Source organism: Pseudomonas sp. COR18, from assembly GCF_048568395.1.
Classification (GTDB): domain Bacteria; phylum Pseudomonadota; class Gammaproteobacteria; order Pseudomonadales; family Pseudomonadaceae; genus Aquipseudomonas; species Aquipseudomonas fuscovaginae_B.
Map to the genome: position 1 here is coordinate 1653356 of NZ_CP183808.1, position 57098 is coordinate 1710453.

Annotated in this window: 50 protein-coding genes and 1 pseudogene (1 of these 51 cut by a window edge); 24 read left to right on the plus strand and 27 right to left on the minus strand. The window is 63.5% G+C overall.

Going from position 1 to position 57098, the window contains the following annotated elements; genetic code table 11:
* The first annotated feature begins 169 nt into the window (after positions 1–169).
* Positions 170–1996: a hypothetical protein gene (locus ACM62G_RS07675; protein ID WP_419736960.1), complete on the plus strand. Its 1827-nt coding sequence runs from the start codon at positions 170–172 to the stop codon at positions 1994–1996.
* 4 nt (positions 1997–2000) lie between these two features.
* On the opposite strand, the gene ACM62G_RS07680 is transcribed toward ACM62G_RS07675, so the two are convergent.
* Positions 2001–2318: a hypothetical protein gene (locus tag ACM62G_RS07680; protein ID WP_054059047.1), complete on the minus strand. Its 318-nt coding sequence runs from the start codon at positions 2316–2318 to the stop codon at positions 2001–2003.
* A 257-nt stretch (positions 2319–2575) separates the two neighbouring features.
* Positions 2576–5014: a Lon protease family protein gene (locus tag ACM62G_RS07685; protein WP_054059048.1), complete on the minus strand. Its 2439-nt coding sequence runs from the start codon at positions 5012–5014 to the stop codon at positions 2576–2578.
* A gap of 269 nt (positions 5015–5283) precedes the next feature.
* On the opposite strand from ACM62G_RS07685, the gene ACM62G_RS07690 reads away from it, so the two are divergent.
* Together ACM62G_RS07690 and ACM62G_RS07695 are read left to right on the plus strand one after the other, a co-directional pair.
* The gene (locus ACM62G_RS07690; RefSeq protein ID WP_054059049.1) at positions 5284–5772 is read left to right on the plus strand and encodes a DUF3015 domain-containing protein; all 489 of its coding nucleotides are present in this window, start codon (positions 5284–5286) and stop codon (positions 5770–5772) included.
* A 63-nt stretch (positions 5773–5835) separates the two neighbouring features.
* Positions 5836–7689: a DUF4105 domain-containing protein gene (locus ACM62G_RS07695; protein WP_419736961.1), complete on the plus strand. Its 1854-nt coding sequence runs from the start codon at positions 5836–5838 to the stop codon at positions 7687–7689.
* A gap of 42 nt (positions 7690–7731) precedes the next feature.
* Here the strand turns inward: ACM62G_RS07695 and ACM62G_RS07700 are convergent, their stop codons facing one another.
* A complete protein-coding gene (locus ACM62G_RS07700) occupies positions 7732–8091 on the minus strand; it encodes a hypothetical protein (protein WP_419736962.1) in 360 nt (119 codons plus the stop codon).
* A gap of 244 nt (positions 8092–8335) precedes the next feature.
* Here ACM62G_RS07700 and ACM62G_RS07705 point away from each other — a divergent pair, with 244 nt between their 5' ends.
* The gene (locus tag ACM62G_RS07705) at positions 8336–8689 is read left to right on the plus strand and encodes a hypothetical protein (RefSeq protein ID WP_054059052.1); all 354 of its coding nucleotides are present in this window, start codon (positions 8336–8338) and stop codon (positions 8687–8689) included.
* A gap of 71 nt (positions 8690–8760) precedes the next feature.
* Entirely contained in the window at positions 8761–9255 is a 495-nt protein-coding gene (locus ACM62G_RS07710) for a GreA/GreB family elongation factor (protein WP_273824840.1), read from the plus strand.
* 6 nt (positions 9256–9261) lie between these two features.
* Here the strand turns inward: ACM62G_RS07710 and gdhA are convergent, their stop codons facing one another.
* Positions 9262–10599 carry an NADP-specific glutamate dehydrogenase gene (gene gdhA / locus ACM62G_RS07715; RefSeq protein WP_054059054.1) on the minus strand — a complete coding sequence of 446 codons (1338 nt, stop codon included), beginning with the start codon at positions 10597–10599 and terminating at the stop codon, positions 9262–9264.
* A gap of 259 nt (positions 10600–10858) precedes the next feature.
* Entirely contained in the window at positions 10859–12523 is a 1665-nt protein-coding gene (ettA, locus tag ACM62G_RS07720) for an energy-dependent translational throttle protein EttA (protein WP_054059055.1), read from the minus strand.
* Between the two features lie 288 nt (positions 12524–12811).
* On the opposite strand from ettA, the gene ACM62G_RS07725 reads away from it, so the two are divergent.
* The 5 genes from ACM62G_RS07725 (at position 12812) to ACM62G_RS07745 (ending at position 21243) form a co-directional block, all read left to right on the plus strand.
* Positions 12812–16663 carry a bifunctional diguanylate cyclase/phosphodiesterase gene (locus ACM62G_RS07725; protein ID WP_273824841.1) on the plus strand — a complete coding sequence of 1284 codons (3852 nt, stop codon included), beginning with the start codon at positions 12812–12814 and terminating at the stop codon, positions 16661–16663.
* Between the two features lie 198 nt (positions 16664–16861).
* Positions 16862–18115 (plus strand): serine hydroxymethyltransferase, encoded by a 1254-nt coding sequence (glyA, locus tag ACM62G_RS07730; RefSeq protein ID WP_054059057.1) that lies wholly within the window; start codon positions 16862–16864, stop codon positions 18113–18115.
* Positions 18116–18416: 301 nt separating this feature from the next.
* Positions 18417–19730: a C4-dicarboxylate transporter DctA gene (locus ACM62G_RS07735; RefSeq protein ID WP_054063768.1), complete on the plus strand. Its 1314-nt coding sequence runs from the start codon at positions 18417–18419 to the stop codon at positions 19728–19730.
* 99 nt (positions 19731–19829) lie between these two features.
* Positions 19830–20540 carry a FadR/GntR family transcriptional regulator gene (locus ACM62G_RS07740; protein WP_419736963.1) on the plus strand — a complete coding sequence of 237 codons (711 nt, stop codon included), beginning with the start codon at positions 19830–19832 and terminating at the stop codon, positions 20538–20540.
* A 25-nt stretch (positions 20541–20565) separates the two neighbouring features.
* Positions 20566–21243 carry a GntR family transcriptional regulator gene (locus ACM62G_RS07745; RefSeq protein WP_416771704.1) on the plus strand — a complete coding sequence of 226 codons (678 nt, stop codon included), beginning with the start codon at positions 20566–20568 and terminating at the stop codon, positions 21241–21243.
* Between the two features lie 31 nt (positions 21244–21274).
* Here the strand turns inward: ACM62G_RS07745 and yjiA are convergent, their stop codons facing one another.
* The 3 genes from yjiA to ACM62G_RS07760 form a co-directional block, all read right to left on the minus strand.
* Positions 21275–22261, minus strand: a complete 987-nt coding sequence (gene yjiA / locus ACM62G_RS07750; RefSeq protein WP_419736964.1) for a GTPase — start codon at positions 22259–22261, stop codon at positions 21275–21277.
* A gap of 109 nt (positions 22262–22370) precedes the next feature.
* Entirely contained in the window at positions 22371–22568 is a 198-nt protein-coding gene (locus ACM62G_RS07755; RefSeq protein WP_054059064.1) for a YbdD/YjiX family protein, read from the minus strand.
* Positions 22569–22583: 15 nt separating this feature from the next.
* Entirely contained in the window at positions 22584–24650 is a 2067-nt protein-coding gene (locus ACM62G_RS07760) for a carbon starvation CstA family protein (protein ID WP_054059065.1), read from the minus strand.
* 220 nt (positions 24651–24870) lie between these two features.
* Between ACM62G_RS07760 and ACM62G_RS07765 the strand changes: the two genes are divergently transcribed.
* Positions 24871–25239, plus strand: coding sequence for a PilZ domain-containing protein (locus tag ACM62G_RS07765; protein ID WP_054059066.1), 369 nt, complete (start codon positions 24871–24873; stop codon positions 25237–25239).
* A gap of 44 nt (positions 25240–25283) precedes the next feature.
* Here ACM62G_RS07765 and ACM62G_RS07770 read toward each other — a convergent pair whose 3' ends face one another.
* The 4 genes from ACM62G_RS07770 to katB all read right to left on the minus strand — a co-directional run bounded on the left by ACM62G_RS07770 (position 25284) and on the right by katB (position 29579).
* The gene (locus ACM62G_RS07770) at positions 25284–26006 is read right to left on the minus strand and encodes a hypothetical protein (protein ID WP_054059067.1); all 723 of its coding nucleotides are present in this window, start codon (positions 26004–26006) and stop codon (positions 25284–25286) included.
* Between the two features lie 20 nt (positions 26007–26026).
* Positions 26027–27394 (minus strand): DNA repair protein RadA, encoded by a 1368-nt coding sequence (gene radA / locus ACM62G_RS07775; RefSeq protein ID WP_054063764.1) that lies wholly within the window; start codon positions 27392–27394, stop codon positions 26027–26029.
* A 48-nt stretch (positions 27395–27442) separates the two neighbouring features.
* Complete coding sequence (locus ACM62G_RS07780) at positions 27443–27994, minus strand: ankyrin repeat domain-containing protein (protein ID WP_054059069.1); 552 nt, start codon at positions 27992–27994, stop codon at positions 27443–27445.
* Between the two features lie 85 nt (positions 27995–28079).
* Positions 28080–29579 carry a catalase KatB gene (katB, locus tag ACM62G_RS07785; protein WP_419737497.1) on the minus strand — a complete coding sequence of 500 codons (1500 nt, stop codon included), beginning with the start codon at positions 29577–29579 and terminating at the stop codon, positions 28080–28082.
* 326 nt (positions 29580–29905) lie between these two features.
* Here katB and mscL point away from each other — a divergent pair, with 326 nt between their 5' ends.
* Entirely contained in the window at positions 29906–30319 is a 414-nt protein-coding gene (mscL, locus tag ACM62G_RS07790) for a large-conductance mechanosensitive channel protein MscL (protein WP_054059071.1), read from the plus strand.
* 43 nt (positions 30320–30362) lie between these two features.
* On the opposite strand, the gene ACM62G_RS07795 is transcribed toward mscL, so the two are convergent.
* Entirely contained in the window at positions 30363–31139 is a 777-nt protein-coding gene (locus ACM62G_RS07795; RefSeq protein WP_273824729.1) for a ferredoxin--NADP reductase, read from the minus strand.
* A 385-nt stretch (positions 31140–31524) separates the two neighbouring features.
* Between ACM62G_RS07795 and ACM62G_RS07800 the strand changes: the two genes are divergently transcribed.
* Both ACM62G_RS07800 and ACM62G_RS07805 read left to right on the plus strand, forming a co-directional pair.
* On the plus strand, positions 31525–32238 hold the full coding sequence (locus ACM62G_RS07800; protein WP_239688000.1) for an autoinducer binding domain-containing protein: 714 nt from the start codon (positions 31525–31527) through the stop codon (positions 32236–32238).
* A gap of 164 nt (positions 32239–32402) precedes the next feature.
* Entirely contained in the window at positions 32403–33527 is a 1125-nt protein-coding gene (locus tag ACM62G_RS07805) for a methyltransferase (RefSeq protein ID WP_273824727.1), read from the plus strand.
* Between the two features lie 112 nt (positions 33528–33639).
* Here the strand turns inward: ACM62G_RS07805 and ACM62G_RS07810 are convergent, their stop codons facing one another.
* The 3 genes from ACM62G_RS07810 to ACM62G_RS07820 are packed head-to-tail and all read right to left on the minus strand — an operon-like array spanning position 33640 to position 36313.
* Positions 33640–33807, minus strand: coding sequence for a DUF2474 domain-containing protein (locus ACM62G_RS07810; protein WP_081005994.1), 168 nt, complete (start codon positions 33805–33807; stop codon positions 33640–33642).
* A 55-nt stretch (positions 33808–33862) separates the two neighbouring features.
* Positions 33863–34870, minus strand: a complete 1008-nt coding sequence (gene cydB / locus ACM62G_RS07815; RefSeq protein WP_419736965.1) for a cytochrome d ubiquinol oxidase subunit II — start codon at positions 34868–34870, stop codon at positions 33863–33865.
* A gap of 3 nt (positions 34871–34873) precedes the next feature.
* On the minus strand, positions 34874–36313 hold the full coding sequence (locus ACM62G_RS07820; RefSeq protein ID WP_054063762.1) for a cytochrome ubiquinol oxidase subunit I: 1440 nt from the start codon (positions 36311–36313) through the stop codon (positions 34874–34876).
* A 374-nt stretch (positions 36314–36687) separates the two neighbouring features.
* On the opposite strand from ACM62G_RS07820, the gene ACM62G_RS07825 reads away from it, so the two are divergent.
* Complete coding sequence (locus ACM62G_RS07825) at positions 36688–37923, plus strand: MFS transporter (protein ID WP_273824721.1); 1236 nt, start codon at positions 36688–36690, stop codon at positions 37921–37923.
* A gap of 24 nt (positions 37924–37947) precedes the next feature.
* On the opposite strand, the gene ACM62G_RS07830 is transcribed toward ACM62G_RS07825, so the two are convergent.
* A complete protein-coding gene (locus ACM62G_RS07830) occupies positions 37948–38403 on the minus strand; it encodes a DUF4879 domain-containing protein (protein WP_419736966.1) in 456 nt (151 codons plus the stop codon).
* Between the two features lie 229 nt (positions 38404–38632).
* On the opposite strand from ACM62G_RS07830, the gene ACM62G_RS07835 reads away from it, so the two are divergent.
* Complete coding sequence (locus ACM62G_RS07835; protein ID WP_054063760.1) at positions 38633–39928, plus strand: NCS2 family permease; 1296 nt, start codon at positions 38633–38635, stop codon at positions 39926–39928.
* Positions 39925–41004, plus strand: coding sequence for a tRNA (uridine(54)-C5)-methyltransferase TrmA (gene trmA / locus ACM62G_RS07840; protein WP_419736967.1), 1080 nt, complete (start codon positions 39925–39927; stop codon positions 41002–41004). Before ACM62G_RS07835 ends, trmA begins: the two co-directional genes overlap by 4 nt.
* Positions 41005–41185: 181 nt before the next feature.
* Here trmA and ACM62G_RS07845 read toward each other — a convergent pair whose 3' ends face one another.
* The 3 genes from ACM62G_RS07845 to ACM62G_RS07855 form a co-directional block, all read right to left on the minus strand.
* Entirely contained in the window at positions 41186–42025 is an 840-nt protein-coding gene (locus ACM62G_RS07845; RefSeq protein ID WP_273824716.1) for an amidohydrolase family protein, read from the minus strand.
* Between the two features lie 72 nt (positions 42026–42097).
* Entirely contained in the window at positions 42098–43378 is a 1281-nt protein-coding gene (locus ACM62G_RS07850; protein WP_054059081.1) for an MFS transporter, read from the minus strand.
* Positions 43379–43421: 43 nt separating this feature from the next.
* Positions 43422–44153, minus strand: coding sequence for a GntR family transcriptional regulator (locus ACM62G_RS07855; protein WP_054063758.1), 732 nt, complete (start codon positions 44151–44153; stop codon positions 43422–43424).
* Between the two features lie 260 nt (positions 44154–44413).
* Between ACM62G_RS07855 and aroQ the strand changes: the two genes are divergently transcribed.
* The 4 genes and pseudogenes from aroQ (at position 44414) to ACM62G_RS07875 (ending at position 47391) form a co-directional block, all read left to right on the plus strand.
* Positions 44414–44863 (plus strand): type II 3-dehydroquinate dehydratase, encoded by a 450-nt coding sequence (aroQ, locus tag ACM62G_RS07860; RefSeq protein WP_054063757.1) that lies wholly within the window; start codon positions 44414–44416, stop codon positions 44861–44863.
* Positions 44860–45714, plus strand: a complete 855-nt coding sequence (locus tag ACM62G_RS07865; protein WP_419736968.1) for a shikimate dehydrogenase — start codon at positions 44860–44862, stop codon at positions 45712–45714. The genes aroQ and ACM62G_RS07865 overlap by 4 nt, the downstream gene beginning before the upstream one ends.
* 125 nt (positions 45715–45839) lie before the next feature.
* Complete coding sequence (locus ACM62G_RS07870) at positions 45840–46187, plus strand: transcriptional regulator (RefSeq protein ID WP_419736969.1); 348 nt, start codon at positions 45840–45842, stop codon at positions 46185–46187.
* A pseudogene (locus tag ACM62G_RS07875) lies at positions 46187–47391 on the plus strand (type II toxin-antitoxin system HipA family toxin). Before ACM62G_RS07870 ends, ACM62G_RS07875 begins: the two are co-directional and overlap by 1 nt.
* Positions 47392–47434: 43 nt before the next feature.
* Here the strand turns inward: ACM62G_RS07875 and ACM62G_RS07880 are convergent.
* From ACM62G_RS07880 to quiC, 3 genes are all read right to left on the minus strand, one after another.
* Positions 47435–47734 carry a hypothetical protein gene (locus ACM62G_RS07880; protein ID WP_419737498.1) on the minus strand — a complete coding sequence of 100 codons (300 nt, stop codon included), beginning with the start codon at positions 47732–47734 and terminating at the stop codon, positions 47435–47437.
* Between the two features lie 210 nt (positions 47735–47944).
* On the minus strand, positions 47945–48622 hold the full coding sequence (locus tag ACM62G_RS07885) for a TetR/AcrR family transcriptional regulator (protein ID WP_054059088.1): 678 nt from the start codon (positions 48620–48622) through the stop codon (positions 47945–47947).
* A gap of 103 nt (positions 48623–48725) precedes the next feature.
* Positions 48726–50636, minus strand: coding sequence for a 3-dehydroshikimate dehydratase QuiC (gene quiC, locus ACM62G_RS07890; RefSeq protein ID WP_273824706.1), 1911 nt, complete (start codon positions 50634–50636; stop codon positions 48726–48728).
* Between the two features lie 273 nt (positions 50637–50909).
* Between quiC and ACM62G_RS07895 the strand changes: the two genes are divergently transcribed.
* On the plus strand, positions 50910–52244 hold the full coding sequence (locus tag ACM62G_RS07895; protein ID WP_054059090.1) for an MFS transporter: 1335 nt from the start codon (positions 50910–50912) through the stop codon (positions 52242–52244).
* Between the two features lie 145 nt (positions 52245–52389).
* Here the strand turns inward: ACM62G_RS07895 and pcaG are convergent, their stop codons facing one another.
* From pcaG to pcaQ, 3 genes are all read right to left on the minus strand, one after another.
* On the minus strand, positions 52390–52995 hold the full coding sequence (pcaG, locus tag ACM62G_RS07900) for a protocatechuate 3,4-dioxygenase subunit alpha (RefSeq protein WP_054059091.1): 606 nt from the start codon (positions 52993–52995) through the stop codon (positions 52390–52392).
* A gap of 11 nt (positions 52996–53006) precedes the next feature.
* A complete protein-coding gene (gene pcaH, locus ACM62G_RS07905) occupies positions 53007–53726 on the minus strand; it encodes a protocatechuate 3,4-dioxygenase subunit beta (protein WP_054059092.1) in 720 nt (239 codons plus the stop codon).
* Positions 53727–53855: 129 nt separating this feature from the next.
* Positions 53856–54785 carry a pca operon transcription factor PcaQ gene (gene pcaQ, locus ACM62G_RS07910; protein WP_054059093.1) on the minus strand — a complete coding sequence of 310 codons (930 nt, stop codon included), beginning with the start codon at positions 54783–54785 and terminating at the stop codon, positions 53856–53858.
* Between the two features lie 167 nt (positions 54786–54952).
* Between pcaQ and ACM62G_RS07915 the strand changes: the two genes are divergently transcribed.
* Positions 54953–55846 carry a neutral zinc metallopeptidase gene (locus ACM62G_RS07915; protein ID WP_273824700.1) on the plus strand — a complete coding sequence of 298 codons (894 nt, stop codon included), beginning with the start codon at positions 54953–54955 and terminating at the stop codon, positions 55844–55846.
* 101 nt (positions 55847–55947) lie between these two features.
* On the plus strand, positions 55948–56904 hold the full coding sequence (locus ACM62G_RS07920; RefSeq protein ID WP_152974362.1) for an alpha/beta hydrolase: 957 nt from the start codon (positions 55948–55950) through the stop codon (positions 56902–56904).
* A gap of 15 nt (positions 56905–56919) precedes the next feature.
* Here ACM62G_RS07920 and ACM62G_RS07925 read toward each other — a convergent pair whose 3' ends face one another.
* Positions 56920–57098: the 3' end of an HAD family hydrolase gene (locus ACM62G_RS07925; protein ID WP_416771680.1), read on the minus strand. It continues 418 nt past the right edge of the window; the window shows 179 of its 597 coding nt (coding positions 419–597); its start codon lies beyond the right edge, outside the window — the gene reads right to left on this strand; its stop codon occupies positions 56920–56922.

A 57098-nucleotide genomic window follows, 5' to 3' on the forward strand; every position in this document is an offset into this window, starting at 1 on the left:
TCTCACATATCGCCTGAAAATGGCCGCGAGTATACCAGCGCCTCAACCCGAGGGAAAAAGCCTGCATCACGCACCTCGTTCAACGGCAGGACAGCTGCTTCCGGGCAATTTTCTGCTAGTGTCGGCATCAATGACATCGCGCATGTACTGTGGACAGGAAAACTAAACAATGGATTTGCGACGCCCCCTGGGTTGCCTCGGACTCTCGGCCGCTCTGCTGCTGAACGCCTGCTCGCCCCACGACAAGCCGCCCCAGGCCAGCCTTGAAGAACGGACCGCGCAGTTCGAGAAAACCCTGGACGGCATTCAGGACCCCAAGCTCAAGGACGCCGTGGCGGACCTCGGCGGCTCGCTGCTGCTGCTCGAACGGGCCCGCCTGCGCCTGCGGGACAAGCCGATCGAGACCGAGTACGGCGACGATGCCCTGGCGTTGCTCAAGCACTACGCAAGCCCCCAGGCCCTGGCCGAGACCTATATCAACGGGCTGTTCGTGCTGCGCAAGAAATCCAGCTCCGACTACCTGACCGACCTGCAGCCGATCTTCCCGTTCAGTTTCAACTACCCGACCGAATTCCCCTTCCCCCACGCACTGGAATGGCAGTCGGTAACCCTCAGCGACAAGCAGGTGATCCCTTTCCAGCCGGAATGGTCGGAAACCGATCCCGGGATCCAGTTGAGCCCCTCCAGCGCGAACCTGACCAACCCGGATGACCTGACCGTCAGCTACCCCTATATCGAGGGGCTGGAGATCGAGAACAGCAAACAGCCACAGCCGGTCACCCTGCACGGCAAGATCGAGGTGATCGCCCCGCGCAAAATCGTGACCTTCAGCCTGACCGGCAAGGACATCGGCAAGCGCCAGATCCAGGACAACATCAGCCTGACCCTGGTGTCCCTCGACAGGAACAATGCCGAAGTCGAACTGAGCAACAGCGCGCCGCAAGCCCCGCAACTCGGCGATACCCCCTTGAACCCGCTGATCGTCCAGGCCCGGGATAAAACCGGGCAGTTCCTCTCGCGCTCGGGCTCGATCAACGAGAATGCCGCCCAGCTCGCCTTCTACCAGAAGCAACTGGACGAAATGCTCAAGCAGAAGAGCTGGAGCGACGAGTTCGAGAAGAAACTCGACGATGAGCAGAAAACCTTCGAGGCCGGCCAGCCCAGCCGCTACACCCGCGTGTACTTCAACGGCCTGGTCGACAGGCTGGAAATCAGCGTGCTGGATTTCTCCGATGCGGTGGTCAACCGCAAGGACCTCGACCTGCCGGTACGCCAGTTCGACAACCCCACCGGCAAGGAAATCCAGGCGTTGCCAATGCCCGTGGTGGTCTACGACGATCAGGCCGCCAACTACCTCAAGGACGCCAACCTCGATGCCGAGCACCTGAAAAAGAGCGTCAGCATCAGCCAGTCGGTCGAGGACGCCAGCGCCGCGCGCATCGAGTTCGACCATCCCCGGACCTTCAACGACGAGTTGCTCGGTTCCTCCTTCAACCTCGGCGACAGCCCGGTGACCTTTTTCGCCGAAGACGAACAGGGCAAGCGCGGCGAGCCACTGGAACTGCCCAAGGAAGCCTTTGAAGTCGATCCGATGGAAGGCTCGATCACCTACGATCTCAACCTGTTTCCGGAAACGCCGGCCTACGCCATCGGCTCGATCCCGCTGTTTCTCGCCAACATCCAGAAGAACAGCCTCGATGCCCGCCAGTTGCCCAAGGGCCTGGAGCTACGGGGCAACGCCCTGGTGGTCGATCAGAAACAGTTCCCTGCCGATGCCTGGCGCTTTTATGCCAAGGACGACAGCGGCAACTATCTGAAAGAGATTCTTTCCAGCGGCCACAACGGAAAAACCGGCTCGGCGCCGGTTTATGAGGTGCATTACTTCTACGGCCAGCCGACACACCTGGAAAGCTACCAGCGCACCGACCTGCAGACCGTCGAATACGGCTTCGAGGTCAAGCTCGACAAGGTCCAGAACAACGAACCGGCCGAATGACTGCTCAATGCAGTTGCCGGCTGCGTTCGCCGTTGATCTGCCGTAGCTGCGCCTGCAGGTGCAGCCGCCAGATCTGCGGCTCCTCGGCCAACTGGTAGCCGTGCAGGGTCAGGCTTTCGACAATCGAGTCGAGGATGGATTCGGCAACGAAGGGGCCATGGAACGGGCCCTGGGACTTGATCGCGGAAGGTTGTTCTCCGGCCATTCCGGCGGCGAACAGGAGGGTCCACATTCCGTTATCCCCGGCAAGCGGGCGAATAACGCATTCGATACGGGTGACCAGACCCAGGCATTGACGGGTGAGACACAGGCTGCGCGACATGACGGCGACCCTCGGTAGATCCTGTCTTCAGACCCCGATGGAGCCTGTATCGTTCCAGTGACTACAGTGGATGTCCTTGCCCAGAGAATAGGATAAATCCAGGCAACACAAGAGCCTGGAGGACAAACGGACACCTTTTTCGAAAAACGTCAAACTCTTGACCTACCCCTTGGGAGAGCAGGTTCGTCAGCGCAGGCGCCCCCAAAAGCTTCGCGGACGGGCCCGCTCCCACAGCGAGCCCGCCGCCACAACGCCTGTCAGGACGGCTTGACCTCCGCCAGCGCCTGCTCGGCGGCCTCCTTCTCGGCCTCCTTGAGGTCGTCCTCGCTGATCAATTCGGCAATCACCCGCAGGCGCTCCACCACCCGCGCGTTGACGCTGCCCTCCGGGAACTGGCCGTCGGCATCCGGCTCACCGGCCGGCTCGCCCACCAGCAGGCTCAGCGCCTCATCGGCCTGGCGTACCGCATACACGTGGAACATCCCGGCACGCACCGCCTGCAGGACCTTCTCGTCGAGCATCAGCGTCGCGACGTTGGCCTGCGGGATGATCGCCCCCTGCTCGCCGGTCAGGCCACGGGCCTCGCAGAGCCGGAAAAAGCCCTCGATCTTCTCGTTGACCCCGCCCACCGCCTGCACCTCACCGAACTGGTTGATCGAGCCGGTAATGGCGAAGCACTGCTTGAGCGGGGTCTTCGACAGGGCCGAAATCAGCGTACAGGCCTCGCCGAGGGACGCGCTGTCGCCATCGACATAACCGTAGGACTGCTCCAGGGCGATGCTCGCGGAGATCGCCAGGGGGAACTCCTGGGCATACCGGCTACCCAGATAGCCGGTGAGAATCATTACCCCCTTGGAGTGAATCGGCTGCCCAAGGTTCACCTCACGCTCGATATCGACGATACCGCTACCGCCCGGATAGACCGTGGCGGAGATCCGCGCCGGCACGCCAAACGCCGAGTCGCCGACCTCCAGCACCGTCAGGCCGTTGCACTTGCCGACCGCCGCACCGTCGGTATCGATCAGGATGATCCCCGCCAGCATGTCGTCGAGAATCCGCGCCGAGACCCGGCCGGTGCGCGTGGCCTTGGCTTTCAGCGCCCGCTCGATATGCCCGGCATCGGTGCGCTCGTCGCCGGCCAGGTGACGGATGAAGTCCGCCTCGCTGACCAGTTGGAACAGATCACCGATGCGCGCCGACAGCCGCCCCTGGTGTTCGGCCAGGCGGGCGCTGTAGGTCGCCAGGCGCGCCACCGCGTCGGCGGTCAGCGGCGCCATGCCCTCTTCCGAGGTACGGGTCTTGAGCAACTGGGCGAACTGTTCCAGGCTCTCGTCGACCATCGGAATGTCTTCGTCAAAGTCCACCAGCACGCGGAACATCTCCTGGAAGTCCGGGTCCAGGTCCTGCAGGGTGTAATACAGATGACGCGCGCCAATGATGATGACCTTGAGTTGCAAGGGGATCATCTGTGGCGTCAGGGTCACGGTCGCCAGGCGCCCCAGTTCGCCCAGCGGCGACTCCATCTTCAGCTTGCGCGACTGCAGGGCACGCTTGAGGGCATCCCAGACGAACGGCTCGCTGAGCATCTTCTCGGCTTCGAGGATCAGGAAGCCGCCATTGGCCCGGTGCAGCGCGCCCGGGCGCAGTTGCCGGTAGGTGGTGTACAGCGCGCCCTGGTCGGTGCTGTATTCGATCCGGCCGAACAGGTTGTCGTAGGTCGGATGCGGTTCGAACACCACCGGCGCACCGCCGCTGGCCGGATGCCCGACCACCAGGCTCGGGGCGTACTGCTCCTCGAGCAGCTTGCGCGCCACCGCATCGGTCTTGCTGTCGTCCACCAGTTGCTCGACCACGGTGCGCAGCAGATTGACCTGCATGGCTTGCAGATAACCGCAGACCGCCGCGTTTTCCGCGTACTTCTCCGACAATGGCGCCAGCAGCGGCTGCAGCGCCAGGGTGATGGTTTCCTCGTTCAACTGACGCAGTTGGTTGCTCGACTCGCGCTTCCATTGCGGCAGGCTGGCCAGCTCCTCGTTGAGGCGCTCCTCGAGCTCGGCGATGTCGGTGTGGAAACGCTCGCGCTCGGCCTCCGGCAATTGGGCGAACTCCGCCTCGTCGAGGGCCTTGCCGTCGCTCATGGGGGTAAAGGCGATATTGCTGCTGTCACGGTACAGGGCGACGTCCTTCTCCAGTGCCAGGCGCTCGATCACGTCCAGGGCGCGGTCATAACGCTGATTGAAGGAACGGTCGATACCGCTCTTTTTCTGCTGGTAGGACGGGTGCTCGAAAACTGCCGGAAAGGTCGCCAGCAGGTTGTCGATCAGGCCACCGATATCGCTGATGAACGCGCCGGCCTCGCCCGCGGGCAGCTCCAGCGCCCGCGGCTCGCGCGGCTCATCGAAATTGTTGACGTAGACCCAGTCCGAAGGAGTCTGCAGACGCTTGCCCTCGGCCTTCAGGTAGCGTTTGACGAACGAGAAGCGACCGGTTCCCGGCTCGCCCATGACAAATACGTTGTAACCGGGGCGTGGCATCGCCACACCGAACTGCAACGCTTCGACCGCGCGTTCCTGGCCGAGCACACCGCGAAAAGGCTCCAGATCATTGGTGGTGGAGAAGCTGAACTGTTCAGCGGAAAAAGGGCGAGTCAGCGCTTCAGGCGCAAGACGCAGGCTGGCAGCAACAGAATCAGACATCGGGCTTCCTTACATCAGGCGGGGCAGATGCAGGCATTCTGGCGCTCGCCGCCCCCGGCTGGCAAGGCGACAGGCAGGCGAAACCTCACGGCGGGACAAAAGCCCTCGGAACCGTACTACAAAGCATGTACATCATTCTTCAGGCAAAAAATCACGGAACCCTTGGATCGTGCCTAAACTCCAACGTGCGCGGCCGGACCATAACCGGCCCACCGGGGCTCGAACAGACCGGTCCCTTGTTTTGACATGCACACAAAGAGAACAAAGCTATGAAACGGATTCTTCTCGGTACTCTCTTCACCGTCGTCTCTCTCCAGGCCATGGCCCAGGCACCAGGCGGCCCGGATTGCGGCTGGGGCAACATGCTGTTCAAAGGCCAGCGCGGTACCCCGGCGCACTTCCTGGCCTCCACCACCAACGGCACCTCCGGTAACGCCACCTTCGGCATGACCTCCGGTACCAACGGCTGCTCGACCAAGGACGCGCTGACCTATGGCGGCAAATCCTGGATCGCCATGAATGGCATGATGAACGAACTGTCGGAAGACATGGCCAAGGGCCAGGGCGAGGCGCTGACCACCTATGCCGTGGTGCTCGGTGTGGCGCCGGAAGATCGTGCGCATTTCGCCGCCGTGACTCACGAGCACTTCCAGCAGATCTTCAACAAGGCTGACGTCACCGCCGACGACGTGCACACCAACACCCTGGCCGTTCTCAAGAGCGATCCACGCCTGGCCAAGTACGCCACCCAGGCTTGAGCGTGACCCGCCCGCCCTTCGGGGCGGGCATTCCCTGCCCGACCCGGACAACAGTTGCCGACCATGCTCAAACGCCTTGCCTACCTGGCGCTCTGTGCCTGTACCCCACTCCAGGCCGCTTCACACCTCGACGATCAACGTTTGCAGCAACTGGCCAACGATCCCTTCTGGATCTCCCTGGGCCATTATGAACACGCCAAGCTCGGCGGCTGGCGCAGCTACGTCAGCGACAGCAAATTTTTTCTCGCCGCTGACGGCGCCCATCACCCCGATGCGGAGCTGAAGGCCACCGTCGCCGCACTCTACGCACCGGCCAGCGCCGGCAATCAGCACGCCCAATGCGTCTACCCGGCACGTACCCGCTGGCTCAAGACACAACTGCAACTCAAGGACCTGCCGACGCCGGACTGCTCGGAATTCGACCAGTGGTTCAAGGATGTCGCCCCCCACAGTACGGTGATGATCTTTCCCGCCGCCTACCTGAACAGCCCATCATCGATGTTCGGCCACACCCTGCTGCGAATCGACCAGGCCGATGTGCAGCGCGACCAGACCTCGCTGCTCAGCTACGCGATCAACTTCGGCGCCTACATCGAAGGCTCGGACAACAGCATCCTCTATGCCTGGAAAGGCCTGATGGGCGGTTATCCGGGGCTGTTCGCCCTGGTGCCCTACCAGGAGAAACTGTCGGAATACCGCAGCCTGGAAAACCGCGATCTGTGGGAGTACCGGCTGAACCTGACTCCGGAAGAAACCGCGCGGATGGTCGAGCACGTCTGGGAACTGAAGCAGATCCGCTTCGACTATTTCTTCTTCGACGAAAACTGCTCCTATCGCCTGCTGGAACTGCTGCAGGTCGCCCGCCCCGGCCTGCACCTGACCGGACAGTTCCCCCTGACGGCCATCCCCACCGACACCGTGAAGGCGGTCAAGGAAGCCGGCCTGGTGGAGAAGATCGACTACCGCCCGTCCCGCGAGCGTGAGCTGTTGGAGCGGGCCAAGCCGCTGGACCCCGAGGAACAGCAATGGGTACTCAAGGTCAGCGCCGACCAGAACGCCCTGCAGGACCCGGCCTTCAAGGCTCAGCCGCGCGAGCGTCAGGCGCTGATCGTCGATGCCGCCTATCGGCTCGAACGCTACCGGGCCAATGGCCAGGAGCGCGACCCGGTACGCGCGCAACGCAGCTTCGAACTGCTGCGGGCGATCAACCGCAACCCGGCACCGGAGTTGCAAATCACCCCGCCAGGGCTGCCGGAAAACGGCCATGAGTCGCGCACCTGGCAGGCCGGGCTCGGTACCCGGGGCGACCAGGCCTTCGGCGAGTACGGCCTGCGCATGGCCTATCACGACCTGAACGACAACGCCGAGGGTTTCCCGCTGGGTGCCCAGATCGAAATCCTGCAGATGAAACTGCGCCAGTACGAAGGCAACCACTGGCAACTGCAACAGTTGGACCTGGCGACCATCCGTTCGCTGACACCACGCAACGCGCTGCTGCAGCCGTGGTCCTGGCAGGTGACGGGTGGCCTGGAGCGGGTCCCGGGCAAGCATGACGACCAGACCCTGGTCAGCCATGTCAACGGCGGCGGCGGCGCCACCTGGCAACTGGGCGACGACTTGCTCGGCTTCGCCCTGGGCACCGTGCGCCTGGAGCACAATGCCGACTTCGCCGCCTTCGTGTCACCGGCCAGCGGTTTCAACACCGGCCTGCTGTGGAAGAATGCGTTGGGCAACCTGAGCCTGGAAGCCAAGGGCGACTATTTCACCAACGGTGAAGTGCGCCGCAGCCTGAGCCTCAACCAGCAATGGGAGCTGTCGCGCAACCTCGGCCTGCGCCTGAGCGCCCAGCGCGAATTCAGCAAACTGGCGTCGGCGGAAAACGAGGTGATGCTGGAACTGAAGTGGTATCACTATTGAGCCGGGCCCGCGACGGCGCGGGCCACGACATGCCCATCCGGGTCAGTCACATTTCAGTTTCGTACGCCCGGGGTCGCGTTCCAGCGACTGCCCCAGCAGACGCAGGCAATGCTCCTGATCGCGCCTGAGCATGTTGTCGATGGTGATGTTACCCACACTCTCCAGCTCTTTCTGCTCGCCGAGGCGAATATCCACCAGGGGCGGCTCAGGTTGTAGTTGAAACAGACTGGCGGGCTCCTCGACTGCCGCCTTGGGGGCTTGTGTCACGGTGGCAGCAGGCAGATCGTCCACCGTCATGCCATAACGATCCAGCAGGGAACTCTCGGGAAGAGGCTCACCCAAGGCAACGCAGGCGGACAAGGTCAGGCCGACACCCATGCCATGGGCTTTGAAACAACTCATACACAACTCTCTTTCTTTGACCACACACGTCCCCGCGCCTTCGCGCGAGGCTGAAACAACCGACTTAGAGCGGTCGGCTCGCTATTACCCTACATCGAAAGATGACGACTCGTGCCGGAAAAATTTACCCGCCGAGGGTACAAACCGCTCAATCACAACCGTCGCGCGACCGCGCCTTCACGCCTTACTGACAAAGAACGGCCTACACTCAACGACAGGCAGGTCAGGCAATCAGGGTGTCGGAATGTGGCGTTGGCTGTTGTTGGGCGTGGTGATCGCACTCGCCGGGTGCGAGTCGACCCGCGACCATCTGCTCATGCAAGGTTATCCACCGGCCTTCGCCGATGGTTTCGACGACGGTTGTGCCAGCGGCCGGCAAGCTGCCGGGGCCATCACCGGTCAATTCAGGAAAAACGTGCCCCGCTACCTCCAGCAGCATGAGTACGCCACCGGCTGGGACGACGGTTTCCGCCAGTGCCAGGCGATGCGCGAGAACGAAGACCGCGAGGCCTACAAGGACCGCCACTGGGATGAGCGCGAGCGTGCCTGGCAACAGGAAAAGGACCGCGATGCGGCAAGGGCCTACCGTTCGCAATAGGTCGCTTTCGGGCAACCATCACCTGCCGGATCCTGCGAGCATGCTGCCCATGCCAGTCAAGGGAGAACGCCATGAGTCGCGCCTTCGTCAATGAAGACAGTGCCGCCGCCCAGGCCAGCCAGCCGGTGGAGCGCCAGGTCAGCACCCAACCCAACTATGTCACCCCGACGGGCCTGGCCCAGTTGCAGGCACGCGTCGCCGCCCTGCAGAGCGAGCATGGCCAGCAGAGCGCCCTGGGCGACCAGGCCGACAAACAGCGCCTGGCCGACATCGAACGCGACCTGCGCTATTTCAACCAGCGCCTGGCCAGCGCCCAACTCGCCGCGCCGGCGACCTCCAGCGAAGTCGTGCAGATTGGCAGCCAGGTGACCTTCGTCGATGAACAGGACCGGCAACAGCGGGTGCAACTGGTGGGGGAAGACCAGGCCGACTACGCCAGCGGCCTGATCAACTGGGGCTCGCCGCTGGGACGGGCGCTGCTCGGGGCGCGCCTCGGCGATGAGGTGTTGTGGAGGCGTCCGGCCGGCGACCGGATGATCGAGATCACCCGGATCGACCCGGCCTAGAGAGACTCAGACCACGCCCTGGGCCAGCATGGCCTCGGCGACCTTGACGAAGCCGGCGATGTTCGCGCCCTTGACGTAGTTGACCCGGCCGTTCTCCTCACCGTAGTGCACGCAGGCATGGTGGATCGACTGCATGATGCCATGCAGCTTGCTGTCGACCTCACCGGCGGTCCACAGCAGGCGCATGGCGTTCTGCGACATTTCCAGGCCGCTGACCGCCACGCCGCCCGCATTCGAGGCCTTGCCCGGGGCGAACAGGGTGCCGGCGTCGATGAAGATATCCACAGCCTCCAGGGTGGTCGGCATGTTCGCGCCTTCGGCCACGCAGATGCAGCCATTGCGCAGCAGGGTCCGGGCCGCCTCGGCATCCAGTTCGTTCTGGGTCGCACACGGCAGCGCGATATCGCAGCTCAGGGCCCATGGATGCTGACCAGCGAGGAATTCCAGGCCGAAACGTTGCGCCAGTTCGCTGATCCGACCGCGCTGGACGTTTTTCAGCGCCATCAGCGCCTGCCATTGTTCCTCCGTCAGCCCGGCCTCGCAGTACAGCGTGCCTTCGGAGTCGGACAGCGAGATCACCTTGCCACCCAGGTCCATGACCTTGCGTGCCGCGTACTGCGCGACGTTGCCGGAGCCGGAGATCGCCACGCGCTTGCCTTCGACGCGGTCGCCCTGGCGCTTGAGCATCTCCTCGGCGAAGTACACGCAGCCGAAGCCGGTGGCTTCCGGACGGATCAGACTGCCGCCGTAGCTCATGCCCTTGCCGGTCAGTACCGAAGTGAACTGGTTGGCCAGGCGCTTGTACTGGCCGAACAGGAAGCCGATCTCCCGGGCGCCGACGCCGATGTCACCCGCCGGCACGTCCACATCGGCACCGATGTGGCGATACAGCTCGCTCATGAACGCCTGGCAGAAACGCATGACTTCCGCATCGCTCTTGCCCTTGGGGTCGAAGTCCGAACCGCCCTTGCCGCCGCCCATCGGCAGTGAGGTCAGGGCGTTCTTGAAGCTCTGCTCGAAGGCGAGGAACTTCAGCACGCCGAGGTTCACCGACGGATGGAAGCGCAGGCCGCCCTTGTACGGGCCGATAGCGCTGTTCATCTGGATGCGGAAGCCACGGTTGACCTGGACCTTACCCTGATCGTCGACCCACGACACGCGAAACGTGATGGCCCGTTCCGGCTCACACAGACGCTCGAGGATGCCCGAGGTCAGATAGTGCGGATTGGCCTCCAGAAAAGGCCACAGGCTGCGCAGGACCTCCTCCACCGCCTGGTGGAATTCCGGCTGGTCCGGATCGCGTTTTTTCAGACGGGCAAGGAAGTGGTCGACTGATTCGATCATGGGAAGGGTCTCGTCAATGAGTTGTCGTTTTCAATAAGTCGACCCGGACTTTAGCAACTGATCTGGCACTATGACAGTGCAAAATGTCGCACTTATGAATTTAAATGGTGCTTTTTATGTAAATCCATGGGTGAATCAGGCCCTGGAAGCACCCTAAAAGCGCAGGAGAGCACGACGACGCACCAAAGCGGAAACAGCGCAAAGGCGGGCATAAAAAAACGGAGCCCGAAGGCTCCGCTTTTTTCCACAGCCGGCCCGATCAGGCCAGTTTCTTGTGCCGTACGCGATGCGGCTGGGCCGCTGCGTCGCCGAGGCGCTTCTTGCGATCGGCTTCGTACTCGGTGTAGTTGCCTTCGAAGAACACCGCTTGCGAATCGTCCTCATAGGCCAGGATGTGGGTGGCCACACGGTCCAGGAACCAACGGTCGTGGGAGATCACGATGGCCGCGCCCGGGAAGTCCAGCAGGGCTTCCTCCAGGGAACGCAGGGTTTCGACGTCGAGGTCGTTGGACGGTTCGTCGAGCAGCAGGACGTTGCCGCCCTCCTTCAGGGTCAGTGCCAGGTGCAGGCGACCGCGCTCACCACCGGACAGGTCCTTGACGAACTTCTGCTGGTCGCCGCCCTTGAAGTTGAAGCGGCCGACGTAGGTACGCGACGGGATCTCGTAGTTGCCGATGCGGATCTGGTCGGAACCGTCGGAGATCTGCTGGAACACGGTCTTGCTGCCGTCCAGGTCCTCGCGGCTCTGGTCGACGCAGGCCAGTTGCACGGTTTCACCGATCTCGATGCTGCCCGAGTCCGGAGTCTCCTTGCCCATCAGCATGCGGAACAGTGTCGATTTACCGGCACCGTTACCCCCGATCACACCGACGATCGCGCCTTTCGGCATGCTGAACGACAGGTTGTCGATCAGGACGCGATCGCCGTAACCCTTGGTGACATTCTTGAATTCGATGACCTTGTCGCCCAGGCGAGGACCGGCCGGGATGTAGATCTCGTTGGTCTCGCTGCGCTTCTGGAATTCCTGCGACTGCATTTCCTCGAAGCGCTGCAGACGGGCCTTGGATTTCGACTGGCGTGCCTTGGCGCCCTTGCGCACCCACTCGAGTTCTTCCTTCATGGCCTTCTCGTGAGCCGACTGCTGCTTGGATTCCTGGGCCAGACGCTCGGACTTGGCTTCCAGCCAGCCCGAATAGTTGCCTTCGTACGGAATACCGGCGCCGCGGTCGAGTTCGAGAATCCAGCCGGCAACGTTGTCCAGGAAGTAACGGTCGTGGGTGATCGCCACCACGGTACCCGGGAAGTCGTGCAGGAAGTGCTCCAGCCAGGCGACGGAATCGGCGTCCAGGTGGTTGGTCGGTTCGTCGAGCAGCAGCATGTCCGGAGCCGAAAGCAGCAGGCGGCACAGGGCCACGCGACGTTTCTCGCCACCGGACAGGTGTTCGACACGGGCATCCCAGGCCGGTAGGCGCAACGCGTCGGCGGCGACTTCGAGCTGGCGCTCCAGGTTGTGGCCATCGCTGGCCTGCAGGATCGCTTCCAGCTTGGCCTGCTCGGCGGCCAGCTTGTCGAAGTCGGCATCCGGCTCGGCGTAGGCGGCGTAGACCTCGTCCAGGCGGGCCTGGGCATCCTTGATCACGCTGACCGCTTCCTCGACCACTTCGCGCACGCTCTTGGTCGGATCCAGTTGCGGCTCCTGCGGCAGGTAGCCGACATTCAGGTCCGGCATCGGCCGCGCTTCACCGTCGAACTCGGTGTCGACGCCGGCCATGATTTTCAACAGGGTGGACTTACCCGAGCCGTTCAGGCCAAGGACGCCGATCTTGGCGCCCGGGAAAAACGACAGGGAGATGTTTTTCAGGATTTCCCGCTTCGGCGGCACAACTTTGCTCAGCCGATGCATGGTGAAGACGTATTGAGCCATGGAGAACCTAGCGTCAGTGACTGATGAAATATGAAGGCGCAGCCCGGGCCGGCAGCATTGCGCGGCATGCGTTATGCATCATCGAATGCAGCGCCAATCCTGCGTCAACTATGGGAGCGCAAAAACGCCCGCGTAACAGGTAAAATTACCTGAATGTGTGCACCAGGGCAAACCACCGGGCGGAACAGGGCTGGCACTTTGCCACAAGTCAAGGCATGCTAGCCGCCCTTCGGGCGTCCGGCTTATAGTGCACGTCGCGCCAATCCAGCCCAACCGCAGGATCACAGTTTGAGCAACGCCAACCCGCCATCGTCCGCGCGCGCATCCCGCCAGGTGTCCGGCACGCCCCTGCGCGGCACAATCAAGGCTGTTCTGGCGATCCTGGTGCTGCTCATGCTCGCCGTACTGTTCTGGCAACTGATCGACCAGTTCCAGCAGACCCGCAAGATCCAGCGCCAGTACAGTATCGACTACAGCGCCGAGCTGGCCGATCACATCAGCCTGAACATGAAGCTCGATGCGCAGATCGCCGCCAACCTGCTGCCGATCTTCGAGAAACCCGAGACCCCCGAGCAGCAACAGCAACTGCTCGGCAAACTGCGCCTGTCCCTGCCTTCCATCCAGAGCTTCGCCCTGTTCGACATCAAGGGTAACCTGATCAGCGACAGCGCCACCGACAGCCGTGACATCGACTACCTGAGCGAACTGGTCCGGCACAGCAACCGCACCCAGGCCTACTACTTCACCAACGACGACGATGGCTCGATCGTCCACCTGCTGCTGCGCCAGGCCACCGGCGAGACCAACGGCTACTGGGCGCTGCGCCTGGGGCCGAGTCTGTTCCAGAGCCTGACCCGCCAGACCGAACAGAAATTCCGCCCGACCTGGGTGATCGAAAACCGCCTGAACCATCGCGTGCTCAGCCGCCACAACGACATCAGTCCGCGGCCGTCGGTGCTGCAGCCGGATGACGAGGCCAACAGCGTGCTGATCGCGCCACTGTCCAACAGCGACTGGCAACTGCGCGGCCTGTTCGACCAGCGCAAGATGCTCGAGGAACTGCTGCCGGCCCTGATCGGCAAGTGCCTGCTGGGCCTGGGCCTGTCGATGCTGCCGGTGCTGGCGCTGATCAACATGCGGCGCCGCCAGCGCCAGGTGCATGAAGGCCGCCGGCGCTACCAGGAAATCTTCGAAGGCACCGGCGTGGCGCTGTGCGTCCTCGATCTCTCCAGCCTGCCGGGGTTCCTGGAAAACCATCGACTGGGCGACAGCGAAAGCCTCAGGCAGTGGGTCGCCCACGACCCGCAACATCGCCGCCTGCTGTTCGAACAACTGCGCATCACCGAAATCAACCTGGTCGCGCTGCGCCTGCTCAATGTCGACTCCCGCGAAAGCGCCTGGAGCTGCCTGATCGAGGGCTGCCCGAACCAGGTCACCGGCATCGGCTATCCGCTGGTCGATGCGCTGATCAACCGGCAGAGCCAGCTGGAACTGGAAATCAAGCAGACCGATGCCCACGGCCAGGACCAGCACCTGTGGCTGGTGCTGCGCCTGCCGGAAGACCCCAGCGACTACAACGCGGTGATCCTGAGCATCAGCGATATCACCAGTCGCAAGCTGATCGAACTGTCGCTGCTCGAACGCGAAGGCTTCTGGTCGGACGTGGTAAGGACGGTGCCCGACCACCTCTACGTCCAGGACGTGATCAGCCAGCGGATGATCTTCAGCAACCACCACCTGGGTCAGACGCTCGGCTACAGCAAGAGCGAGCTGCACCAGATGGGCGAATACTTCTGGGAGATCCTGCTGCACCCGGAGGATGCCGAGCATTATCACCGCCTGCGCCACCAGCAGCGCCACGCCGGCTACAGCCAGTTGCTGCAGTGCCAGCTGCGTTTCCGCCACCGCGACGGCCAGTGGCGGCGCTTCGAGATCCGCGAACAGGCCCTGGCCCGGGACAAGTACGACCAGGTCACGCGGATCATCGGCGTGGCCAAGGACATCACCGACCAGATCGAAGCCAGCGAATCGCTGCGCGACAGCGAACAACGCTACCGGATGCTGGCCGAAAGCATCAGCGACGTGATCTTCTCCACCGACAGCACGCTGCAGCTGAACTATGTCAGCCCTTCGGTGCAGACCGTCCTCGGTTATGACGCCGACTGGGTGTTCAAGCACGGCTGGCACTCGACCATCGCCAACCCGGCGCAACTGACCGGCATCTATCAACTGATGGAACGGGTCAGCAAGGCCCTGGACAAACCCGAACAACTGGCCGAACTGCGCAGCAAGGTCCAGACCCAACTGTTCCTGTTCGACTGCCTGCGGGCCGACGGCCGCAAGATCCCGATCGAACTGCGGCTGGTGCTGGTCTGGGACGAGCACGGCGCGTTCGAAGGCATTCTCGGCGTCGGCCGCGACATCAGCCAGCAACGCCGGGCGGAAAAAGACCTGCGCATGGCGGCCACGGTATTCGAGCACTCGACCTCGGCGATCCTGATCACCGACCCGGCCGGCTACATCGTCCAGGCCAACGAGGCCTTCAGCCGCGTCAGCGGTTATGCGGTGTCCGACGTGCTGGACCAGTTGCCCAACATGCTCACCGTCGACGACCAGCAGGAAGCCCACCTGCGCTACGTGCTCAAGCAACTGGAGCAGCACAACACCTGGGAAGGCGAAGTCTGGCTCAAGCGCCGCAGCGGCGAGCACTACCCGGCCTGGGTCGGCATCACCGCGGTGCTCGACGACGAGGGCGACCTGGCCAGCTACGTGTGCTTCTTCAGCGACATCAGCGAGCGCAAGGCCAGCGAACAGCGGATCCACCGCCTGGCCTACTACGACGCCCTGACCCACCTGCCCAACCGCACGCTGTTCCAGGACCGCCTGCACACCGCGCTGCAACAGGCCGAGCGGCAGAAGGCGTGGGTGGTGCTGATGTTCCTCGACCTCGACCGCTTCAAGCCGATCAACGACTCCCTCGGCCACGCCGCCGGCGACCGCATGCTCAAGGAAATGGGCACCCGCCTGCTGGCCTGCGTCGCCGAGGACGACACCGTGGCGCGCATGGGTGGCGACGAGTTCACCCTGCTGCTGCAGCCACGGGCGACCCGCGAGATGGCTCTGAACCGGGCGATTCACGTCGCCGAACAGATTCTCACCAGCCTGGTCACGCCGTTCGTGCTCGAGGGCCGCGAGTTCTTCGTCACCGCCAGTATCGGTATCGCCCTGAGCCCGCAGGACGGCAGCGAGCTCAGCCAACTGATGAAGAACGCCGATACCGCGATGTACCACGCCAAGGAGCGCGGCAAGAACAACTTCCAGTTCTACCAGGCCGACATGAACGCCAGCGCCCTGGAGCGCCTGGAGCTGGAAAGCGACCTGCGCCACGCCCTGGAACAGAACGAATTCGTGCTCTACTACCAGCCGCAGTTCAGCGGCGACGGCAAGCGCCTGACCGGTGCCGAAGCACTGCTGCGCTGGCGCCATCCACGTCGTGGCCTGGTGCCGCCGGGTGACTTCATCCCGGTACTCGAAGAACTGGGGCTGGTGGTGGATGTCGGCGACTGGGTGCTGGCCGAGGCCTGTCGCCAGCTCAAGACCTGGCACCAGAACAAGGTCCGCGTGCCCAAGGTTTCGGTGAACATTTCCGCCCGGCAGTTCTCCGACGGCCAGTTGGGTACGCGCATCGCCACCATCCTGCGCGACACCGGCCTGCCGCCGGCGTGCCTGGAACTGGAACTGACCGAAAGTATCCTGATGCGCGAAGTCAGCGAAGCCATGCTGATCCTCGCCGGCCTCAAGAACCTGGGCCTGAGCATCGCGGTGGACGACTTCGGCACCGGCTACTCCTCGCTCAACTACCTCAAGCAGTTCCCTATCGACGTGCTGAAGATCGACCGCACCTTCGTCGACGGCCTGCCGTCGGGCGAACAGGATGCGCAGATCGCCCGGGCGATCATCGCCATGGCCCACAGCTTGAACCTGGCGGTGATCGCCGAGGGCGTGGAGACCCACGAGCAACTGGACTTCCTGCGTGAACACGGCTGCGACGAGGTGCAGGGCTACCTGTTCGGCCGGCCGATGGCGGCGGGCCGCTTCGAGGCGCAGTTCAGCAATGATGCGCTGTTCATGTTCGACTGAAAGCCCGCGGCGCGACAGCTGACGCTATTCGCGGGCAAGCCCGCTCCCACCGGTTTTACGCAACTGCCTGCCCGCGATAGCCCCCGCCAATCCAAGCTGAATGCCACTTATCTGCGACATGATGCCCTTTCATATGCCAGATAAAGACCATTGAGTTAGAATGCCCTCCTTTCTGCCCCCCGATCCTTGAGGACCGCCATGTTCAGCCGTGATTTGACTATTGCCAAGTACGACGCCGATCTCTTTGCCGCCATGGAGCAAGAAGCTCAGCGCCAGGAAGAGCACATCGAGCTGATCGCCTCGGAAAACTACACCAGCCCCGCGGTGATGGAAGCCCAGGGCTCGGTGCTGACCAACAAGTACGCCGAAGGCTATCCAGGCAAGCGCTACTACGGCGGCTGCGAATACGTCGACGTGGTTGAGCAACTGGCTATCGACCGCGCCAAGGAACTGTTCGGCGCCGACTACGCCAACGTTCAGCCGCACGCCGGTTCCCAGGCCAACGCCGCTGTCTACCTGGCCCTGCTGCAAGGTGGCGACACCATCCTGGGCATGAGCCTGGCCCACGGCGGTCACCTGACCCACGGTGCCAGCGTTTCCTCCTCCGGCAAGCTGTACAACGCCGTGCAGTACGGCATCGACGCCAACGGCCTGATCGACTACGACGAAGTCGAGCGCCTGGCGGTCGAGCACAAGCCGAAAATGATCGTGGCCGGTTTCTCCGCCTACTCGCAGGTGCTGGACTTCGCCCGCTTCCGCGCCATTGCCGACAAGGTCGGTGCCTACCTGTTCGTCGACATGGCCCACGTGGCCGGCCTGGTCGCCGCTGGCGTCTACCCGAACCCGGTGCCGTTCGCCGACGTGGTCACCACCACCACCCACAAGACCCTGCGCGGTCCGCGTGGCGGCCTGATCCTGGCCAAGGCCAACCCGGAAATCGAGAAGAAGCTGAACTCCGCCGTATTCCCGGGCGCCCAGGGCGGCCCACTGGAGCACGTGATCGCGGCCAAGGCGATCTGCTTCAAGGAAGCGCTGCAGCCTGAGTTCAAGGCTTACCAGCAACAAGTGGTGAAGAACGCCCAGGCCATGGCCGAAGTGTTCATCGCCCGCGGCTTCGACGTGGTCTCCGGCGGTACCCAGAACCACCTGTTCCTGCTGTCGCTGATCAAGCAGGACATCTCCGGCAAGGACGCCGATGCCGCCCTGGGCAAGGCCTTCATCACCGTGAACAAGAACTCGGTGCCGAACGATCCACGCTCGCCGTTCATCACCTCCGGCCTGCGCTTCGGTACCCCGGCTGTCACCACCCGTGGCTTCAAGGAAACCGAATGCCGCGAGCTGGCTGGCTGGATCTGCGACATCCTGGCTGACCTGAACAACGAAGCGGTGATCGATGCCGTTCGCGAGAAGGTCAAGGCCATCTGCAAGAAGCTGCCGGTATACGGCGCCTGATACGCCCGCATCACGCAGCACGAAAGAGCCCGGTCAGCGATGACCGGGCTTTTTTTCGCCTCAAGAAAATCCCCTGCCCCCTCAAGGAGCGCCCCCGACAAGCCCTGCTCCTGCAGAAGCGAAGGCACAGCGCGATAACTGGTCAGACCGGTCGAACCAATTTTTCGAAAAACCGCTTGTTATCCCAGAAAATCCGGGCGTAGACTGAACCCGCACTGGACATACCGGTAAGACCACAACAATTAAGTTCCAATGCCGTGGCCACAGGTCCGGACAAGGAACGCCGACCAGGATCCTCCCCATGCTCAAATGGTGCTCGCGTTCGATTTTCCTTCAGGTCGTCCTTGGATTGGTGCTGGGCATCATCTTCGGGCTCACCCTTCCCGAATACTCAACCCAGCTCAAACCCCTGGGCGACGGCTTCATCAAGCTGATCAAGATGCTGATCGGGCTGATCGTCTTCTGCGTGGTGGTCAGCGGCATTTCCGGCGCCGGCGACCTGAAGAAGGTCGGGCGTATCGGCCTCAAGTCGGTGATCTACTTCGAGGTGCTGACCACCATTGCCCTGCTGATCGGGCTGATTCTGGCCTTCTCCACCGGCATAGGCAGCGGCGCCAACATCCATCTGGAGCAACTGTCCAAGGCCGCCCTGGGCGACCTCGCCGATCGTGGCCAGCACCTGCGCGGGGCCACGCAGTTCCTGATGGACCTGATCCCCAACTCGGTACTCAGCGCCTTTGCCGACAACAACATCCTGCAGGTGCTGCTGTTCTCGGTCCTGTTCGGCAGCGCCCTGAACCTGGTGGGCGAGTCGGCCTCGGGCATCTCGCGTCTGATCAACGAACTGAGCCATGTGATCTTCCGCATCATGGGCATGATCGTGCGCCTGGCGCCGATCGGCGTATTCGGCGCCATCGCCTTCACCACCAGCACCTACGGCCTGGAATCGCTGCGGCAACTGGGCAACCTGGTGGCCCTGTTCTATGTCACCTGCCTGGCCTTCGTCGTGCTGATCCTCGGCCTGGTGATGCGCGTGTCGGGGCTGCGGATCCTGCCGTTCCTCAAGTATTTCCGTGAAGACCTGCTGATCGTCATGGGTACAGCCTCCTCGGACGCCGTTTTGCCGCAAGTGATGCGCAAGCTCGAACACCTGGGCATCGGCAGCTCGACGGTCGGCCTGGTGATTCCCACCGGCTACTCGTTCAACCTAGACGGTTTCTCGATCTACCTGACCCTGGCCATCGTCTTCATCGCCAATGCCACCGGTACTCCGCTGGCCCTGACCGACCTGCTGACCATCCTGCTGGTATCACTGATCACCTCCAAGGGCGCCCATGGCATTCCCGGTTCGGCCCTGGTGATCCTCGCCGCCACCCTGTCGGCGATCCCGGCGATTCCGGTGGTCGGCCTGGTGCTGGTGCTGGCGGTCGACTGGTTCATGGGCATCGGCCGGGCCATGACCAACCTGATCGGCAACTGCGTGGCCACCGTGGCCATCGCCCGCTGGGAAAAGGACATCGACCTGCAGCGGGCGCACAAGGTGCTCGAAGGCCAGCAGGGTTATGCCTTCACCCCGAGAAAGCCGAACCCCTCCGCTCATCAGCAGGAGTTCTGATGCGCTACGCCCATGGAAGGGCACCTGTACCGACCCGGCAGGGCCCGCCTCGGCGCTGCCTGCGGGTCGTGACCTGACCGCTTCACCTGGGAGAGCACCGTGATCAGCTCATCGACCGTCGTCAATTCAGTGGTGGAAAAACTCCGCGCCGCCCTGGCCCGTGGCCAGTGGCGCTCGGGCGAGATGCTGCCGGGCCAGCGTGAGCTGGCCGAACAACTGGGCATCAGCCGCCCGAGCCTGCGCGAAGCCGTCACCGTGCTGGAGACCCTTGGCCTGGTGCGGTCCATGCCCGGCAAGGGCGTGCTGGTCCTGGACAGCGCCGCAGAAACCGTACGGGCTCACGAAGGAATGACCGAGGCCAGCCTCGAGGACATCCTGCAACTGCGCTACACCCTGGAACCGTTCATCGTCGGTCTGGTGGCGCAATCGATCAGCAGCAAGGAAGTCGGCCAGTTGCGCCTGACCCTGATGGACATGCGCGAAGCCCTGGACGCCAACGACAGCGAGGCCGGGCTGAACGCCTACATCGCCTTCCACGAAGAGCTGTTCGCCCTGACCTCCAACCCGATATTCCAGAACGTGGTGCAACAGACCGGCAACGCCCTCAAACAGAGCGCCGAAATCTTGCGCAACTCGCCGGAGCACCTGGCCGAACGCCTGCAGGAAAACGAAGCCGTGGTCCGCGCCATCCGCAACAAGAACAGCGCCCTGGCCAGTGCGCAAATGCGCCGGCACATTCTTCAGGAAGGCTTGCGCATGGGCATCGAACTCACCATTCCGGACGACCATCCGGGCAGTATCGAGCAGTAATCCACCTCTCGAAGGGAGACCGGTCATGAACAGCGTAGCGACACTTCTGCCCTTCCCCGCCGCCCGCGCGCGCCGGCGGCCTCATGCCCGGCAGGCACTGCCGGGCGCCGACGGCCTCTATGCGCGGGTTTTCGAGGACATTCTCGAAGGACGCTTCGCCGCAGGGCTGAGCGAGGAGCTGTTGATGCGCACCTACACCGCCGGCCGCAGCGAGGTACGTCGCGTGGTGACGCGACTGACCCGCCAACGGATCATCCACGCCCGCCCGAATCAGCGGGCCCACGTCGCCCAACCGGATGCCGAACAGATACGCCAGGTCCTGCAGGCGCGGCGGATGGCTGAAGGCACGGTGATCCAGTTGCTTTGCGGGAGGGTCGATTTAGTGGCGCTCGACTCATTGCGGATGCTGGTCGCCCGGGAACGCCAGAGCCTCGAAGAACATCGGCCGAGCACGGCGACCCGGCTGGGCGGCGAATTCCACCTGCAACTGGCACGGACGGCGGGTAACGTACCCTTGATGCACTTTCTGGAAGGGCTGGTTCCGCTGACCGGGTTGGCCCTGGCCGCTCGCCCGGGACCGCATGACCAAGGCTGGCAGGTACGACAGGCCATCCTCGCTGCCATCCAGGACGACAATGCCCGGGCAGGCATCGAGAAGATGACCCACTATCTGCAGCAGCTCGAGGGATTGGTGGCGGGGTAATCCCGTCCAACACCTCTTCAACCTGCCTGGGTCAGAGTCGCGCCATCCTGGCGAAGCCGTCGCGGATCTTCTCTTCAGGCAAATCATCGGCAATGAAGACGATGACACTCTCACGAGCCGCGCCCTCTTCCCATTCGGTATCCCAGTCGAAACCGTAAAGCTTGAGCACGCCCTGGAACACCAGGCGGCGCGGTTCGCCGGCGATATTCAGCACGCCCTTGTAGCGCAGCAGTTGCTTGCCGTGATCCTCCAGCAGCTCGTTCATGAACTCGCTGAGCCGATCGATATCCAGCGGCTGGTCGGTGCGCAGCACCAGGCTGGAAATGCGGTCGATGGAGTGCCCCTTGCGGACCGGCCGCAGGCTCACTCCACCGCCCAGGTCGGCGTTGAGGTTGAAGCCGCGGACATCCAGCAGTTCTGCCAGGTCGATATTGCCATGCTCGACGATGCGGATCGGTGCCCGCCGGTTGATCCGCGTCAGGCGCTCGCTCAAGGCGTCGAAGGTCGCTTCGTCCACCAGGTCGCGCTTGCTCACCAGCAGTCGGTCGGCAAAGCCGATCTGCGCCTGGGCGATGGTCTGGGTCAGGTGATGTTCGGCGTGGGCGGCATCCACCAGGGTGATGATGCCGTCGAGCAGGTAGCGTTCGCGCAGCTCTTCATCGATGAAGAAGGTCTGCGCCACCGGCGCCGGGTCGGCCAGCCCGGTGCACTCGATCACCAGTCGGTCGAAGAGGATTTCACCACGGTCCAGGCGTTCGAGCAGCAGATACAACGCCTTGGTCAGGTCGGTGTGGATGGTGCAGCAGACGCAGCCGTTGGACAGCGTCATGACTTGCACCGGCTCGGCACCGAGCAGTTGGGTGTCGATGCCGGCATCGCTGAATTCGTTCTCGATCACGGCGATTTTCAGGCCGTGCTCGGCCTTGAGCAGGTGGCGCAGCAGGGTGGTCTTGCCGGCGCCGAGAAAACCGCTGAGGACGGTGACGGGAATAGGAACGGACAAACGCGAATCTCCCATACGCTAGAAAAACGGTAGGAGCCCGGCTTGCCGGCGAACGCGTTGCTGAGGACGCCTTCGCCGGCAAGCCGGGCTCCTACCGTGCGGTGTTATCTGCAAGCCACGCTTGCTAGCAGCACTTGGGCCCACCCTTGCCGCCGTAACGGGCTTCCTGGCGTTCCCGGAAGAACGCCTCGTAGCTCATCACCGGCTTGTCCGGGTGCCTGGTCTGCATATGCTCGACATAGGTGTCGTAGTCGGGCATGCCGACCATCAGGCGCGCGGCCTGCCCGAGGTACTTACCGAGACGACTCAGGTCATTGAACATTGCAGTACCCTCCCATCATGCCCCAGGCACGGCCTGGAACGGTGTTTCCTTGTCCGTACGCTCCTTGTTGCCCAACGCCGCGACACCGACCCTGAAGGCATAGAACAGGATGCTGAAGACCACGAACAGGAACAGCGCCGTCAGCGTCGCGTTGGTGTAAGCGTTGAAGATCACGTGCTGCATCTGGTTGATGTCCTTGGCCGGGGCCAGTACCTGCCCGGCTTCCAGCGCGGTGCTGTACTTCTTCGCCAGGGCGAGGAAGCCAATCGCCGGGTTGGCGTCGAACAGCTTGATGAAGCCCGCGGTGGTGGTGCAGACCAGCAGCCAGAGCGCCGGCAGCAGGGTCACCCAGATGTAGCGCTGGCGCTTCATCTTGATCAGTACGACGGTGCCGAGCATCAGCGCGATACCCGCCAGCATCTGGTTGGAGATACCGAACAGCGGCCACAGGGTGTTGATGCCACCCAGCGGATCGACCACGCCCTGGTACAGCAGGTAGCCCCAGAGTGCCACGCAACCGGCGGTGGCGATCAGGTTGGCGGTCCAGGACTCGGTACGCTTGAGCGATGGCACGAAAGAGCCCAGCAGGTCCTGTAGCATGAAGCGCCCGGCACGGGTACCGGCATCGACCGCCGTCAGGATGAACAGCGCTTCGAACAGGATCGCAAAGTGGTACCAGAACGCCATGGTGTTCTCGCCCGGCAGGACGTGATGCAGGATCTGCGCGATACCGACCGCCAGGGTCGGCGCACCACCGGCACGGGCCAGGATGGTGGTTTCGCCGATGTCACGGGCCACCGCCTGCAACGCATCCGGGGTAATCGTAAAGCCCCAGCTGCTGACGGTCTGCGCCACGGCCACCGCATCCGCACCGACCACCGCAGCCGGGCTGTTCATGGCGAAGTACACGCCCGGATCGATCACCGAGGCGGCAACCATCGCCATGATCGCCACGAAGGACTCCATCAGCATGCCGCCGTAGCCGATGTAGCGGGCGTTGGTTTCGTTATCCAGCAGCTTCGGCGTGGTCCCGGAGGAAATCAGCGCGTGGAAGCCGGACACCGCGCCACAGGCGATGGTGATGAACAGGAACGGGAACAGCCCGCCTTTCCAGACCGGCCCGGTACCGTCGACGAACTGGGTCAGCGCCGGCATCTTCAGCATCGGCATGGTGATCAGGATACCGATCGCCAGGGCGATGATGGTGCCGATCTTGAGGAAGGTCGACAGGTAGTCCCGGGGAGCCAGGATCAGCCACACCGGCAGCACCGCGGCGACGAAACCGTAGCCGATCAGCATCCAGGTGATCTGCACGCCGGTGAAGGTGAAGGCCTTGGCCCAGACCGGATCGGCGGCGATCTGCCCGCCCAGCCAGATCGAGCCGAGCAGCAGCAGGACGCCGATGATCGAGATCTCACCGATGCGGCCCGGACGGATGTAGCGCATGTAGACGCCCATGAACATCGCGATCGGGATGGTCGCCATCACCGTGAAAATGCCCCATGGGCTCTCGGCCAGGGCCTTGACCACGATCAGCGCCAGCACCGCGAGGATGATGATCATGATCAGGAAGCAGCCGAACAGGGCGATGGTCCCCGGAATCCGGCCCATTTCCTCGCGCACCATGTCGCCCAGGGAGCGACCGTTGCGACGGGTGGACAGGAACAGCACCATGAAATCCTGGACCGCGCCGGCCAGCACCACCCCGGCGATCAGCCAGAGCGTGCCGGGCAGGTAGCCCATCTGCGCGGCCAGCACCGGGCCGACCAGCGGGCCTGCACCGGCAATCGCCGCGAAGTGGTGACCGAAAAGAATGTGTTTGTTGGTTGGCACATAGTCCAGACCGTCGTTGTTCAGCACGGCCGGCGTCGCTCGATTGGCATCGAGCTGCATGACGCTGTTGGCGATGAACAGACTGTAGTAACGGTAGGCAACCAGATAGATCGCCACGGCGGCGACCACGATCCACAAGGCGTTGATCGCCTCGCCGCGGCGCAAGGCCACTACGCCCAGGGCGCACGCTCCTAAGATCGCCAGCACCAGCCAGGGGAGGTGGCGTAGCGGGCTATTATTATTTTTCATTTTGAGATTCCAGCCAGATGGACAGAAAGACAGCCACCTTGAGTTTAGCGCCAAAGCGCCCCGTGACCATACCCGACGTTGGTATAGGGCGGTCTTTTCTTGCCGCCGGGACAATTTCCGGGACATCGCGCCGACGGATGAGCAGCCCTTCTCACGCCTGGCCGCTTGCCTGGCCCGGCATGGGGTCTATAGTCAGCAGAGTCCGCACAGGAACCTGAACATGAGTGACCATCCGATCAATCGTCGCCGTTTCAAGCGTATCGCGTTCGATGCCATCACCACCCTGAGCCAGGGAGATACGGTCTGGTCGGCGCAACTGGTAGACCTTTCCCTGAAGGGACTGCTGGCCCACCAGCCGGACAAGTGGCCCGACGACGCAGCGGGTATCTTCCTGGTGGATATCCGCCTGGCGAAAAATGCCCATGTGAAAATGGATGCCGAGCTGGTCCACGTGGACCATCACCATCTGGGCTTCAAATGCCTGCACATCGGCCTGGAATCGATCCAGCACCTGCGCCGCCTGGTCGAACTGAACCTGGGTGACGAAGAGGAACTGGAACGGGAGCTGGACGCCCTGTTCGAGAGTTGATCACCCGGGTGCCACCGCGATCGGCGGCGCCCGGGATCATGCGGTCAGGGAAAGACCGAACGCTGGGGGAAGTCGCCTTCGGACTCCCAGTAGCCCTTCTCTTCCCGAGACGACACCTGCCAGACGTCACCCTTGAGGCGATAGGTCCGGTAGGTGGTCACGAAATCGTCGCTGTCATCATCGGCCATCGACGACGACACCTGGAAAATCTCCGGCTGCGCGTCGTCGGCCTGCCAGGCCGCCTTGCCGGTCTGGGCGAGGAACAGTGGCTTGAGTGTGCCATCGGCCGCCTGATACTGCATCGGCTGCAGCTTGCGCCGGGCCGGCATCAGCACCTGGGTCGCCGGGCCGCTGTAGCTGCCCATCGGTGCGGTCTGGTCGACCGTGAGGAAAAACGCCGGGCTCGGCATGCCCTCCATCGCGGCCTTTTCCAGGGTCGCCAGCGGATAGGCCAGCCCCACGCTCCCGACCTCGTCGCCGGAAGCCGACAGCAGCCGCAGGCGGGCCTCGACGATCGGCCGGCTGGCGACATCCTTCGCCAGCGCCTCGTCGTCAAAGGCATCCTCGTCAAACGCACTGCCATTGCCCCAGAGCGACTGATGCAGATCCGAAGTGATCCGCACATCCTCCAGCAACTCCAGCTCACCGCCATCGCCAGTGGGCATCTGCTGGGCCAGGCGATAACCTGGCGGCACCGTAGCCGCACCGGCCAAACCGGCCCACAGCATGCAACCTGCCAAACACATTGCCGTACCGACAATCCGCATCCCGATGACTCCTTATCCGGTTATTCGAACAACGCGTCCAGCGCCTGCTCCAGGCGCGTGACCGCAATGATTTTCAGGCCCTGTGGCGACTCCTTCGGCGCGTTGCCCTTGGGCACGATGGCGCGCTTGAAGCCATGCTTGGCCGCTTCCTTCAGGCGCTCCTGGCCACTGGGCACCGGGCGCACCTCACCCGACAGGCCGACCTCGCCGAACACCAGCAGGTCGTGGGGCAAGGGCCGGTTGCGCAGGCTGGACATCACCGCCGCCATCAAGGCCAGGTCGGACGCGGTCTCCAGCACTTTCACGCCACCGACCACGTTGAGAAACACGTCCTGGTCATGGGTAGGAATGCCACCATGTCGATGCAGGACCGCCAGCAGCATCGCCAGGCGGTTCTGATCCAGGCCCAGGGTCACCCGCCGCGGGTTGGCCATGTGGCTGTCGTCGACCAGCGCCTGCACCTCCACCAGCATCGGCCGGGTGCCTTCCCAGGTGGCCATGACCACGCTGCCGGGCACCTCTTCCTGGGCGCGGGTGAGGAAAATCGCCGACGGGTTGGAGACCTCCTTCAGGCCGCGGTCGGTCATGCCGAACACCCCCAGCTCGTTGACCGCGCCGAAACGGTTCTTCACCGCCCGCAGCAGGCGCAGGCGGCCATCGGACTCGCCCTCGAAATACAGCACCGTGTCGACCATGTGCTCCAGCACCCGCGGCCCGGCCAGGGCGCCTTCCTTGGTCACGTGACCGACGAGGAAGATCGCCGTGCCGCTCTGCTTGGCATAACGCACCAGCAACGCCGCGCTTTCGCGCACCTGGGCCACGCCGCCGGGTGCCGATTGCAGCTGTTCGGTGAAAATCGTCTGGATCGAGTCGATCACCATGACCTTGGGCTTTTCCACCCGGGCGGTGGCGATGATGCTCTCGATGCAGGTCTCGGTCATCACCCGCAACTGGTCCTGGGGCAGGCCCAGCCGCCGGGCGCGCATGGCCACCTGCTGCTGCGACTCCTCGCCGGTGACGTACAGCGCCGGCATGCGCGTGGCGATATTGCACAGGGTCTGCAGCAGGATGGTCGACTTGCCGATGCCCGGGTCGCCGCCGATCAGCACCACCGAGCCATCCACCAGGCCACCGCCGAGCACGCGATCGAGTTCGGCCGAGGCGGTGGAGAAACGCGGGATCTCCTCGACGCTGACTTCGGCCAGGGTCTTGATCTGGGCCTGCTGCCCGGCCCAGCCGGTACGCCCGCTGGGTGCCGCGGCGCCGCCGCTTTCCACCAGGGTTTCGGTGAGGGTGTTCCAGGCCCCGCACTCGCCGCACTGGCCGGCCCATTTGGGAAAGGTCGCGCCGCACTCGGTGCAGCCGTACATGCGCTTGGCCTTGGCCATCTCGTTCCCCCCATGGAAAAACCGCGATGATAGCTCAGCCAGCGCCGATCAGCGCGTCGGCGGCGTACGGATTTGCCCCTCGACCAGGCGTGCCGCGCTGTTGCCCAGCGGGTCCTCGGCCTGAAGATCGGCCCCCTTGGCGGCCAGCGCCTCGAGCAGCGCGGTGCGCTTGAACAGCCCGGCGTACATCGCCGCCGTCTGACCGGCGGCGTTGCGCTGGTCGGGATTGCAGTCGCTGTTCAACAGGCGTCGGGCAATCCGCACCTCCCCCTTGAAGATCGCCCCCATCAGCGCGGTGTTGCCGCGCTTGTCCTGGACACACGCATTGGCCCCGGCCGCCAGCAGGCGCTCCACCGCCGGCCCCTGGCCGTGATAGGCCGCCAGGATCAGCGCGGTGTAGCCCTGGGCGTCCTGGGTATCGAGCGGATAACCGGCGTCGATGAAAGTTTGCAGCATCTGGACGTCGCCACGGCGGGCGGCATCGAAGTAGTAGTCCTGAATCTGCGCCTTGAGCGCTTGCGGATCGGCAGGCACCGCCGGCTGATCGGCCGAGGCGCTGCAGGCACAGGCCAGGAGGAACAACAACACAGGGATACGCATCGTATGACTCCGCGATAACACCTCAATCGTCCCGGGTCCCCCCGCGGCAGGCGCCGCGAGGGGACCCGGCCCACAAGCCGGCAGGTCAGTCCACCAGCTTCGCCGCCAGCGCCTTGACCCGTGCCAGGTCGCCCTTGGCCACCTTGGTCACGCCGGTGCCGTACTCGGGATCGGCCTTGTAGAGGAACGACAGGATGATGTGCTTGCTCTCGTCGTCGGTATCGGCCAGCGAGCCACCGAAGTTCTCGATCAGGTCCTGCTTCTCCTTCTGGCTGTAGGAGCGGTACAGGTCCCCGGCCTGCTTGAAGTTCTGCTCACGCTGGATCTTCGCCTGCTGGGTGCTGCCCGACAGAGGCAACTGGCTGTAGCGCGCCGACTGCGGTTCCTCGCGCGGCAACAGGCGGCTCGGCTGGTAGTTCACCCCGGTGCTGCTGTGCCCGCTGTTCATCGCGCCATCCTGATTGCCGTTGTTCACCGCCACCCGTGGCGCATTGATCGGCAGTTGCAGCGCATTCGGGCCAACGCGATACATCTGCGTATCGGCATAGGAAAACACCCGGCCCTGCAACAGGCGATCCTCGGACGGCTCGATCCCCGGTACCAGGTTCGCCGGGGCCATGGCCACCTGTTCGGTCTCCTGGAACACGTTGGCCGGGTTGCGATCGAGCACCATCTGCCCGACCTTGCGCTCCGGCACGCCGGGCCAGATCTTGGTCGCATCGAGCGGATCGAAGTCGAACTTGCCCAGTTCCTGTGGCGTCAGCACCTGGACATAGAGATCCCACTTGGGAAAGTCGCCCTTGTTGATGTGACTGACCAGGTCATGGGTCATGTGGCTGTAGTCGCGGCCCTGCACCTCGACGACCTGTTTCGGATCGAGGTTGCGGATGCCCTGCAGGCTTTTCCAGTGGAACTTGACGTAGTGCACCTCGCCCTTGGCATTGATCAATTTGTAGGCATGCACGCCGTTGCCGTCCATCTCCCGGTAGCTGGCCGGTGTGCCGGAATCGGAATACAGCTCGGTCAGGGTGCGTGTGGCCTCAGGCACGTGAGAGAAAAAATCGAAACGGCGCGAATCGTCGTCCAGGTTGGTACGCGGGTCGGGCTTGAAGGCATGGACCATGTCCGGGAACTTGATCGCATCGCGGATGAAGAAGGTCGGGAAGTTGTTCCCCACCAGGTCCCAGTTGCCATCGGCGGTGTAGAACTTGGTGGCGAAGCCCCGTGGGTCGCGGAGGGTTTCCGGGGAGTGGTTGCCATGTACCACCGCGGAGAAGCGCACGAATACCGGTGTCTTCTCGCCGGCGGCGAAGACCTTGGCCTTGGTCAGGTCACTCAGGTCATCGGTGACGGTGAAGGTGCCATGGGCGCCGGTACCGCGAGCATGTACCACCCGCTCAGGGATACGTTCACGGTCGAAGCGCTGCAGTTTCTGGATCAGTTGCACGTCCTGCAGCAACACCGGCCCGGTGGCGCCGGCGGTCTGCGAGTTCTGGTTGTCGCCCACCGCCGCACCGTTGTCACGGGTCAGCGTGGCGGCCTGGACAGAAAGGGATAGCACGCTGGCGGTCAAAATACCCAGCATGCGCCGAGTGGGAATAGCTCCCGGAACAGGAGTGATCTGCATGTCGAATTCCTCTTGATGTTGTGGTGCGCATCCAGATGCGCTCAACAGAGGCTAGAGACCGATCCGACGATTTCTAAATAGAAAAGCTCGAAGACCCCGATTGAAAAATTCCACGGGGCAAGACGCGCCAGAAGGCGTATTTCGCGCGATTGGTGGCACTTTGCAAACTTATTGCCCGGCGGCGGGTCGATTAAGACGGGGGGTGTAGGGCCCGGCATAGCGCAAGATGCCGGCGGCTGAATTACACTGCGTTCACTCAACTCATCTGCAACAGGGAATAAACTATGGGCGTGCTCAGTGAGTTCAAGGCCTTCGCGGTCAAGGGCAATGTGGTCGACATGGCCGTGGGGATCATCATCGGCGCGGCCTTCGGCAAGATCGTTTCGTCCTTCGTCGGCGACGTGGTGATGCCACCGATCGGCCTGCTGATCGGCGGGGTGGATTTCAGCAACCTGGCGATCACCCTCAAGGCTGCCGAGGGCAATACACCGGCCGTGGTGCTGGCCTACGGCAAGTTCATCCAGACCTGTATCGACTTCCTCATCGTCGCCTTCGCTATCTTCATGGGCGTCAAGGTGATCAACCGGCTCAAGCGCGAGGAGGCCGTGGCGCCGAGCGCGCCACCGGTGCCGACCAAACAGGAAGAACTGCTGGGCGAGATCCGCGACCTGCTCAAGGCCCGCAACGACAAGCCCTGAGCAACCGGCAAAAAAACAACGGCGCCTGCAGGGCGCCGTTTTTCTACCAGTAGTTTTCCACCGCAACCTGCCCCGGGCGGCGACTCAGGCTGAGCTGCAGGTCGCGTTGCTTGAGCACCTGGCGGGTGTCATCGATCATCTGCGGGTTGCCACAGATCATCACCCGCGAATGCACCGCGTCCAGGGTCACCCCGGCGGCCCGCTCCAGTTCGCCATTCTCGATCAACTGCGGGATCCGCCCTGCCAGTGCCCCCGGCAGCGCCTCGCGGGTGACGATGGGCACGAACCGCAGCTTGTGCGCATGCTCGGCCAGGTAGTCACGCTCGGCCAGCCCGGCAATCAGCTCACGGTAGGCCAGTTCGGCACCCTGGCGTACACTGTAGACCAGCAGAATCCGCTCGAAGCGTTCCCAGACCTCGAAGTCCTGCAGGATCGACAGGAACGGGGCCACCCCGGTGCCGGTGGCCAGTAGCCAGAGATCGCGTCCGTCGACGAAACGGTCAAGGGTCAGGTAGCCCACGGCCTGGCGTTCGATCAGCAGCGAGTCGCCCACGGCCAGGCGACTCAGCTCACTGGTGAACTCCCCTCCCGGAACGACGATGGAAAAGAATTCGAGAAAATCGTCATGGGGCGACGACACCATCGAATAGGCCCGCCACACCACGCTGCCATCGGCCTTGGTCACCCCCAGGCGGGCGAACTGACCGGCCCGGAAGCGGAATCCCGCATCCCGTGTGGTTCGCAGGGTGAACAGGCTGGAAGTCAGGGGGCAGACCTCGAGCAGGGTCTGCCGGGTGAATTTTTCGGCACTGACGGTCATGGTGCGCTCCATCGGGAATGTGCCTCCAGTTTCGCGCAAAGCCGGCGACAGAAACACCGGTGATTTGTAGTGGTATAAGTTTTCTCGAAAAACATATACAAAAAAAATAAAAATACAGCCACCAGCAAAAACATAAAGTTACAGGAACATACCAAGCACAATCTAATAATACCCCCATTAATCCTCATGCTTTTCACACTTGGCAAAACACACGAAATCCAAAAAAAAGGCTAAATGATATTATGCCCTGCGCGATAAACCCGCGCCTTGAAAGGCGATAAAAATATCAGTGCCATATAAAAAAATCACACCCAGAACAAGAATTTTCCTACACTACCCAAGCACGTTGGACTCAACGAATATCGCGTCTAGGAAGGGTACCTCAATGGAGAACTGGCAGGATAATCAACTGCACCAGCTCATGAGTGAAAAAGAAGAACAGGCAGTCTTCAATGCGGTTTTCAATCTGGCAGGTCAAATACGCTTCACTTTTGTTTCATTCAGGGTCAGCAGCTTATTAGGAGGCACTCAGCCCAACACCTCATCCTTCAATAATTACCCCGCAGAATGGAATGCATGTTACCAGCGCAACAACTACATTGCCGTCGACCCCCTGCTCACGCACTGCCACAACTCGGTGTTCCCCATCCTGTGGGGACCTGAAGCCTTCAGAAGTGCCCCGGCGCTCTGGCGTGACATGCAGGCCCATGGTCTCAACCACGGCTGGTCGCAGTCGGTCCACGACATTCGCGGGATTGTCAGCACCCTGAGCCTGTCGCGAACCTGCGAGCCCATCACCTCCAACGAGTTCTACTCCAAGACAGGTCATGTGCTGTGGCTGTGCAACTGGCTGCACTCGTTCATGGCGCAAAGACTGGCCAGTTCCCGTCCGGCACAGAACAGCCATCCGCTGTCGCCACGGGAGACCGAGATTCTCAAGTGGACGGCCGAAGGCAAGACCGCCGCAGAGATAGCCAACATTCTCAATCTGACCACGCGAACCGTGGGTTTCCACATGAGCACCATCATGAGAAAGCTGGGTGTGAGCAACAAGGCATCGGCAGTGCTGCGTGCAGCCAAATCCGGATTGCTTTACTGATTGCACCCCGATCTCCCGGCAGAAGGATCTGCCACCTCCACACGCAACAGGCAATCTGCTCGAAACCCACGTAAAATCCCCCTCCTGCCATACCGTTGCCAACCTCGCCCGGCACGAACAGCCGTGCATGGCAGCCGCAAACCGTCCCCCAGAGCCCGTGCACCATGCCCCTGCTAGAAAGTCCGTTCGCCCGTCTCGACCTGATCCGCCAGCCTGAACAGCAGGGTGAACCCCTGCAGGCATTTGACGCAGCCGATCAATACCTGCTCGACCACCTGGCCGCACAGGGCGTCTCGCCGGGCACCCGGGTGCTGGTGCTCAACGACAGCTTCGGCGCCCTGGCCGCCAGCCTGGAAGGCCATGTACAGCTCACCAGCAGTGGTGACTCGTTCCTCGCCGCGCTGGGCCTGGAAAAGAACCTGGCGCGCAATGGCAAGGCCTTCGACGCGGTCCGCCATGTGCCGGCCAGCGAGCAACTGGTCGGGCCGTTCGACCGGGTGCTGATCCGCGTGCCCAAGACCCTCGCCCTGCTGGAGGAACAACTGATTCGCCTGCAGGACCAACTGGCCCCCGGCGCCCAGGTGGTCGCCGGCGCCATGGTCAAGCACCTGCCACGGGCCGCCGGTGATCTGCTGGAGCGCTACGTCGGCAACGTGCAGGCCTCGCTGGCGGTGAAAAAGGCCCGCCTGCTGGTGGCGACACCCGAGCCCCGCGACCGGGTGCCATCGCCCTACCCGACACGCTATCGGCTCGACCGCCCGGCGATCGAGTTGCTCAACCATGCCAACGTGTTCTGCCGTGAAGGCCTGGATATCGGCACGCGCGCCTTCCTCCCGCACCTGCCCGGGAACCTGGGCAGCGCCCGGATCGCCGACCTGGGTTGCGGCAATGGCGTACTGGCCATCGCCAGCGCCCTGCAGAACCCGCAGGCCCACTACACGCTGGTGGATGAGTCGTTCATGGCGGTGCAGTCGGCGCGGGAAAACTGGCAGGCTATTCTGGGCGAGCGCGAAGTGACCGTGCGTGCCGCCGATGGCCTGGCCGGGCAGGAACCGCAGTCACTGGACGTGGTGCTGTGCAACCCGCCCTTCCACCAGCAGCAGGTGGTCGGCGACTTCCTCGCCTGGCGGATGTTCCAGCAGGCCCGGGAAGCCCTGGTGGTCGGTGGCGCACTGTACATCGTCGGCAACCGCCACCTGGGCTACCACAGCAAGCTGGCGCGGTTGTTCCGTGGGGTCGAGCAGGTGGCGGCGACGCCCAAGTTCGTGGTGCTCAAGGCGCGCAAGTAGGCGAAAGAGGGAGTCCGGCCCGCTCGCGGCGGGCGTTTTTCGCGGGCAAGCCCGCTCCCACAGGTAGTATGGCGTGCACTGTCCGTGTGGGGCGGGCTTGCCCGCGAAGGGCTCAATGGGTGGTCAACCCGGCCGCGCTCATGAACAGGCGCATCAGGCTGGCCACCACGAACAGCGCCAGCACGCTGCCCGCCCAGATCATCGCCAGCCACCCCAGGCGCTGCCAGAGCGGTTTCTTCTCGGCCTGTTCGATTTCCTGCAATGAAGGCTTGCCACGCATATCCGCTTCCTCGTCATCGAAACGGCGGCCCCCGAGCGGACGCCGCCGACAGGTACTAGTGATAACCATCCTCGTGGGTCACCTTGCCGCGGAACACGTAGTAGCTCCAGAAGGTGTAGCCCAGGATGAACGGAATGATGAACAGCGTCCCCACCAGCATGAAACCCTGGCTCTGCGGCGGCGCGGCGGCATCCCAGATCGAGATCGACGGCGGGATGATGTGCGGCCAAAGGCTGATACCGAGGCCGCTGTAACCGAGGAAAATCAGCACCAGGGTCAGCAGGAACGGCGTGTAGTGCGCGTTGCGCGCCACCGCCCGGATCAGCCCGTACAGCGTGACCAACACCAGGATCGGCACCGGCAGGAACCAGAACAGGTTCGGTAGGGTGAACCAGCGTGCCGCGATCTCGGCATGGCTCAGCGGCGTCCAGATGCTGACGATACCGATCACTGCCAGCAGGACGAACGCCAGCGGCCGCGCCAGGTCGTGCATCTGCTCCTGCAGCTTGCCTTCGGTCTTCATGATCAGCCAGGTGCAGCCGAGCAAGGCATAGGCCACCACCAGCGCCACGCCGCAGAACAGCGTGAACGGGGTCAGCCAGTCCAGCGAGCCGCCGGCGAACTGCCGGTCGACCACCTTGATCCCGTCGATGAAGGCGCCCAGCGCCACACCCTGGAAGAAGGTCGCGGCGATCGAGCCGCCGATGAACGCCTTGTCCCAGATATGCCGCTTGTGCTCCTTGGCCTTGAAGCGGAACTCGAACGCCACGCCGCGGAAGATCAGCCCGATCAGCATGAAGATCAGCGGCAGGTACAACGCCGACAGCACCACCGAATAGGCCAGCGGGAAGGCGCCGAACAGTGCCGCGCCACCGAGCACCAGCCAGGTTTCGTTACCGTCCCAGACCGGCGCCACGGTGTTCATCATGACATCGCGGTCACGAGCGTCCTTGATGAAGGGAAAGAGAATGCCGATGCCCAGGTCGAAACCATCCATGACCACGTACATCATGATGCCGAAGATGATGATCACGGCCCAGATCAGCGAAAGATCGATACCCATGACTCAGTTCCCCTTGTTCAGGCTGTCGCCGTGACCGTTTTCGCTGTCTTCATCGGCAGCGGAAAGCGGACGGGCCGGAGTACGTTTCTGCCCGGGACCACCGTGGCTGGTTTCCGCGCCTTCGTTGGTCTTCGGCCCCTTGCGGACCAGGCGCATCATGTAGCCCAGGCCAACACCGAACAGCGAGAAATACACCACGACGAACAGCGCCAGGGTGATGCTCATCTGCATGACGCTATGCCCGGAGGAGGCATCCGCCGTGCGCAACAGGCCATAGACCACCCACGGCTGGCGGCCGATTTCGGTGGTGAACCAGCCGGCCAGGATCGCGATCAGGCCGGACGGCCCCATCCACAACGCCAGATGAAGGAAAGCGCGGTTCTCGTACAGGCGATCACGCCTGCGCAGCCACAAGGCCCAGAGACCGGTGAAGATCATCAGCAGACCCAGGCCGACCATGACCCGGAACGACCAGAACACGACGGTCGAGTTCGGCCGGTCCTCGGGCGGGAACTCCTTGAGCGCCGGCACCTGCTTGTCCAGGGTGTGGGTCAGGATCATGCTGCCCAGGTAGGGAATCTCCAGGGCGAAGCGGGTCTTCTCGGCCTTCATGTCCGGCCAGCCGAACAGGATCAGCGGGGTCGGCTCGTCGCCGACGTTTTCCCAGTGGCCCTCGATCGCGGCGATTTTCACCGGCTGGTGCTTGAGGGTGTTGAGGCCGTGGAAGTCGCCGATCACCGCCTGGATCGGCGCGACGATCAGCGCCATCCACATGGCCATCGACAGCATTGTCCGGATTGCCGGATTGTCACGGCCACGCAACAGGTGCCAGGCCGCCGAGGAGCCGACGAAGAACGCCGTCGCGACGAACGCGGCGGTGGCCATGTGCATCAGCCGATAGGGGAACGACGGGTTGAACACCACCGCCAGCCAGTCCACCGGAATGACCCGGCCATCGACGATTTCATAGCCCTGGGGCGTCTGCATCCAGCTGTTGGACGAGAGAATCCAGAAGGTCGAGATCAGCGTACCGATCGCCACCATCACCGTGGAAAAGAAGTGCAGCCCGCGGCCGACCTTGTTCCAGCCGAACAGCATCACGCCAAGAAAACCGGCTTCGAGGAAGAAGGCGGTGAGCACCTCGTAGGTCAGCAACGGCCCGGTAATCGAACCGGCGAAGTCCGAGAAACGGCTCCAGTTGGTGCCGAACTGATAGGCCATGACCAGCCCGGAGACCACCCCCATGCCGAAGTTGACGGCAAAGATTTTCGACCAGAAATGGTAAAGGTCGCGGTAGGTGTCGTTGCGCGTCTTCAGCCACAGCCCTTCGAGCACCGCCAGGTAACTCGCCAGGCCGATGGTGATGGCCGGGAACAGGATGTGGAAGGAAACGGTGAATGCGAACTGGATTCGGGCGAGATCTAGTGCCTCTAAGCCGAACATAAGCTTTCCTCTGTCAGGTAATACCGGCTGTCGACCCACAGGCCCAGCCACTGCCCCCACGAATATGGAGTGCGGCGAATTTGGCTTCGTTCTCTTTTTTTCAACCCATCGCAACGCAGGGAGTCGGACCCTGATCACTGCCCAAAAGACAATTGATCTGGATCAACCAACGTTGAAAGAGTAGTCCCATTACGACGAACGGGTGGAGTGGCCGGTTGCCGCGCGACAGGTTGTCTCAGGAGCAGAGGACAACTGATCCGCAAAAATTCGCCGCAGGAAAAGGCCAGACAGACAATAGATGAATAGCTCAGTAACCTTTTGTTACATCGCAATGATAATCTTCACCTTTCATCCCGCTCAGGCGAGCCCTCCCGATGCCCACCGAGACACCCTTGCTGCTGCGTCATCACCGCCCCTTCCTCGCGTTCTGGCTGGCCCGCATCTTCACCGCCAGCGGTTTCCAGATGCTCACCGTGGCCATCGGCTGGAACCTTTATCAACTGACCGGCAACGTGCTCGACCTGGGGCTGGTCGGGCTGGTGGAGTTCGCGCCACGGGTGCTGTTCATGCTGCACACCGGACATGTCGCGGACCGCTACGACCGGCGCAAGGTCGCCGCCCTGTGCCAGACGGTACAGGCACTGATCGCCCTGAGCCTGGTGATCGGCAGCCTGACCCACCAGGTCAGCCGCGAGATGATCTTCATCCTCGCGTTCCTGCTCGGCGGCGCCCGCTCCTTCGAAATGCCCACCACCCAGGCGCTGCTGCCGTCCATCGTGCCGGCGACGCTGTTCCCTCGCGCCGTGGCGGCCGCCCAGTCGGCGCAGCAACTGGCGACCATCGTCGCGCCGGCCATCGGCGGCCTGCTGTATGCGTTCGGCAGTGTCTGGGTCTATGGGCCGACGGTGGCGTTGTATGGGGTCTCCTGCCTGCTGATGCTCAACCTCCCGGCACGCCAGACGCCGCTGAACAAGGCCAAGGCCACCCTCGACTCGCTGCTGGCGGGCATCCGTTTCATCCGCAGCCGTCCGGACATTCTCGGCGCCATCTCCCTGGACCTGTTCGCGGTGCTGCTGGGCGGCGCGACCGCACTGTTGCCGGTGTTCGCCAAGGACATCCTGCTGACCGGCGCCTGGGGCCTGGGCCTGCTGCGCTCGGCACCGGCGGTCGGTGCCCTGCTGATGTCGCTGTGGCTGGCGCGCTTTCCCGTGGAGCGCAAGGTCGGCCGGGTAATGTTCACCGCCGTCGGCGTGTTCGGCGTCGCCACCATCGCCTTCGGCCTGTCGACCTCGTTCTGGTTCTCCCTGGCCGTGCTGGTGGTGCTGGGCGCCGCGGACATGATCAGCATGGTGATCCGCGCCTCGTTCGTGCAACTGGAAACCCCCGACGAGATGCGCGGCCGGGTCAGCGCCGTGAACGGCCTGTTCATCGGCGCCTCCAATCAGTTGGGCGAATTCGAGTCGGGGCTGACCGCCCACTGGTTCGGCACCGTACCCGCCGTGGTGCTGGGCGGGGTCGGTACCCTGCTGGTCACCGGCACCTGGATGAAACTGTTCCCGACCCTGGCCAACCGCGACCGCATGCACGAGCGCCAGGCCGAAACCGCCTGAAGCCCAGGCGGCGGGAGACGGCGATCAGTTGATGTCGATGGTCGCCGTCATCGTCTGCACCGGCATCGTCAGCGAACGGTCGCTGAAGCTGAAGGTGCCCTGCTGCAGGTCCCCCAGGTCGTAGATGTAGCTGTAGCCGACCACCGCGCCACCACTGCACGGCACGAACGGTTTGTTGAACTCGCACAGGGAGTTGCGCTGGCTGTAGTTGATCGGGGTGCCATTGAACGTGGCCCCGGGCGCCCGGCCATAGCCGAGTTCCACCACCGTCACCGTGATGTTCGGCCCATGATGGGCATTCTGCGTGCGCCGGCGTCCGTCAGAAACATCCTCGATGATTCCCTGCGACGCCACTGTGTAGATAGCCACGCCTTTCAAGGCCGCCGCCGGCGCCGCCTGCAACGGCCCGATGGCCGCCAGTGAGAGTAGGCCGGCGCAGAGCAGCCGGCCCATGGCACGGCAATTGCTGACTGATTTCATACTTCCTCCCTCTTTCCGTGCCGAGAGTATGCCTCAGCGCGCGGTTTTCGGAGTAGTTCGTGCACAGTCGCGGCGAAATGGGCGGCCAAACAGCCGTCCCTATTGCACCGTCCGGCTGGTATGATGCGCGGTTTTTCCCACAGCCAAGTTTCATCAGGCCATCAGCGTCTGTGCTTTGCTGTCGGGACCGATTCATTCGAGGCGCCGAAAGCGCCATTGGGGAGCAGAGATGCTGGAAAGGCTGTTTCAACTCAAGGCACACAATACCAATGTGCGCACCGAGATTCTCGCGGGCGTCACGACCTTCCTGGCCATGGCCTACATCCTGTTCGTCAACCCGAGCATTCTCGGCGAAACCGGCATGGACAAGGGCGCGGTGTTCGTCGCGACCTGCCTGGCCGCCGCCATCGGCTCGACCGTGATGGGCCTGATCGCCAACTACCCGATCGCCCTGGCGCCGGGCATGGGCCTGAACGCCTTCTTCACCTACACCGTGGTCCTGCACATGGGCCACACCTGGCAAGTGGCGCTGGGGGCGGTGTTCATCTCGGCGGTGTGCTTCTTCCTGCTGTCGATCTTCCGCATCCGCGAATGGATCATCAACAGCATCCCGCTGCCACTGCGCTCGGCGATCGCCGCCGGTATCGGCCTGTTCCTGGCGCTGATCGCCCTGCACAACGCCGGCATCGTGGTCGGCAACCCGGCGACCATGGTCGGCCTCGGCGACCTCAAGCAGCCGGCACCGATCCTCGCCACGCTCGGCTTTGCCGTGATCGTCGCGCTGGACGCACTGAAAGTCCGTGGCGCCGTATTGATCGGCATCCTCGGGGTCACCGCCGTGTCGATCCTGATGGGCTTCAGCCCGTTCGCCGGCATCACCTCGGCGCCGCCGTCGCTGGCGCCGACCTTCATGCAACTGGACATCAAGGGCGCCCTGGACATCGGCCTGGTCAGCGTGATCTTCGCCTTCCTGTTCGTCGACCTGTTCGACAACTCCGGAACCCTGATCGGCGTCGCCAAGCGCGCCGGACTGATGGGCAAGGATGGCCACATGCCGAAAATGGGCCGTGCGCTGATCGCCGACAGCACCGCCGCCATGGCCGGCTCGCTGCTGGGCACCTCGACCACCACCAGCTACATCGAGTCGGCCGCGGGTGTCAGCGCCGGCGGCCGCACCGGCCTGACCGCCATCGTGGTCGCCATCCTGTTCCTGCTGGCGCTGTTCTTCTCGCCGCTGGCCGGTAGCGTGCCGGCCTTCGCCACCGCGCCGGCACTGCTGTTCGTCGCCGTACTGATGACCTCGGGCCTGGCGGAAATCAACTGGGAAGACATCACCGAGGCCGCGCCCGTGGTGGTCACCGCCCTGGCCATGCCCTTCACCTATTCGATCGCCAACGGCATCGCCTTCGGCTTCATCGCCTGGACCGCAGTCAAGCTGCTGTCCGGCCGTGGCCGCGAGCTGAACCCGGCCCTGGTGATCCTGTCGATTCTGTTCGTGATCAAGTTGGGTTGGTTCAACGCATGACTTTCGATTCCTCGACCTACACCGCCCAGCTCAACGACAAGGTCGCGCGCCTGCGCGACCTGCTGGCGCCGTTCGATGCCCCCGAGCCGCAAGTCTTCGACTCGCCGCTGCAACACTTCCGCCTGCGCGCCGAGTTCCGCCTGTGGCGCGAAGCCGGCGAGCGTCATTACGCGATGTTCGCCCAGGACGACAAGCGCACGCCGATCCTGATCGAAGAATTCCCGATCGCCAGCCTGCGCATCAACGAACTGATGCCCCGGCTCAAGTCGGCCTGGCAGGCCAGCGCCGCGCTGAGCCACAAGCTGTTCCAGGTGGAATTCCTGACCACCCTGGCCGGCGACGCAATGATCACCCTGTGCTACCACCGCCCGCTGGACGAACACTGGCAGAGCGCCGCCGAACAATTGGCGGCCGATCTCGGCGTCAGCATCATCGGCCGCTCCAAGGGCAAGCGCGTGGTGATCGGCCACGACTACGTGGTGGAGAAGTTCGAGATCGCCGGGCGCCGCTTCAGCTACCGGCAACCGGAAGGCGCCTTCACCCAACCCAACGGCACGGTGAACCAGAAGATGCTCAACTGGGCCTATGACGCCCTCGGCGAGCGCTCGGACGATCTGCTGGAACTGTACTGCGGCAACGGCAACTTCACCCTGCCGCTGGCGACCCGGGTACGCAAGGTGCTGGCCACCGAGATCAGCAAGACCTCGGTCAACGCCGCGCTGAGCAACCTCGACGAGAATGCCGTGGGCAACGTTACACTGGTGCGCCTGTCGGCCGAGGAGCTGACCGAGGCGCTGAACGAGGTGCGGCCGTTCCGCCGCCTGGCGGGTGTCGATCTGAAGAGCTACACGTTCGGCAGCGTGTTCGTCGATCCGCCCCGTGCCGGCATGGACCCGGACACCTGCGAGCTGACCCGGCGTTTCGACAACATCCTGTACATCTCCTGCAATCCGCAGACCCTGGCGGCGAACATCGCGCAGTTGCACGACACCCATCGCATCGAGCGTTGTGCATTGTTCGACCAGTTTCCGTGGACCCACCACATGGAATCCGGGGTCCTGCTGACCCGCCGCTGAAGCCGGTGAGGGCCGGCTGACGGGGTGTCAGCCGGCCTGGGTTTCATCTGACAGGGCGCTTTCGCGGGCAAGCCCGGCTCGTACAGGCCTGTGTCTTAGACAAGGAACATGTACGACGAGGGACTGTAGGAGCCGGGCTTGCCCGCGAAAGCAACCGACGCCGCTGCGCATACTGTCCGCATTAGGCCCGAACGAAACCGAACAACTGCGCCGCCGTATCGCACAGCAGATGCTGGCGCAACGGCGGCGCACAGGCCAGGCGGCGCAGGCGATCGAACTCGCTGGCGAAGCTCACCGCCTGTTCGTGCTGGGTATGCGGCCAGTCGCTGCCCCACAGCAGGCGGTCCGGCCCCAGGCTCTGTAGCATCAGCGACAGGGCCTTCTCCGCGAAATGCAGGTTCTGCGCCGCAGTCCCACCCAGCCGGTAGATGCCCGATACCTTGATCCACAGGCGCCCGCTCTCGCCCAGCTCAAGCAACCGGGCGAAGGCTGGCTGTTCGACACCGAGGCGCGCATCGGGACGGCCAAAGTGGTCGACCACCACCTTGCAGCCCATCTCCAGCAACGGCTGGACCAGACCCGGCATATCCTCAAGATGGCGATGCAACTCGACATGCCAGTCCAACTGCCGCAGGTGCCGGAAAAACGCCTGCCAGCCGGCCTCGGTGAAATCCGGTAGCGACTGCCCCATCAGGTTCAGACGGACACCCGCGACGCCAAGGGCAGCCATGCGCTGCAACTCGTCGAAGGCGATATCGCGCTCGACCACCACCACCCCGCGCAACCGTTCAGGGGCCTGTTGCAAGGCGGCCAACAGATAACTGTTATCGGTCCCGAGGAAGCTCGGCTGCACCAATACGCCGTGGCTCAGGCCGTTTTCCTCCAGCCGCGCCAGGTAGTCGGCCAGGCTGGCGTCATAATCCGGCGCGTAGCGGCGCACGGTCGCCAGGCCCAGTCCACGTTCGAAGACATGGGCGTGGGCATCGATGCCGCTGATGGGCAATGGGCAAATCTCGGACATGGAACTCATCTGTGAACTCAAGAACCCCGCCTCCACCCTGTGGGAGCCGGTCGGGGCGGGAAGAAGGTGAAATCAATGGGACAACTGGCCCGCCCCCTTGCCGGACTCCGCCTGCGGCGTGACGTCCTGCAGATTGCGCCCACGGGTTTCCGGCAGCAGCAGCGCCGCCAGCACCGCCACGCCATAGGCGATGCCGGCATCGATGCCGATGGCCGAGCCGAGCGACATCGACTCGCTCATGTGCCCGACCATGAACGGGAACACCGCCGACAGCACCCGGCCGAAGTTGTAGCAGAAGCCGACACCGGCCCCGCGTACATCCGCCGGATACAGCTCATTGAAGAACGAGCCCAGGCTGGCCGGAATACCCGCGGCGAAGAAACCCAGGGGGAAACCGAGGAACAGCATCTGCGCGTTGCTCAACGGCAGGAACAGGTAGCACTGCACGGTGATCACGCAGCAGAAGGCGAAGAGGATGATGTTCTTGCGCCGGCCAATACGATCCAGCAGCATCCCGCTGACCACGCAGCCGAGCCAGAACGCGACGATAATCACCGCCAGGTAGCCACCGGAACTCAGTACCGAAAGATTGCGCTCGGTCTTGAGAAAGGTCGGCAGCCAGGTCATCACGGCGTGATAACCACCGTGGGCACCCAGGCCGAGAATACCGCCCAGCAGCGTGACCCGCAGCAGTTCGGGGCGAAAGATCGCCGCCATCGACGCCAGCAGGCTGCGCCCCTGCACCTTGGCCTGACGCTGGCTGGCGTCGGGCTCGACCACGCTGCGGCGCACATAGATCACCAGCAGCGCCGGCAACAGGCCCACCAGGAACATCACCCGCCAGGCCATGGCCTCCGGCACGAAGGTGTAGACCAGGGTGAACACCCCGACCGCCGCGCCCCAGCCAACCGCCCAGGCACTCTGCACCGCGCCCATCACCTTGCCGCGATAACGCGACTGGATGGTCTCGGCCATCAGCACCGCGCCCGCCGCCCACTCGCCACCGATACCGAAGCCCTGCAGCGCCTTGACGATCAGCAACTGGTTGAAGCCGGTGACGAAGGCCGAGAGGAAGGTGAACAGCGAGAACCAGAGGATCATCCACTGCAGGGTCCGCACCCGGCCATACCGGTCGGACAGGGTGCCCCCCAGCCAGCCGCCGATGGCCGAGGTGACCAGCGTCACGCCGCTGATCATCCCGGCCTCGCCCTTGCTCAGGGCGAAGGCGGCGATCAGCGCGGGAATCGCCAGGCCGAACATTTGCACTTCCAGTGCATCCAGGGACCAACCGCCAAAGCAGGCCCAGAACGTCTTGCGCTCCCTCGAAGTGATATCGCGGTACCAACTGAACATGATTTTCTTATCCTTGTAGACCAACAGGGAGCCCAGGCAGGGCTCAGCGAATCTCGACGCTGTAGCGGAAGTGGCTGGCATGGCCACGGGAACGGCGCCATTCCAGCGGCTGGCCGGCGTAGTCGCGCGCCAGTCGCTCGATCACCACCACCGGGCTGTCAGGCTCGATCTGCAACAGCCGGGCATGCACTTCGCCGACGGCTTCGGCGGTCAGGCTCTCCTCGGCGCAGGCGACGACCTGGCCGCAAAGCGCTTCGTAGATCGGATAGAGCAGCGGACCCTGCTGGTCGAGGTCGACCGTCAGCAGCGCCTGGAAGGGCGCCTTGGGCAACCAGATTTCCTCGGCCAGCACCGGCGTGCCTTCGAGCAGACGCAGGCGGACCAGGCGAATCACCTCGGCCTCGGGTGGCAGCCCCAGGGCCTGGCTGACGGCCGAAGGCGCGGGCAGCGAATCGATGGTGAGAATCCGGCTTTGCGGCAGCTGGCGTTCGCCGGCCAGGTTCTGGAAGCGGAAGAAGCGGAACAGCGAAGACTGGAACTGCGGCCGGCGGATGAAAGTGCCACGCCCCTGGTGGCGTTCGAGCACGCCCTCTTCCACCAGCTTGTCGACGGCCTTGCGCACGGTGCCGATGGACAGTTGGTATTCACCGGCCAGCACGGCCTCGGTGGGGATCGCCTCACCCGGGCGCCAGCGGTTGTTGGCGATCTGCCGGGCCAGTTCGTCGCGCAGGCGCTGATAGAGCGGGAGACGTTCGTCGCTGGAGAGTGAATTCATTTTTGTAGTTATCCAGTCATCTATATGAATTTTTGCCGAGTATTCTCCCTGGATGAAAAGGCGTCAAGTGCGTCGTTGCAAAGGTTAAAAGCCCGCAGCCGCTGTGCCCCCAATACTGTCCGCTGATCGAACAGAAAAAAGTGACGGCCATCCACGGCTTGTGTTGTTCATTTGACTGAATTAACCAGTTAGTACATTTTACCTCCTCAGACCCGATCATCTTGCGGTCCAAGCCAAAAACAACAATTGGAGACTTGCCCATGCCCCCTATCGTGCTGGTGCTCAACGGCCCCAACCTGAACCTGCTGGGAACCCGCGAGCCGGCGACCTACGGCCATGAAACCCTGGCGGACCTTTCCGCCCTGTGCGGACGCACGGCAGCCGAACTGGGCCTGACCGTGGAATTCCGCCAGACCAATCACGAGGGCGAGCTGCTCGACTGGATCCACGGGGCCCGCGGCCGCTGCGCCGGCATCATCATCAACCCGGCCGCCTGGACCCACACCTCGGTGGCGATCCGCGATGCGCTGGTGGCCAGTGAGCTGCCGGTGATCGAAGTGCACCTGTCCAACGTCCACGCCCGCGAACCGTTCCGTCATCATTCCTTCGTCTCCTCCATCGCCAAGGCGGTGATGTGCGGCTTCGGCAGCCAGGGCTACCGCCTGGCGCTCGACTATTTCAGCCAGACGCTCAAGGGGGCGCAGCCATGAGCCCGACCACCCACAAGGGCGTACTGGCGGGCCTGATCGGTGCGGGCATCCAGGCCTCGCGTACCCCCGCCATGCACGAGCGCGAGGGCGATGCCCAGGGCATCCGCTACCTGTACCGGCTGATCGATCTGGACCTGCTGCAACTGGACGTCAACGCCCTGCCCAAGCTGCTGCAGGCCGCCGAGCGCATGGCCTTCACCGGCCTGAACATCACCTTCCCCTGCAAGCAGGCGATCATCCCGCTGCTCGACGAACTGTCCCCCGAGGCCCGGGGTATCGGCGCGGTGAACACGGTGGTGTTCAAGGACGGCAAGCGGGTCGGCCACAACACCGACTGCCTGGGTTTCGCCGAAGGTTTTCGTCGGGGACTGCAAGGCGTCGCCGTGAACCGCGTGGTCCAGATGGGAGCCGGGGGGGCCGGCGCGGCGGTTGCCCACGCCCTGCTCGACGAAGGCGTGAAACAGTTGACGATCTTCGACGTGGACGCCGGGCGCGCCCAAAGCCTGGCGGACAACCTCAACCAGCACTTCGGCGCCGGCCGGGCCCGGGCCGACAGCGACCTGCCAACGGCCATGGCAACCGCCGACGGCCTGGTCAACACCACGCCGATGGGCATGGCCAAGCTGCCCGGCATGCCGGTGCCCCGGGAACTGCTGCGAGCCGAACTGTGGGTCGCGGAAATCGTCTACTTCCCGCTGGAAACCGAACTGCTGCGCAATGCCCGGGCCCTGGGCTGCCGCACCCTGGATGGCGGGACCATGGCGGTGTTCCAGGCGGTCAAGGCGTTCGAACTGTTCAGCGGCGTGACAGCGGATTCGCAGCGGATGCTGGAGCATTTCCAGAGTTTATAAGGCTCGTTTCAGTGAGCCTTAAGTTGCTTAAAGCGTATTAAAACGCGCCTTACTATGGAATCATTGTGAAATAAGACATGCTATAGTGAGCTTTATCCAATATAAGGCTCACTATGGCGAGTATTATGAAGGCGTTCTTTCCTGTCGGTTGCAGCGACACCCTCAGTAAAATCGGGCTTCTGATAAAGGCCAGGCGCCTCGACCTGGGCCTGCGCCAGTCAGACTTCAGGTCCAGCCTCGGCATCTCCGAACACACCCTGCGCAAGATCGAAAATGGTTCGGAACTGGTGGAGCTGCGCTCCTTCATGCTGGTGCTCTGGCGGCTGGGCATCGACGAGATGATTTTCGGCGCACTGGACGGGGTAGAGCAGTCCTCGCAAATCACCAAGCACCTGACCCATAAAGAGGACGCCCGCGCGAGCCTCTCTTCAAAACGAGTTCGCCTGCGCAAACCCAGGATGGAGGACTTCTGATGTCTCGCGCCTACATCTACATGGAGCATCCGCAGACAGGCGAAACCATCACCCTCGGCCGGCTGACCCTGCAGGGCAAGGTCGGCGAGTTCCTGTATGCCCCCGACTACGTGGCCAGTAACGGCTGGGTCCCCGACCCGATCCACTATCCACTGCGCGCCGAAGCCTATTCCGGCATCACCAAGAATCGCGGTATTCCGGGCTTCATCAACGACGCCATGCCGGACGGCTGGGGGGAACGCCTGCTCCATCGAGTCTACGGCCAGGAACTGACAACTCTGGATTTCCTGCTCAAATCACCGAACAACGACCGTATTGGCAACCTCATGGCCGGCAAGTCCGCCTCGCCTGCTCCAGGCCTGGGCAGTGAGGTTGCACCATCGTTGAAGGGCCTGGCGAAATTTGTCGAAGCCTGCGAAGCGGTGTACGACAGGCAACTGGACCAGGAAGCCATCGAAGTCCTGAACCTGCGCCAGCAACGTTCCTCCCTCGGCGGAGCCCGCCCTAAACGCACACTGCAGGACCACGGCATGCTGATCCTGGCCAAGCCTCGCGACCGCTTCGACCAGTACGACCTGCCTACCATTGAGTACGCCTGCATGACCTTCGCTGCCTCAAAGGGGCTGAATGTCGCCAGGACGGCACTGCATGCTCAAAGCCCTTCCACGCTGTTGCTGGAACGCTTCGACCGCACGCCACTGATCGAAGGCGGCCACCGCATCCCCATGCTCAGCGCCCTCACCCTGCTCGATGCCGACTGGGTGAATCAACAGGGCTGGCGCTACGCTGCTGTTGCCGATGAGATGCGTCGCCGTGGGGTTCCCGACGAGGACCTGCAGGAGCTGTTCAAACGCATGTGCTATAACGCCCTGGTCGGCAACAGCGATGATCATCCGCGCAATCACGCGATTATCTGGACGGGGGCCAGTGGCGCCTCTCTCCGATGTACGACGTACTGCCGATCCTCGATGAAGGCCCGGCCCAGGCACTGGCCATGGCCGTGGGACGTGAAGGCACCCGGATCAGCCGTAACAACCTGCTCAGCCATCATGAACACTTCGCACTGTCCCGCGAACAGGCCGAACAGATGCTGGATGAAGTGATCAGTTGGGAACAGGAACTCAAGGACTACTACGGGCAATGGCTTAATGGCGCAGAGTTGCAAATGGCGCAGGAGGCGACCAGCGCTGCACGGATGCGCTAGTGGCCTGTGTGGCTAATTCACACAGGCCACTAGAAGATGATGCTCAGGGTTGACGACAATTGCGCTTAACAGACAAGTGCGGGGCAGGTTCAAGGCGGACCTGCTGCAAGCCCTTGTCACCCTGGAAGATGAAGTACTTGCTGCGGCAGTCCTTGAACATCGGCGAGTAGCCCTCGGCGCGCAGGGCCTGGCCTTCGACGGCCTTGGTCACCGTGTTGTGGCGGCCGACCACCGCCAGCACCTCGGCATAGCTGTCGCCCATCTCCACGCCCGGCTCGACGGTCGCCGAAGGCGACGGCGGCGAAGCGCAGCCGACCAGGCCCATCGCGCCAAGGGCCGCCATTGCCAGCCAGCCGAACGAGCCGCGTGCGTGGGATCGCCAAAAATCCGAGGACAGAATCCTGAACTGAGGGCCGAAAAGCATTTCTCATCCTTGTGAATGAAATGTCCGATGGCCAGCAGTGTAACCAGAACCCGGGCAGGAAGGTGCAGTGACGAATCGTCAAACTGTGAGACAGCCCTCAGAAAGCGCCAGCCCTGCCCGACAGGGCCCTCAGGCCTGCAAATATCTCAACACCGCCTCGCAGATCATCTCCCGGTGCCGCGCCTTGACCTCTTCGTTCGGCAGGTCGATCGGAAACAGCGCGCCGAGGGTATGGCGGTTGGATACGCGGTAGAAACAGAACGAGCTGACCAGGATATGCACGTCCAGCGGGTCCAGGCCACGGCGGAACACCCCCGACTGTGCGCCACGCTCGAGGATCTCGCCCAGCGCCGTGAGGATGGTGACGTTCAGCGAACGAATCGCCCCCGACTGCTTGACGTACTCGCCCTTGTGGATGTTCTCGATGCTGACGATACGGACGAAATCGACGTTGCGGTCGTGGTGATCGAAGGTGAACTCGACCATCCGCCGGATCGCTTCGCGCGGCTCCAGTTCTGTCAGGTTCAGGCGGCTTTCGGTGCTGCGGATGTCACCGTAGAGTTTTTCCAGCACCTCGACATAGAGCTGTTCCTTGCTGCCGAAGTAGTAATAGATCATCCGTTTCGAGGTGTGGGTGCGCTCGGCGATCGCGTCGACGCGCGCACCGGCCAGGCCCTGCTGGACGAACTCGACGATGGCTTCCTGGAGGATGTTCTCGCGGGTCTTCTCGGGATTGTTCTTGCGACTCTTGCGCGGCACGACGACGGAGGCGTCAGCCGTGGCGGATAGTTCTGAAGTCATGGTCACTCTGGCTCACGGCCATCTCGGCGGATGGAGGCGATTATGGGCCGCGTGCCACCGAGAAGGAAGCAGGGAGACCCGCCAATTCACCTCCCTGCTTCAGCCAGCGCTACAACCGGGCCTGGCGGGTCCCGCCGCTGCGGGATTTGGCCATCGCCGCCAGACGCACCGCGACGTTCGCCGCGCCGTAGCCGGCATAACCGTTGCGGCGCTGCAGGATCTCGAAGAAGAACCGCCCCTCGAACGGCTCGGTATACACGTGGAACAACTCGCCGCCCTGGGCATCGCGGTCATACAGCACGTTGTAGTAGGCCAGTTCGCTGAGGAACTCGTCGTCGAAATCGAAACGCGCCGCCAGGTCGTCGTAGTAGTTGAGCGGGATATCCAGCAGCGGTACCCCGGCCTCCTTGGCCCGGCGGACTTCGGCGAAGATGTCCTCGCAATCGAAGGCGATATGGTGCACACCGGAGCCGCGATAGCTCGACAGCGCGTGGGAAATCGCCGTGTTGCGGTTTTCGGAGATGTTCAGCGGCAGGCGGATCGAACTGCAGCGGCTGCGCAGCGCCCGGCTCTTGACCAGGCCGTAGGGGTCGGGCAGCACCACTTCGTCGTCGGCCTCGAAATCCAGCAGGCTCTTGTAGAACAGCACCCAACTGTCGAGGCTGTCGGCCGGCAGCGCCATGGCCATGTGGTCGATGCGCTTGAGGCCGGCCTGCGACGGTGCGACGGGCAGCAGGTGGAAGTCGGTTTCGTAGAGTTTCTGCCCGGCCGTATCCTGGTCGGCCAGGTAGATCAGGCTGCCATCCGGCGCGCGCACCGCGGCCAGTTCCAGCTCGTTGGGGCCGACCAGGCCGCGATAGGGCTGGCCCTTGTAGGCCACCGCCCGGGCCAGGGCACTGGCGCTGTCCTTGACCCGGATCGCCGTGGCGCACAACGACGGCCCATGGGCCTCGAAAAAGCTGTGGGCAAACGAATAGGGTTCGGAGTTGAGGATCAGGTTGATATCGCCCTGGCGCAGCAGGCTGACGCTTTTCGAGCGATGCTGCCCGGCCTTGCTGAAGCCCAGGCGCTCCAGCCAGTGGGTCAGTTTGGCGCCGAGGCTTTCGTCCACGGCGAACTCGAGGAACTCGATACCGTCGTTCTCACTGACCGGCGGCGGCGCGAACAGCGTGTCGAGATGGGCCACCGGCGCGGCCTCCCGGGCCAACCGCTCGCGGGTTTTCTCTTCCAGATAGAGCAACGAGCGCAGGCCATCGGCGGCATTGGCCCGCGGTGGCGCGGCGCGGAAACCGTCGTTGAAGATTTCCAGGGACAGCGGCCCGGTGTAACCACTCTTGATGATCGGCGCGAGGAATCCCGGCAGATCGAATTCGCCCTGCCCCGGGAAGCAGCGGAAATGCCGGCTCCACTCCAGCACATCCATCGCCAGGATCGGCGCGTCGGCCATCTGCACGAAGAAGATCTTGTCGCCGGGAATCTGCGCGATGGCGCTCGGGTCGCCCTTGAGCGACAGGGTGTGGAAGCTGTCGAGCAGTACCCCCAGGCTGGGGTGATCGGCCTGACGGACGATGTCCCAGACCTGCTGGTAGGTGTTGACGTGCCGGCCCCAGGCCAGGGCCTCATAGCCGATGCGCAGGCCACGGGCACCGGCGCGCTCGGCGAGCAGGTGCAGGTCATCGACCAGGATCTGCCGCTCGCCCAGGCTGTCGGCCGAGGCGTTGCTGCAGACCAGCACCAGGTCGGTACCCAGTTCCTGCATCAGGTCGAACTTGCGCTCGGCCCGCTCCAGGTTGCGCGCCAGGCGGTCGCGGCGGCATCCTTCGAAATCGCGGAACGGCTGGAAGAGGGTGATGGCGATGCCCAGGTCCGCGCACCGCTGGCGGATTTCCCGCGGGCTGCCGTCGTAGTACAGCAGATCGTTTTCGAAGATTTCCACGCCATCGAAGCCGGCGGCGGCAATGGCATCGAGTTTTTCCGGCAGGGTGCCGCTCAGGGACACGGTGGCTATGGAACGCTGCATGAATCGACTCCCGGCAGTGGGCTTCTTATTGTGGACACGGACCGAAACCGAGGATTGTCGAACCTCGGGAAGTGACCGGATTATTGATGCAGCACGCCACCACTTCAATCAAAGTGTACGAACTGGTTAGTTTTGTGTGCGATTATCGACCACAATGGTCCGCAGCGAATTGACGGTCTTTTGCCCGCTGCGCACCATCATCCGGGCCAAGGCAGTGCTTCAAACGTTCCGCAAACCCAGCCAGACAATTCCAAAAAAAACGGGTAATCGCTCATGCTTTCATCCTCACAAAGCTCCCCTGTGACCCAGGGCAGCACCCGCGGCGGCATCGCCGCCAAACTTCGCGGCGCCATGGCCGTCGGCTCGACCCGCTGGGGCATGCTGGCCCTGGTGTTCTTCGCCACCACCCTGAACTACATCGACCGGGCCGCCCTGGGCGTCATGCAGCCCATCCTCGCCAAGGAGATGAGCTGGACGGCGATGGACTACGCCAACATCAACTTCTGGTTCCAGGTCGGCTATGCCGTCGGCTTCGTCCTACAGGGCCGACTGATCGACCGGCTCGGCGTGAAGCGGGTGTTCTTCTGCGCCGTACTGCTGTGGAGCCTGGCCACCGGTGCCCACGGCCTGGCGACCTCGGCCGCGGGCTTCATGATCTGCCGCTTCATCCTCGGCCTGACCGAGGCCGCCAACTACCCGGCCTGCGTGAAGACCACCCGGCTGTGGTTCCCCGCTGGCGAGCGGGCGGTGGCCACCGGCATCTTCAACGCCGGGACCAACGTCGGGGCGATGTTCACCCCGATGCTGCTGCCGATCGTCCTGCAGGTCTGGGGCTGGCAGGCCGCCTTCCTGTGCATGGCCGCGCTGGGTGCCGTCTGGCTGCTGTTCTGGGGCCTGAAGTACTTCAACCCCGAAGACCACCCGTCGGTGAAAGCCTCGGAACTGGCGTACATCCAGAAGGAAGCCGAGCCGGAACAACCCGGCGTGCCGTTCTCGCGGATCCTGCGCATGCGTGGCACCTGGGCCTTCGCCCTCGCCTACTCGCTGACCGCACCGGTGTTCTGGTTCTACCTGTACTGGCTGCCGCCGTTCCTCAACCAGCAATACAACCTGGGCATCAGCGTGACGCAGATGGGTATCCCGCTGATCATCATCTACCTGACCGCCGACTTCGGCAGTGTCGGCGGCGGCATCCTGTCGTCGTTCCTGATCGGTCGCGGGATGGACCCGATCCGCGCCCGGCTGCTATCGATGCTGCTGTTCGCCTGCTGCATCATCGGCGTGGTGCTGGCGGCCGGTTCCAGTCACCTGTGGGTGGCGGTGGGGGCGATCTCCCTGGCCATCGGCGCGCACCAGGCCTGGACCGCGAACATCTGGAGCCTGGTGATGGACTACACGCCCAAGCACATGATGAGCACGGTGTTCGGCTTTGGCGGCATGTGTGCGGCGCTCGGCGGGATGTTCATGACCCAGTTGGTGGGCTACATCCTGACCACCACGAACAACAACTATGCGGTGTTGTTCACGCTGATTCCGGCCATGTACTTCCTGGCGCTGACCTGGATGTACTTCATGGCCCCGCGCAAGATTCCGAAGCTGGACGACTGATCGCGTCGTAACAGAGGGTTATGGGTAGGGCTTGCTGGCCTATTCGCGGGCAAGCCCTGCTCCTACAGTGTGGATGTGGATGTAAATATCGCATACGCCACAAAACCTGCGGGAGACGGCCGGGCGGCCGTCTCCCGCAGTCTTGTCAGAAGTCGAAGAACACCGTCTCGCCTTCACCCTGGATACGGATATCGAACCGGTAGGCCGTTCGTCCATTCACCTCGCAGCGCTGGGCAACCAGGGTCTCGCGACGCTGCGGCTGCTCGATCAGGTTGAGCACCGGGCATTTGCCGTTGGCCTCGGCCTCATCGGAGAAATACAGGCGGGTCTGCAGGTGGATGTTGATCCCCCGGGCAAACAGCGAGACGTTGATATGCGGCGCCATCGGGACACCGGCGGCGTTGTTCACCACGCCCGGCTTGATGGTTTCCAGGGTCCACTCCCCGGCATCGAAGGTGGTCGCGGTGCGGCCAAAGCTGTTGAAGGCCTTCTCCGAGTCGAAGTCGCTGTCGTAGACGCCCTCATGGTTGGCCTGCCAGAACTCCAGGAAGGAGTCGCGCACCAGGTGGCCGTTGCCGTCATAGACGTTGCCGAACACCAGGATATGCTCGCCCGGCGCCTCGGGCTTGGCCATGCGGTTCCAGATTTCCTCGGGACGGGGCGGGTTGCCGGCAGCGGCCAGCGCCAGGCCGATGTGCACGTAGGGACCGGCGGTCTGGGACGGGGTTTCCATGAGCAGTTGAACAGGCATGGTCGGTCTCCTCAGCAGTTTTCGAAGTGGGTCTTGCGCTGGCCGCGCAGCACGATGTCGAAGCGATAGGCCAGGCAATCCATCGGATTGGCATTGCCCATATCCAGGCGGGCGATCAGGCTCTGCACCGCCTCGGGGTTGGCGATCGACTTGACGATCGGGCACATCGGGATCAGCGGGTCGCCTTCGAAATACAGCTGGGTGATCAGGCGCGTGGCGATCGACGGGCCGCTGATCGACACATGGATATGCGCCGGGCGCCAGTCGTTCGGACCATTGCGCCAGGGGTACGGCCCGGGCTTGATGGTGCGGAAGCTGTAGTTGCCATCACGGTCGGTGAGCGCCCGGCCGACACCGCCAAAGTTCGGGTCCAGGGGCGCCAGGTAGCGGTCGTTCTTGTGGCGGTAGCGACCGCCGGCGTTGGCCTGCCAGATTTCCACCAGGGTATGGGGAATAGGCTTGCCGTACTGGTCGCAGACCCGCCCGGCGAGGACGATGCGCTCGCCCACCGGCAGGCCGCCGTTATTGAAGTTGAGCAGCAGGTCGTTATCGAAACGGCCGAACTTCAGATGGGAAAAGTCCGGGCCGGTGCTTTCGCTGATCGATTGCGGAATGCTCACCAGCGCCTGGCGCGGGGAACGGGCGATGGAAGTCTTGTAGTCCGGGGTCAGGGCCTTGGGGTGCCAGTTACGGTCACGAATGACAAAACGACTGCTGTCTGCTTCAGACATGTCGGTCTCCTGTTGTTTTTATCGGGAAAGGTAGCTGCACGCTACACACTGCAAATCACGCGGTTGCAGCGTGCCCCAAGAGGAAACCGCTGAATATTGAAAAGCCGGGCCCCTTTCATAACCAAATGGTTATGGATAATGCCCTTCGCGATAGGCCTGCCCCACCTCCCGCAGCACCTCCACCGCCCATTGCGCGGCCAGCGCCAGCGGCAGGCTGGCGTTGCTGGAAATACCCACCGAACCACCCGGCTCACGCTGCCCGAGGTCGATCTCGCGCAAATCGCCCCGCGCCAGGTCCAGGCGCACCGCATCCAGCGGCGCCAGCCAGAGTGCCGCGCTGGACAGCACATAGCGCCGGCTCAACGCCACCGAGAGGGTTTCCAGGCGCTGCCGCGAGGGGTTGAGACCACACTGCACGAACAGGCTGTCGGCGAACTTGCGGATGGTGGTGCCCGCCAGCGGCAGCACCAGCGGATAGTTTTCCACAGCCGCACGATCCAGCGCGCCCTGCAACAGTGGATGATCGGGACGGGCCACCAGGGTCATGGATTCGCTGTACAGGTGCTCGAAGGTCAGCCCCTGGATCTGCGGGCTGTCGGTCATTCGCCCGACCACCAGGTCGACATCGCCGACCCGCAACTGCGAGAGCAGATAGGCGCTCGGTCCGGTGACCACGCTGACCACCAGCGCGGGATGGCGCTCGTGCAGGCGCCGCACCACTTCCGGGATCAGCAGGCTTTCCACGGTCGACAGCACCCCGAGCCGCACCACGCCGGCGGCATACTCGCCTTCGCGCAAGACCTGCACGCCCTCGCGCAGGGTCTGCACCGACGGCCCGGCATAACGCAAAAAGGCCACCCCGGCCTCGGTCAGGCTGATACCGCTCTTGCTGCGCACGAACAGGCGGGTCTCCAGCAGTTCCTCCAGCTCCTTCAGGGTCTTCGACATCGCCGGCTGGCTGACCGCCATGACATCCGCCGCCCGTGCCAGGCTGCCCTGGCGGGCCATTTCGAGAAAGCACACGAGGTGGCGGAATTTGATGCGACTATCGATGTTCACGGGACGGCGGCTCCGGCTACGGATCGGGACAGCGGCAATTGTGTCTGATATTCGGCGCGGGTGGCGGTTTCTGAACTCAATCGGCAATCCAGTGCCTGACGACCGGACTGGCGGTGAAGCGTCACGGCAACGACACTCAAATGGCACAACGACGGGAGGATTCCCACATGCTCTGGAAAAAAGGACGGCGCAGCGACAACGTGGTGGATGCTCGCGACGACAGCAATGCCGGTGGCGGCGGCCTGCGTTTCGGCGGCGGCAAGGGTTTGAGCCTGACGGCGGTGGTCCTGATCGTCGGTATCGGCCTGTTGACCGGCCAGGACCCGATGCAGATCCTCGGACAGCTCAGTGGCCAGCTGGGCCAGCAGGCTTCGGTACCCACCACCACGCAGACGCGCCAGGCACCTGCGGCCAATGACGAACAGGCGGACTTCGTCCGGGCGATTCTGGGCGACACCGAGGACACTTGGGGCCAGATCTTCCAGCAGGCGGGGCGCCAGTACCGCGACCCGACGCTGGTGCTGTTCCGCGGCCGGGTCAACTCGGCCTGCGGCCTGGCGTCGTCGGCCACCGGACCGTTCTACTGCCCGGCGGACCAGCGGGTCTACCTGGACCTGGATTTCTTCCGCGAAATGTCCCAGCGCTTCAAGGCCGCCGGCGATTTTGCCCAGGCCTACGTGATCGCCCACGAAGTCGGCCACCACGTGCAGACGCTGCTCGGTGTGTCGGCGAAGATCCAGGCGGCGCGCCAGCAGGGTCGGCGGATGGAGGGCGACGGCGGCCTGCTGGTGCGCCAGGAACTGCAGGCCGACTGCCTGGCCGGGGTCTGGGCCTGGCATGCCCAGCAGCGCCTGCACTGGCTGGAACCCGGCGACGTGGAAGAAGCCTTGAATGCCGCCAATGCAATCGGTGATGATCGCCTGCAGCAACAGGGTCAGGGCCGCGTAGTCCCCGACTCGTTCACCCACGGCACCTCCGCACAGCGGGTGCGCTGGTTCAAGGTCGGCTTTGCCCAGGGGCAACTCAGTCAATGCGATACCTTTGCCGCAAAGAATTTGTGAATGAACGGGGCAGTGGCTGGCTGACCGGAGTGTTTCGCCAGTTGGCTGCCCGCTCGTCCGGTCGGGCGCCATCGCCAGCAAGCCGGCTCCTGCAGGGGGCGCTGTTGCTGGGGCTGTGTGTCAGCGCGGGAGCGGCGGAGCATGGCGTCAGGGAGGTCAGCCCCGATCACCTGAAACTGTCGGGCGGCGAATTGAGCGTCGGCCTCAATCGCGACTGGAAGGGGCCGATGCCGGATGTGCAGCGGGTGCTGATCATCGTCCACGGCCGCCTGCGCAACGCCATGACCTATCTGCAGAGCGCCGAAACGGCCGCGTCCCAGGCGGACCAGGCGCGCAACACGCTGATCATCGCGCCGCAGTTTCTCAACGAGAGCGATGTGCGGCGCAATCACCTGCCCGACCGTCTGTTGCGTTGGCACGACAATGACTGGATGGCCGGTGAGCCCGCCACCGGGCCCGCTGCCATGAGCTCCTATGCCGCGCTGGATGAAGTCCTGGCGCGCCTGGGCAATCGCAAGAAATTCCCGGCACTGCGCGAGGTGGTGATTGCCGGGCACTCCGGCGGTGGGCAGGTGGTCCAGCGTTATGCACTGGTCGGGCACGGCGACGCACAGTTGGCCGGCAGCGGTATCCGGCTGCGTTATGTGGTCGCCAATCCGTCGTCCTACGCCTATTTCAGTGCACAACGGCCGGCGAAAGGTTTCGACCCGGCGGGCTGCCCGGGCTTCAACGACTGGAAGTATGGCCTGCAGAACCTGCCGGCTTACGTCACCGGGCAATCACCGGCCCAGCTGGAACAGGCCTACGTACAGCGTGATGTCACCTACCTGCTCGGGCAGAAAGACATCAACCCGAACCATCCGGCGCTGGACAGGAGCTGTGCGGCCGAGGCCCAGGGTGCGTATCGGCTGGTCCGCGGGCACAACTACTTTGCCTATCTGCAGCAGCGGCATCCGCAGGGGTTGGCTCAGAAGTTGGTGGAGGTGCCGGGGGTGGGGCATGACGGCAACCGGATGTTCACTTCTGCGCAGGGGCAGGAAGCCTTGTTCCCGCGCTGAGCCTCGTGGCAATCGCTACGACCTGCCAATCATCCGCTGCAACACCGCACAATCCTCGGCATGCCAGTCGGCCAGCTCCGGCCAGGGATTGTCCGGCAGGTTCACCAGCACCGTCCGGGTCCCCGCCGCCCGCCCGCAATCGAGGTCGAAGCGGTAGTCGCCGACCATCACCATCTCGCCCGGCGCCACGTCCC

Coding starts and splice junctions, on each gene's coding strand:
- ACM62G_RS07675 (WP_419736960.1), top strand. CDS start 170: ATGGATTTGCGACGCCCCCTGGGTTGCCTCGGACTCTCGGCCGCTCTG.
- ACM62G_RS07680 (WP_054059047.1), bottom strand. CDS start 2,318: ATGTCGCGCAGCCTGTGTCTCACCCGTCAATGCCTGGGTCTGGTCACC.
- ACM62G_RS07685 (WP_054059048.1), bottom strand. CDS start 5,014: ATGTCTGATTCTGTTGCTGCCAGCCTGCGTCTTGCGCCTGAAGCGCTG.
- ACM62G_RS07690 (WP_054059049.1), top strand. CDS start 5,284: ATGAAACGGATTCTTCTCGGTACTCTCTTCACCGTCGTCTCTCTCCAG.
- ACM62G_RS07695 (WP_419736961.1), top strand. CDS start 5,836: ATGCTCAAACGCCTTGCCTACCTGGCGCTCTGTGCCTGTACCCCACTC.
- ACM62G_RS07700 (WP_419736962.1), bottom strand. CDS start 8,091: ATGAGTTGTTTCAAAGCCCATGGCATGGGTGTCGGCCTGACCTTGTCC.
- ACM62G_RS07705 (WP_054059052.1), top strand. CDS start 8,336: ATGTGGCGTTGGCTGTTGTTGGGCGTGGTGATCGCACTCGCCGGGTGC.
- ACM62G_RS07710 (WP_273824840.1), top strand. CDS start 8,761: ATGAGTCGCGCCTTCGTCAATGAAGACAGTGCCGCCGCCCAGGCCAGC.
- gdhA (WP_054059054.1), bottom strand. CDS start 10,599: ATGATCGAATCAGTCGACCACTTCCTTGCCCGTCTGAAAAAACGCGAT.
- ettA (WP_054059055.1), bottom strand. CDS start 12,523: ATGGCTCAATACGTCTTCACCATGCATCGGCTGAGCAAAGTTGTGCCG.
- glyA (WP_054059057.1), top strand. CDS start 16,862: ATGTTCAGCCGTGATTTGACTATTGCCAAGTACGACGCCGATCTCTTT.
- ACM62G_RS07735 (WP_054063768.1), top strand. CDS start 18,417: ATGCTCAAATGGTGCTCGCGTTCGATTTTCCTTCAGGTCGTCCTTGGA.
- ACM62G_RS07745 (WP_416771704.1), top strand. CDS start 20,566: ATGAACAGCGTAGCGACACTTCTGCCCTTCCCCGCCGCCCGCGCGCGC.
- yjiA (WP_419736964.1), bottom strand. CDS start 22,261: ATGGGAGATTCGCGTTTGTCCGTTCCTATTCCCGTCACCGTCCTCAGC.
- ACM62G_RS07755 (WP_054059064.1), bottom strand. CDS start 22,568: ATGTTCAATGACCTGAGTCGTCTCGGTAAGTACCTCGGGCAGGCCGCG.
- ACM62G_RS07760 (WP_054059065.1), bottom strand. CDS start 24,650: ATGAAAAATAATAATAGCCCGCTACGCCACCTCCCCTGGCTGGTGCTG.
- ACM62G_RS07765 (WP_054059066.1), top strand. CDS start 24,871: ATGAGTGACCATCCGATCAATCGTCGCCGTTTCAAGCGTATCGCGTTC.
- ACM62G_RS07770 (WP_054059067.1), bottom strand. CDS start 26,006: ATGCGGATTGTCGGTACGGCAATGTGTTTGGCAGGTTGCATGCTGTGG.
- radA (WP_054063764.1), bottom strand. CDS start 27,394: ATGGCCAAGGCCAAGCGCATGTACGGCTGCACCGAGTGCGGCGCGACC.
- ACM62G_RS07780 (WP_054059069.1), bottom strand. CDS start 27,994: ATGCGTATCCCTGTGTTGTTGTTCCTCCTGGCCTGTGCCTGCAGCGCC.
- katB (WP_419737497.1), bottom strand. CDS start 29,579: ATGCTGGGTATTTTGACCGCCAGCGTGCTATCCCTTTCTGTCCAGGCC.
- mscL (WP_054059071.1), top strand. CDS start 29,906: ATGGGCGTGCTCAGTGAGTTCAAGGCCTTCGCGGTCAAGGGCAATGTG.
- ACM62G_RS07795 (WP_273824729.1), bottom strand. CDS start 31,139: ATGACCGTCAGTGCCGAAAAATTCACCCGGCAGACCCTGCTCGAGGTC.
- ACM62G_RS07800 (WP_239688000.1), top strand. CDS start 31,525: ATGGAGAACTGGCAGGATAATCAACTGCACCAGCTCATGAGTGAAAAA.
- ACM62G_RS07805 (WP_273824727.1), top strand. CDS start 32,403: ATGCCCCTGCTAGAAAGTCCGTTCGCCCGTCTCGACCTGATCCGCCAG.
- ACM62G_RS07810 (WP_081005994.1), bottom strand. CDS start 33,807: ATGCGTGGCAAGCCTTCATTGCAGGAAATCGAACAGGCCGAGAAGAAA.
- cydB (WP_419736965.1), bottom strand. CDS start 34,870: ATGGGTATCGATCTTTCGCTGATCTGGGCCGTGATCATCATCTTCGGC.
- ACM62G_RS07820 (WP_054063762.1), bottom strand. CDS start 36,313: ATGTTCGGCTTAGAGGCACTAGATCTCGCCCGAATCCAGTTCGCATTC.
- ACM62G_RS07825 (WP_273824721.1), top strand. CDS start 36,688: ATGCCCACCGAGACACCCTTGCTGCTGCGTCATCACCGCCCCTTCCTC.
- ACM62G_RS07830 (WP_419736966.1), bottom strand. CDS start 38,403: ATGAAATCAGTCAGCAATTGCCGTGCCATGGGCCGGCTGCTCTGCGCC.
- ACM62G_RS07835 (WP_054063760.1), top strand. CDS start 38,633: ATGCTGGAAAGGCTGTTTCAACTCAAGGCACACAATACCAATGTGCGC.
- trmA (WP_419736967.1), top strand. CDS start 39,925: ATGACTTTCGATTCCTCGACCTACACCGCCCAGCTCAACGACAAGGTC.
- ACM62G_RS07845 (WP_273824716.1), bottom strand. CDS start 42,025: ATGTCCGAGATTTGCCCATTGCCCATCAGCGGCATCGATGCCCACGCC.
- ACM62G_RS07850 (WP_054059081.1), bottom strand. CDS start 43,378: ATGTTCAGTTGGTACCGCGATATCACTTCGAGGGAGCGCAAGACGTTC.
- ACM62G_RS07855 (WP_054063758.1), bottom strand. CDS start 44,153: ATGAATTCACTCTCCAGCGACGAACGTCTCCCGCTCTATCAGCGCCTG.
- aroQ (WP_054063757.1), top strand. CDS start 44,414: ATGCCCCCTATCGTGCTGGTGCTCAACGGCCCCAACCTGAACCTGCTG.
- ACM62G_RS07865 (WP_419736968.1), top strand. CDS start 44,860: ATGAGCCCGACCACCCACAAGGGCGTACTGGCGGGCCTGATCGGTGCG.
- ACM62G_RS07870 (WP_419736969.1), top strand. CDS start 45,840: ATGAAGGCGTTCTTTCCTGTCGGTTGCAGCGACACCCTCAGTAAAATC.
- ACM62G_RS07880 (WP_419737498.1), bottom strand. CDS start 47,734: ATGGCGGCCCTTGGCGCGATGGGCCTGGTCGGCTGCGCTTCGCCGCCG.
- quiC (WP_273824706.1), bottom strand. CDS start 50,636: ATGCAGCGTTCCATAGCCACCGTGTCCCTGAGCGGCACCCTGCCGGAA.
- ACM62G_RS07895 (WP_054059090.1), top strand. CDS start 50,910: ATGCTTTCATCCTCACAAAGCTCCCCTGTGACCCAGGGCAGCACCCGC.
- pcaG (WP_054059091.1), bottom strand. CDS start 52,995: ATGCCTGTTCAACTGCTCATGGAAACCCCGTCCCAGACCGCCGGTCCC.
- pcaH (WP_054059092.1), bottom strand. CDS start 53,726: ATGTCTGAAGCAGACAGCAGTCGTTTTGTCATTCGTGACCGTAACTGG.
- ACM62G_RS07915 (WP_273824700.1), top strand. CDS start 54,953: ATGCTCTGGAAAAAAGGACGGCGCAGCGACAACGTGGTGGATGCTCGC.